The organism is Mesorhizobium sp. M1C.F.Ca.ET.210.01.1.1 (genome assembly GCF_004791585.1).
Taxonomy (GTDB): domain Bacteria; phylum Pseudomonadota; class Alphaproteobacteria; order Rhizobiales; family Rhizobiaceae; genus Mesorhizobium.
The window spans coordinates 57,034-112,535 of record NZ_SRUU01000004.1; the positions used below are offsets into that span (position 1 = coordinate 57,034).

Genomic DNA, 55,502 nt, shown 5'->3' on the forward strand with positions numbered 1-55,502 from the left:
CTGGGCGATGGTGCGCGCTTGTTCGAGCAGCCTATACTCGGCCTCGCTCTGGATATCGAACAGCGCCAGCGTCCGGTCTTCGTTGAGCTGGTTGCGATAGCCGGAGAAATCGAACCTGTTCATCAGGTTCTCGACGTTGAAGGTGGCAAGGCGCAGCGACATGGCGAGACCTTTGCCTGCAAGCTAAGGCGAAGACAAGAGCCAGGCGCATGCCCGTCATGGTTGACGGAACCTTTCCGTTCATCCTCCGTTCAGGTGAAAAGTCCCATTAATAGGCCCATTCCCGGGGGTTTTCTGGGCGTGGGGCCTTTGCTCCTTGGAGAGTGAAATGAAACCGCTCTTGTCTTCTCTCGGCTCCGGGCTGGTTGCCCTGAGCCTAATGGCGGGTCTGACGGCGACGTCGATCGCCGGCCCGATCCTGCAACCCGATCTGTCGACCGCGACCAATGCGACTGCGCCGCAAATCATCCCGGTCCGCGACGAATGGGCCGGCGGCAACAACTACTCGCCGCAGATGTATGACTGGCGCTGGCGGCGCGGTGGCGAGTGGCGCGGCCGCGACTACAGGTGGCGCGGCGACAACTTCCGCAGCCGTCATTTCTCCCGCAACTGGGATGGCGGCGATTGGAATGGCGACTGGCGCTGGCGGCATCATCGCCATCATCGGCATTTCAGTGATAGCGACGCGGCCATTCTGGGGCTCGGCCTCGGCCTAGGCCTGGGCAGCCTGGCCTACGGCAATTACTACGATCCCTATTATTATGATCCCTATCCGCGCTACTATCAGCCGCGGCGCCTCTATCGGACCGAGCGGCTGTCCAGGGCCCATGTCCAATGGTGCTATGACCGCTACCGCTCGTATCGGGCCTGGGACAACACGTTCCAGCCTAACTATGGCCCGCGCCGGCAGTGCATTTCGCCCTATATCTGAGCCCCGTCGGCTGGAGAAAAGAAACGGCGCCCTTAGCGGCGCCGTTTTCTTGTCGGCAAAAATCAATTGCCGCAGGCAATAACTCTAAATTCAGCAGGGGCGTCTATCGGTGATGCAGTGCCCCAAATCATGATCGCCATGTCGCGATTCGCCAGGACGTGCCCGCCATGCCTGAGAACGAACCGAGAGGCAAGCACCGGCAACGCGTGCTGAAAGGCGCTGCGATCCTGACCGGCATCAACAATTCCGAGGTCGCGTGCACGGTGCGCAACATGCATCCGGGCGGCGCCGAACTGAAGGTGCCGATCGAGGCGCGCGTGCCCGACGAATTCCTGCTTTACGTTGCGACCGACGGCATCGGCTACAAGGCGATCATCCGCTGGCGCCGCGAGGACCGTATCGGTGTCGAGTTCACCGGCACCGAGCCGAAACCACGCTGGCATTACGGTTGAGCGTGAAAAAGCCGGCGGACCGCTCCGCCGGCTTTGATGTCTCACGCAGGTAGTCTGATGACAATTCGCCCTGCCGAGTCAGTTGGTGCGGGTTTCGAGAACCGGAGCGGAGCGGACTTGAGGTCCGTGAGCACCGGAAGCGCAGAAACCTGCGGCAGAGGGTAGAATTGGCGCAGGCCTCCTAGTTCTTCGCCTTGTCGACCAGCTTGTTCTTGGCGATCCATGGCATCATCGCGCGGAGCTTCGCACCCACTTCCTCGATCTGGTGGCTGTCGTTCATGCGCCGGATGCCCTTGAAGCGCGACAGACCGGCACGGTATTCCTGCATCCATTCCGAGGTGAACTTGCCGGTCTGGATGTCCTTCAGCACGCGCTTCATCTCGGCCTTGGTGTCGGCGGTGATGATGCGCGGACCCGAGACATATTCGCCCCATTCGGCGGTGTTCGAGATCGAGTAGTTCATGTTGGCGATGCCGCCTTCATAGATCAGGTCGACGATCAGCTTCACCTCGTGCAGGCACTCGAAATAGGCCATCTCCGGCGCGTAGCCGGCCTCCACCAGCGTCTCGAAGCCGGCGCGGATCAGCTCGACCAGGCCGCCGCACAGCACAACCTGCTCGCCGAACAGGTCGGTCTCGCATTCCTCGCGGAAGTTGGTCTCGATGATGCCCGAGCGGCCGCCGCCGACGCCGCAGGCATAGGAGAGCGCGAGATCGAGCGCGTTGCCCGAGGCATCCTGGTTGACGGCGACCAGGCACGGCACGCCGCCGCCCTTCTGGTATTCGCCGCGCACCGTGTGGCCGGGGCCCTTCGGCGCGATCATGACGACGTCGACCGAAGCCTTCGGCTCGATCAGGCCGAAATGCACGTTGAGGCCGTGCGCAAACGCGATCGCCGCCCCGTCGCGGATGTTCGGCGCGATTTCCGATCTGTAGATGTCGGCCTGCAGCTCGTCGGGCGTCGCCATCATCATCAGGTCGGCCCATTTGGCGGCATCCGCCACGCTCATCACCTTGAGCCCGTCGGCCTCGACCTTCTTGGCGGTGGCGGAGCCGGCCTTCAGACCGATGGCGATCTCCTTGACACCCGAATCCTTGAGGTTGAGCGCATGCGCCCGGCCCTGGCTGCCATAACCGATGATGGCGACTTTCTTGCCCTTGATCAGATTGAGATCGGCGTCACGATCGTAATAGACACGCATTTTGGTCTTCCTTCCCGTTTTGAAGATCAGAGGCCTTGCGGCCGGTTGTTTGCTCCCTGGGTCGTTGACCCGTAAAGAGCGAGAAACTGCTGCGTCGCGCGGGCGGCGTCGCCGCCGATCGTCGCTTCGGTCAATTGCAGCCGGTCGCCGAGCAGGAGCCGGATCTGCACGTCGCGCCCGACCAATCCGAAAAAAGTCCGGAACGCCGTCTCGGGGTCGTCGAAGTCGAGCAGCCCGGCCTGCCGACCCGCCTCCAGCACCGGCTTCAGCCGCCTCGCCAGCGCGAAACGCCCGTTCTGCAGCACGATGGCGCCGAGATCGTCCTTGCCTGATCCCGCATGGCCGACTGCGACGCGGTTCAGCGCGACCGAGGTGTCGCTGGAGATCACCCTCAGCCAGTCGGACGCGAAGCGCTCGAGACTTGCCGTCAGCGAGGCGAGGTCAAGACCCTTGCGGTCGATGGGAGCCACGCGCACTTTCGAGGCCTGCCACTGCACCGTCGCCGTCAGCAGCCCGTCGCGGTCGCCGAACCATTTGTAGAGCGTTTCCTTGGAACAGCTTGCCCGCCGGGCCACCGCCGTCATGGTGAGGTTGTCGCCCTCCTCGACCAGCAGGCGAAGCGCGGCGTCCAGAACGGCCTGCTGCCGCTCGGTGAGCGCTTCGCTGTTGTCGATGTCGGCGCCTGCCTGCAGCACGTTCTTTCCCGTTCCTCGGCAATCCCAAAGGCGTACCGTACGTTACGGTTCGGCTTATTGCGCATTCCGGTCGCCGGCGCAAGGGGCTGCGGCGAAAAATGATCTGAGGGACGGGAAAAGGCCCGCTAATCGCTGGTCGGCGGATCACGCAGGCGTGCGAGCAGACCGGCCAATGTCTCCAGATCCTTGGCTGAGAGCCTGTCGCCCATCAGGTCGGCGATGGATGCGCCATAGATCGCCCAGATACGGCGGCGCATTTCTCTTCCGCTTGGCGTGATGCGCACTGTCTGGCCGCGGCCGTCGTCCGAGACTGGCAGCTTCTCGACAAGTCCATCCGCCTCGAGCCGGGCCAGCAGCCGCGAGACGTTGTACTGCGCCAGCAGCACGCGATCGATCAGCTCGAAAGGCCGCAATCCGCCCTCGCCCGCTTCGGCAAGCTCGTGCAGCACGTCATACCAGGCGAGCGGCGGCAGACCGGCCGCCTTCAAGCGATCCTCGGTCTTTTCGACCAGCTGGCGCGACACCCGCATCAGGCGGCCCCAGGCTTTGACGGTCTCGGGCGAAGGGGATTTTTTTGTCATCGCGGGGACTCTATTCGATAGATGCAATTGCATCAAGCTTGACGATCGATGCAGATGCATCCATATAGATGCAATTGCATCGATAGGGAGTTCTCCGATGAAGCATGAAATCTGCAAAGTGGCCGACATCCCTGAGACCGGCAGCCTGGTCGCGCCCTTCTTCGGCCGCGAGGTCCATGTCTGGCGCAGCGGCGAGCGCATCCGCGCGGCGGCCAACGCCTGCCTGCATTTCGGCGGGCCGCTCGACTGCAAGGACGGTGCCTTCGTCTGCCAGTGGCACGGCGCCCGCTTCGACATGGACAGCGGCGAGCGCCTCGAAGGCCCGGCGCCGAAGGGCTCGCGCCTGATGTTCCTGTCGACCCGCGTCGAGGACGGCGCGCTGAACTATGTCTGGGGAGAGTGAGATGAACGCCAGGCTCACCCTCGTCAGCCACCACCTGTGCCCTTATGTGCAGCGCGCGGCGATCGCGCTTGCCGAGAAGGGCGTGCCGTTCGAGCGGGTCAACGTCGACCTTGCCAACAAGCCTGATTGGTTCAGGGCTATCTCGCCGCTCGGCAAGGTGCCGTTGCTGCGCGTCCGGCAAGGCGGCCAGGAGGAAGTCATCTTCGAATCCGCCGTCATCCTCGAATTCCTCGAAGAGACCGAAGCCAATCCGTTGCATCCGGCCGACCCGCTCATGCGAGCCAGGCACCGCGCCTGGATCGAATTCGGCTCGGCCATCCTCAACGCCATCGGCCGTTTCTATTCGGCTGCCGATGAGGCTGCTTTCCTCAATGAAAGCAACGCTCTGCCGCAAATGTTTGCACGCGTGGAGACGGAGCTGTCGGCAAGGCAAGTCGGTCCGTGGTTCGCCGGCGATCGCTTCTCGCTTGTCGACGCCGTCTACGGGCCGGTCTTCCGCTACTTCGATACGTTCGACAGGATCGGCGAATTCGGCATTCTCGATGGCAAGCCTCTCATCCACGCCTGGCGCGAGGCCTTGAGCAAGCGGCAATCGGTCAAGGAAGCGGTGGGCGCCGACTATCCGCGGCGGCTGCACGCCTTCCTGCGGGCTAAGGGGTCTTATCTCTCCGAAATCATCCGGCTGCAGGCCATTGGAACCCCACAAGCCCGATCTGCCTGAACGGGCCGATCATCGTGCCAGTGACCATGGCGGCGAGGAATTGAGGTCCGGCGCAACCCTCGCCGCCATCACCACCAGCCGGCAGTGCCTCAGGCTCGGGAAGCGGCGTCGAACGCCCCGCGCGCCTCGCGCACGGCGTCGTGGTTGAGCTCGGCCCATTGGATCAGCATCTGGAGGGGCGCGAACATCGAGCGGCCGAGATCGGTGAGGCTGTATTCGACGCTCGGCGGCTTGGTCGGAAACACTTCGCGATGCACATAGCCGTCGCGCTGCAGATCATAGAGCGTCTGCGTGAGCATCCGCTGCGAGATGTCGGGAACCAGCCGTCGCAATTCACCGAACCGGTAGGGCTTGTCGGCCAGCGCCATGACCAGCAGCGAGCTCCATTTGCCGCTGATGCCCTGAATCACGTCGCGAACCGGGCAATCGGCGAAATTGCCGCCGCCGGTCATGGCCTTGTAGACTTCCAGCTTGGATTTCAGATTGAAGATCTTGCTGTCCATGGCGACGTCCGTTGATTGAAGCGGCGACCGGCCCGGTGGTTCCCTGACTGTGCCTACCTCCCGAAAAACTGCCTTCTTTACGGCCTCGGGTCAATTCCTATTTTAGCGCTGGTCTCTTTTTGAGACCATAAACAAACCCGCCCTCGGCGCAATTTCAGGAAACCTCCCATGACCGATACCCTCCTCGTCACCGGCGCTTCCGGCCACCTCGGCCGCGCCGTCGTCAATCACTTGCTCAATGCGCAGAAGGTCGCGCCGGGCAGCATCATCGCCGCCACGCGCAATCCCGAAAGTCTTGCCGATCTGGCGGCTTTGGGCGTCACCGTTCGTGCGGCCGATTTCGACGACCAGGCCTCGCTGGAAAAGGCCTTCAAGGGTGCCGACCGGGTGTTGATCATCTCGACCGGGGAACTCGACCTGAAAAGCGATCGGCGCCTGCGGCAGCATCAGGCGGCGGTGGCAGCGGCGAAGACGGCCGGCGTCTCGCATCTGCTCTACACCTCGATGCCGAACCCTGAGCCCGGCTCGCCGGTGCTGTTTGCCGGCGACCACTACGGTACCGAACAGGCGATCAAGGCGAGCGGCATTCCCCACACCATCTTCCGCAACGGCTGGTACCAGGAGAACCTGTTCATGGCGCTGCCGCACGCCATTTCGTCGGGCAAGTGGTACACGTCGTCCGCCGACGGGCGCGTCGCCCATGGCGCGCGCGACGACATGGCCGCAGCGATCGCTGCCGGCCTCGCTTCCGGCTCGACAGAGAGCCGCATCTACACGCTGACCGGTCCGCATGCCTACACGACGGGCGAGATCGCCGCCCTGGTGACCGAAGTCACCGGCAAGGCGCTGGAGGTCATCCAGGTGCCGGACGAGGCGCTGACGGAGGGCGTCAAGGCGGCGGGGCTTCCCGAGGACTTTGCCCGCATCGTCGTCTCCTTCGACGCCAACACGCGCTCCGGCCGCATCGCCATGGTGACCGATACGGTCGAGACGCTGTCGGGCCGCAAGCCGCGGACGCTCAAGCAGTTCCTCGAAGCGAATAAAGCCGCTTTGCTCGGCTGAGATCGGCGCGCCCGGCGGCCGTTCCACCGGGCGCGCTATTTCGCCTTTTTGAGCAATCCGAGCCGAACTAGGCTTTCGCCGGTCGCAGCAAGCGCTTCCTCCCGCGATCGCGGTGCCCAGCCGAGCATGCGCATGGCCTTGGCGCCCGTCGCGTTCCTGGCCTTGCCCAGTTCCGTCACGATCTGCGCCGCTTGCGCGTCGAACAAACCGACGATCCGCACCAGCCAGTCCGGCAAAACGCGCGTCGTGATGCGCGACGCCTTGTCGCCCAGCCGGGCTTTCAGCGCCTGCGCGATTCCCAGCATCGTCATGAAATCGCCGCTGACGGCCAGGAACCGCTCACCCTTGGCGGCCGGATTGGTCATGGCGCGCAGATGCAGGTCCGCCACGTCGCGCGCGTCAACCACGCCGAACACCATGCGCGGCAGACCCGGCATCTCGCCGTCCATCAGTCGCCTGATGAAGTCAGTCGAGGTCGAATGGTCCGGTCCCAGGACCGGCCCGAAGATCCCGACCGGATTGACCACCGCCAGCTCCAATGCTCCGCCTTCGCGTCCGACGAAGTCCCAGGCAGCCCGCTCCGCCAGCGTCTTCGACTTAACATAGGCGCTCACCTTGTCCGCCAGATTGCTCCAGTTGTCCTCGGTGAACGGATGGCCTGGAGTTGGCGTCTGACCATAGCCAATGGCGGCAAAGGATGAGGTCAGCACCACCCGTTCGACGCCCGCATCGCGCGCGGCCCGCAGCACGCGCAGCGCCCCTTCGCGCGCCGGAACGATCAGCTCGTCTTCGTGCTTGGGCACGCCGGGCGGGAACGGCGAAGCGACGTGAAGGACGTAGCGGCATCCCGCGACCGCTTGCGGCCAGCCGGCGTCGGCCATGAGATCGGCGTAAGCGAACGAGAGCGCATCGCCCGGCTCGGCGCCGCCGACCTTCAGCATGGCCAGGACATCGGCTTCGCGCCTGGCGGAGCGGACAGTGGTGCGGACCTGATAGCCTGCCTTCAGAAGCGCGAGGATGCAGTGAGCGCCAAGGAAGCCGGACCCGCCGGTGACGAGCACCAATTCGCCGCTCATGCCCGCCTCCCGGTTCCCTCTATATATTGCAGCCGGTCAGATGGCGACCTGCGTACCGATCTCGACGACGCGCCCCGTGGGGATCTGGAAATACTCTGTCGCATCCGCCGCCGTTTTCGCAAGCCCGATGAACAGCCTGTCCTGCCAGATTGGCATGCCCGAATTGGGCGAGGCCTTCAGCGACCGCCGCGACAGGAAGAAGGACGTCGTCATGATGTCGAACTTCCAGCCTTGCTTGCGGCAGATCGCCAGCGCACGCGGAATGTTCGGCTGCTCCATGTAGCCGAAGGTCAGCGTTACCCGCATGAACAGCTCGTTGACCGTCTCCATCTTGACCCGCTCGCTGTCCGGCACCACCGGCTGGGGTGCCGTCACCACGGAAAGGATGACGTTCTTCTCATGCAGCACTTTGTAGTGCTTCAGGCTGTGCATCAGCGCGGTCGGCGCGCTCAGCGGATCGCTGGTCAGGAACACCGCGGTGCCCGACACCAGCTGCGGCTTCTTCTTCAGGAGGTTCGCTGCCAGGAAGTCGAGCGGAATCTCGTTGCGGCGCGTCTTGTCGAAGAGATAACGGCTGCCGCGCACCCAGGTCCACATGCCGAGGATGATGGCAAAGGCGACCGCCAGCGACGCCCAGCCGCCCTCGAACACCTTGACGATGTTGGAGGCGAAGAAGCCGATATCGATTAGCGCGAACAATGCCGTCAGCGCGGCCGCCGGCCAGATGTTCCACTTCCAGATGCGCGTCATGACGACGAACAGCAGGGTCGTCGTCACCAGCATGTTGCCGGTAACCGAGATACCGTAGGCGGAGGCCAGCCTGCTGGATTCGCCGAAGCCGACGACCAGCAGCATCACCACCAGTGCCAGCAGCATGTTGACGCGCGGCATGTAGACCTGTCCGGACTGTTTTTCCGACGTGTGCAGGATTTCGAGGCGCGGCAGCATGTTGAGCTGCACCGCCTGCCGCGTCAGCGAATAAGCGCCGGAAATCACAGCCTGGCTGGCGATGACCGTCGCTGCCGTCGCCAATACCACCATGGGGATCAGCGCCCAGCCCTCGTTCATCTCGAAGAAAGGATGGCCGACCGTGCCACCCTTGGCGAGCACATAGGCGCCCTGCCCGGCATAGTTCAGAAGCAGGCATGGAAACACGATCGCCAGCCACGCCAGCACGATCGGCTTGCGACCGAAATGGCCGAGATCGGCATAAAGCGCCTCGGCGCCGGTGACGGCCAGGAACACCGCGCCGATGGTCACAAAGGAAACGTCCGGCGAGTTGATCAGGAAAGCGACGATATAATGCGGACTGATCGCCCACAGGATTTCGGGGTCGTCGATGATGTGCTTGAGCCCGGAGAGGCCAATGGCGAGGAACCATATGGCGGTCACCGGACCGAATACGAGGCCGACGCCGCCCGTGCCAAAGCGCTGCACGGCAAACACCAGCGCGAGAATGAGCAGCGTCAGCGGCACAACGTAGGGCTGGAAGGTGGGCGTCACCACATTCATGCCCTCGACCGCGGAAAGGACCGAGATGGCGGGCGTGATCACCGCATCGCCGAAGAACAGCGAGGCTCCGACGATGCCGATGCCAAGGATGATCGCCGAGCGCGTCGCGAAACTGCCGCGCGCCAGCGCCATCAGAGACAGCACGCCGCCTTCGCCGCGGTTGTCGGCGCGCAGCACGAACATGATGTATTTTATGGTGACCGTTATCGTGAGCGACCAGATGATCAGCGACAGGACGCCGAGAATATCGGCGCGGTTGGCGACGTCGCCGCCCGACGAGGCATGCAGGGCCTCGCGGAACGCGTAGATCGGGCTGGTCCCGATATCGCCATAGACCACGCCGAGCGCGCCCAGCATCAGCACCTTGGTGCTGTGCTGCTCTATTTCCGGAAGCCCCGTTTGGTCTACGGGTTCTGCCTCAGCACCGTTCGCAAGGGCCATGGACGACACTCCGATAAAATGCGCGGTGCTCTACGCTTGCTGCAGTGCAATATCAAGTGCCCTGGCGTTAGGGCTCCCATGCCGCCGGCGCAGAGCTCCCCTGCACCGATCCATTGAATCTATTGCGGAAGGCATCGCCTGGAAGGGTCAGATCGCGACCTGCGTGCCGATTTCGACCACGCGCCCGGTCGGGATCTGGAAGTACTCCGTCGCATCCGCCGCGGTGCGCGCGAGGCCGATGAACAGCCGGTCCTGCCAGACCGGCATGCCGGAATTGGGCGAGGCTTTCAGCGAACGCCGCGACAGGAAGAAGGATGTCGTCATGATGTCGAACTTCCAGCCTTGTTTGCGGCAGATGGCCAAGGCGCGAGGGATGTTCGGCTGTTCCATGTAGCCGAAGGTCAGCGATACCCGCATGAACAGCTCGTTGACCGTCTCCATCTTGACCCGCTCGCTGTCCGGCACCACCGGCTGCGGCGCCGTCACCACCGACAGGATGACGTTCTTCTCATGCAGAACCTTATAGTGCTTGAGACTGTGCATCAGCGCGGTCGGGGCGCTCAGCGGATCGCTGGTCAGGAACACTGCGGTGCCGGACACGAGCTGAGGTTTCTTTTTCAGCAAGTTGCCCGCCAGGAAGTCGAGCGGGATCTCGTTGCGGCGGGTCTTGTCGAACAGATAGCGGCTGCCACGGATCCAGGTCCACATGATGAGCCCCATGATCGAGGCCACCGTGATCGACACCCAGCCGCCTTCGACGATCTTGACCACATTGGCCGAGAAGAAGCCGAGGTCGATCACCCCGAAGAGCAGCGCCAGCGCCGCGGCAACCGCCAGCTGCCATTTCCAGAGCCAGCGCATCACCACGAACAAAAGGACCGTCGTCATCAACATCTCGCCGGTCACCGAGATGCCGTAGGCGGAGGCCAGCGCACTCGAGCTGCCGAAGCCGACGACCAGCAGCATCACGCCGAGCGCGACCAGCAGATTGACCCTGGGCATATAGATCTGGCCGCTTTGCATTTCGGAGGTGTGCTGCACCTCGATGCGGGGCAGAAGGTTGAGCTGCACCGCCTGCCTGGTCAGCGAGAAGGCGCCGGAAATGACCGCCTGGCTGGCGATGACGGTGGCCGCCGTCGCCAGGCCGACCATCGGCATCAGCGCCCATGCCGGCAACATCTGGAAGAACGGGTTCGTCGGCTTGCCGCCATGCGACAGTACAAAGGCGCCCTGCCCGAAATAATTGAGCAGAAGGCATGGGAAAACGATGGAAAACCAGGCCAGAACGATCGGTTTGCGGCCGAAATGGCCAAGATCGACATAGAGCGCCTCGGCACCGGTGACCGCCAAGAACACCGCGCCGACGGTGACGAAGGCGCCTGTCGGCGTGGTAGCCAGGTAATAGACGGCGTAATAGGGATTGATCGCCAGCAGGACGGACCAATCGTCCACGATGTGGTAGAGCCCGGCAGCGCCGATCGCCACGAACCATGTCGCCGTAATGGGTCCAAACACGGCCGCCACCTTCCCCGTACCGAAACGCTGCACGGCGAAAAGCACCGCCAGGATGACAAGCGTGATCGGAACGACATAGGCATCGAGCGCCGGCGTGACGACTTCCAGGCCTTCAACCGCCGAAAGCACCGAGATCGCTGGCGTGATGATCGAATCGCCGAAGAACAGGGCCGCGCCGCAAAGACCGATCACAAGGATGAGGCCGGAGCCCTGCGGATAGGCGCTGCGCGCCAGTGACATCAGCGACAGCGTGCCGCCCTCGCCCTTGTTGTCGGCCCTCAGCACGAAGGCGACATATTTGATCGTGACGATGATGGTGAGCGCCCAGACGATCAGCGACAGCACGCCAAGCACATCGTGGCGGGCAACCGAGCTTGACGAGGCGTGCAGCGCCTCGCGAAAGGCATAGATCGGACTTGTGCCGATATCGCCATAGACGACGCCGAGCGCGCCAAGCATGAGCACCTTGGTGCTGTGCTGCCGTTCGGCTTCGCCATGGCTCGAACGTTCGAGGGATTCTGATTCGCCGGCGTTGGCTAGCACCATGAACCCCACTTTGTTCGATTCGCGACGCCCGATCGCCGCCGCAACGCGAGGGAGCCGCGACAAGCGTTGGAACTACGCAAGGCTTCCTCGCCCTACCATCCACAGGCCTTCAAGAACCGTCCCACCGTGCCGGCCATGCCATACTCCAGCGCATCGGCTGTCAACCCATGTCCGATCGATACTTCGGCTAGTGCCGGGATACGCTTGGCGAGCGCCGGCAGGTTGTTCACGGTCAGATCGTGGCCGGCATTGACCTGAAGCCCGGCCGCGAATGCGGCATCTGCAGTTTTTCCCAGTCTTTCCAATTCCTTCGCCGCTTTGGCGGAATCGGAGTGGAAGCTGCCGTAGGGGCCGGTATAGAGCTCGATGCGATCGGCGCCGGTATCGCGCGCCGCATTCACGCCGGCCGGATCTGCATCGGAAAACAGCGACACGCGAAAGCCGCCCTTCTTCAGCCGTTTGACGATCGGTGTCAGGAACACGGCCTGGGCGGCGAAGTTCCAGCCATGGTCCGATGTTGCTTGCGCCGGGTCGTCGGGCACCAGCGTCACCTGTTCCGGCTGGGTTTTCTCGACAAGCGCCAGGAAATCCTCATTCGGGTAGCCTTCGATGTTGAATTCCGCCTCGGGGAACTCGTCGTCGATCAGCGCCCTGATCTCCGGCAGGTCGGAATGTCTCGTATGCCGCTCATCAGGGCGCGGATGGACCGTCAATCCATGCGCGCCGGCGGCAAGGGCGACGCGACCGAGCCCCGTGACGCTCGGCCATGGCAGGTCGCGGCGGTTGCGCAGCATGGCGATGGCGTTGAGGTTGACCGAAAGCTTTGCAGGCATGATCCAGCGTCCAGTTGAAGCAATCCCAGGAAAGCGCGCAGCGGTTTTCCGTCCGGAATTGCGTAAGAACAAATATCCAGAGCGGCTCGGCGGTTCCGTCAAACGCTGAACAACTCTGCCGTCGGCGGGCATCTATAGCGCCTTTGCAGGGAACAGACAGAGGGTTTCCGGTGTTCCAGAGGACCAAGTGACGGCCAACGCAAGGGTTTGCCAGTGAATTTCCTCGAAGCCGTGCCGGCGATACGCCGCATCGACACCAATCGCGACGCGCTTTTCGCCATTGACGTGGTTGGGGATGTTTCTCCAGCCGACGCCGAAAATCTGTTCGGCTTGCTCCAAGCAGCCTATGCCCTGCACCCGAGGATCGACGTGCTGGTGAGACTGACCGACGAGGAGAGCGTCGATTGGGCCAACATTTCGGAAAATACGATCCGGCAAGGCGTGGCCGGCGCGCTGGAGCATGTGGTCCGCTGCGCGGCTATCGGGGAACCGCGCTGGGCATCTCTTGTCGGGGGTTTCTTTCCGAAGGCTTTGCCGTTCGAATTCCTGCATTTCGGCAGTGGCGACGAAGCCGCAGCCTGGCAATGGCTCGGTGCGAGGCCGGCAAGCGAAACTAGCGCACGATCGTCAGCCGCTCGGCGGCGCGAGTGATGGCGGTATAGAGCCAGCGCTGCCTGGTCTCCTTGAACGCCCAGCTCTCGTCGAACAGTACGACATCGTTCCACTGCGAGCCCTGGGCCTTGTGCACGGTCAGCGCATAGCCATAGTCGAAATCGTCGAAGCGTTTCTTCTGCTGCCAGGGGATCTCGGCGTCAGGATCCTCGAAGGCCGCCTTCAAGAGCTTGATCTTGGCGACGCCGCGGTCGGGATCGTCCTCTTCCGGCGAGACCAGCAGGTTGATGCCGGGCTTCACCGTCTCGCGCGACGAGGTCATCACCTTCCACAGTGAGCCGTTGAGCAGCCCCTTGGCCGGATCGTTGCGCAGGCACACCAGCTTGTCGCCGGCCTGCGGATAGTCGGCATTGAAACCCTTCAGCTCGCGCAGCCGCTGGTTATAGCGGCGCCGCGTGCGGTTGGTGCCGACCAGCACCTGGTCCGCCTTCAGCACGAGCTCCTGGTTGACGCCTTCCCTGCCGATCACCTGCGCCATGCCGTAGTCGCCATGCATGAACTCACGGCCCTCGCGCACGTCGAGCGCCAGCCGGATGATCGGATTGTCGCGCGCCTGGCGATGGATTTCGGTGAGCAGCACGTCCGGCTCGTGCTCGGTGAAGAAGCCGCCGCCCGAGATCGGCGGCAGCTGCGCCGGATCGCCAAGCACCAGGATCGGCGTCCCAAAACTCATCAGGTCGCGGCCGAGCTGCTCGTCGACCATCGAGCATTCGTCGATGACGACCAGCTTGGCGCGCGCGATCGGGCTTTGCCGGTTGAGCGCAAAGGTCGGGGAGATCGAGGTCTTGCCGGTCACCTCGTCCTCGACCGATTCCTCGCCCCTCGGCCGGTAGATCAGCGAGTGGATGGTGCGGGCGTTGATCGCTCCCTTGGAGCGCAGCACCTGGGCCGCCTTGCCGGTGAAGGCGGCGAACTGCACCTGCCCGTCGACATGCTCGGCGAAATAGCGCGCCAGCGTCGTCTTGCCGGTGCCGGCATAGCCGAACAGGCGGAAGACCTGCGGCCGGCCATCCTTCAGCCAGCGGCCGACCGCCTTCAAGGCCTCGTCCTGTTGGGGAGAGAATTCCATCAGCGCGACAGACCGGATTCGCAAGCGAAATACAAGATTGGCCGTCCCATCACCGGCGTCGCCGGTGGCGATCTCAGTTGCTGCAGGCACCACAGGCTTGGCACGCTATCAGGCGTAAACAAGAACATAAAGGGAACAAATCTGTTTGAACCAGGCTATGTGCCAGGTCCTGGATCGTTCTCCAGCAGGATCGGCTTGCCGTGCGGCGTGGCGTGTGCAGCGCGCTCCCAGGCGGACGCGAGCGCGTCGACCTCGCCTTTGCCGGCAACACCCTTTGTCGACAGCAGCTTCTCCAGCGCCGCCAGCCAATGTTCGTAATAGTCATGCCCGTCGCTCGCGGCGCCGGACTGCTTCACCTCGGCGGACAAAGCCTCCGCCCACTCGCTCCACGAGAACAGGCCCTGGTCGTGCAGCGCAACGGTCATGGCGAAGGCTTCCGCCTGCCATGGTTCGGCGAAGACCGGGTCGTCCAAACTTGCCGGGAACTCGCTGTCAGGCCGGCTCAAGATAGCTCTCCCAGGCATCGATCGAGACGCTGAGCGTCGGATCGGCGCCCTCGCCCCAGATCTCCGCTCCGTCGAAAACCACGGTGTAGACCCATTGCGGGTTCTCGCCCTTGCCATGCGCATTGCTGTCGGGAAAGACGAAGCCCTCGCGCACAGCCTCGATCGTGCCGTTCCTGCCGCGCGCGTAGCGCGGCAGGCGTGTGTGGCCGGTGGGATTGAAGTTCTTCGTCCGCACGCGATCTCCCGCCTGGAAACGCGCCGGCGTGGCGACCGGCCGGTTGCACGGGCCGCCCTTGGCGAGCACCGCCGGCACATCCGCGGCCTTCAGCACGCGCTTGGGAGTCGCCGCGGGATCGATCGCCTTGCCGGCCGCGAGGTCGCTCCGCGTGATGAAGCCGTGGCGCTTGAGGAGCACTTCAAGCGCCTTGGTCCAGATTTGATAGTAGTTCGAGGCGTAATAGTCGGCTGGATGCAGCGATTCCCGCGCATGCCGGCTCTCATCGATGTTCCAGGAGCCCATCGCGCCGGCGGTAAGCGTCACGCCAAGCGCGCGCTTCTCCCATTCGGCATGGAAATACGGCTCGTCCTTCTCGGGCGCCACCGGCCCGAAACCCATCTGCCCGCCGAGATCCTGCGGCCCGTTCATCGAGGTTGCCCCTTTATTTCGGCTCTTTGGCCAGCGCGGTGCCGATCATCGCGTCGCGGCTGACCAGCCCGGCAAGCTGTTCTTCGCTCCAGCCTTCGGTGCCCTTCGGCCGCATCGGCACCACCAGATAGCGAAGCTCGGCGGTCGAATCCCACACCCGGATCTTCTTGTCCGAGGACAGTGTCAGCCCGAACTCCTCCAGCACGCCGCGCGGATCGATCACCGCGCGCGACCTGTAAGGCGGCGCCTTGTACCAGACCGGCGGCAGACCGAGCACCGACCACGGATAACAGGAGCAGAGCGTGCAGACGACGAGGTTGTGCGTCTCCTCGGTGTTGAAGACGGCCTGCATGTGCTCGCCCTGGCGACCGGTATAGCCCAGCGAGGCGATCGCCGCCGTCGCGTCGCGCCTCAGCCATTCGGCATAGGAGGAATCGCTCCAGGCCTTGGCCACCACGCTCGCGCCGTTGCGCGGGCCGATCTTCGTCTCGTAGGTATCGACGATGACGTCGATGGCCGCCGGATCGATCAAGCCTTTTTCGGTGAGGATCGTCTCCAGCGCGCGCACGCGGGCGGCGAACGGATCGAGCTCGTTGTCGTGGTCATGATCATGGGACATGGCGCCAGACTAGGATCGCCGGCACATCGCCGCAAGCACGACGCCTTGGGCCAGAAGTGGCGGCTTGGATTTTCGTTTCCGGTCCTCTCCGAAAAGCCTGCAACTTCTCGGGATCATGCCCTATTCCGCGGCCACCTTTTTCGGTTCGGCTTCTTCCTCGAACAGCGAAGGCTGCTCGCTGCTTTCGACCGCGTGCAACACCGGCCGGCTCTTCTTCGAGGAGAAGCTGAGCAGCCAGCCGGAGAAGTTCTCGAAGTAGACGTAGATCACAGGCGTGACGAACAGCGTCAGCGCCTGCGAGGCGAGCAGGCCGCCGACAACGGCGACGCCGAGCGGCTGGCGCAGTTCGGCGCTGGCGCCGGTGCCGAGCGCGATCGGGAACGTGCCCATCAAAGCGGCAAGCGTCGTCATCATGATCGGCCGGAAACGCATCAAGCAGGCCTTGTGGATGGACTCCTTGGCCGACATGCCCTGACGCCTGAGCTCCAGCGCGACATCGACCATCATGATGCCGTTCTTCTTGACGATGCCGATCAGCATCAGGATGCCGATCACCGCGATCACCGAAAGGTCCATGCCGGCGAGACTGAGCGCGACCACCGCCCCAAGCACCGCCGACGGCAGGCCGGTCAGGATGGTCAGCGGATGGATGAAGCTCTCATAGAGAATGCCGAGCACGATATAGATGGTGAGGATCGCGCCGCCGATCAGCAGGCCCTGGTTGGCGAGCGAATCCTGGAAGGTCTTGGCCGTGCCGGCAAAACTGGTCGAGATCGCCTTCGGCATCCCGATCTGCTCTTTCAGCTGGTCGATGCGGGTCACGGTGTCGCCGAGCGAGACGCCCTGCGGCAGGTTGTAGGAGATCGTCACCGCCGGCAGCTGGCCGAGCTGGTTGACGGTCAGCGCGCCGGCCGTGCGATCGACATGGGCGAAGGCGCCGAGCGGCACCAGGCTGCCGCTCGTTGTCCTGACCTGGATGGCCAGCATCCGCTCGGGCGACCACTCGATATTGGGATCAAGCTCGGTGATGACCTGGTAGCTGTCGGCCGAACCGAAGATGGTGGAGACCTGGTCGGTGCCGAACCCGCCATAGAGGGCGGAGCGGAGCGTGTCGGTGTCGATGCCGAGCTGGGCCGCCTTGTCGCGGTCCACCACCAGCGTCGCCTGCAGGGCATTGTTCTGCAGATCGCTGGTGACGTCGGTGAAGGTCGTTTGGTCCGCCGCCATCGCGTCATTCAGCTTCTGCGCCCAGATATCTGTCTGGCCGGTGTCGAGCCCCTGAACCACGAGCTGGTAGGCGCTGGCCGACGACCGCGAGCCGAGCCGCAGGTTCTGCACCGGCTGCATATAGGTCTCGATGCCCGCCACGCCGGACAGCTGCCGTCTTAGATCCGAAAGCACCTTCTCGATATTGGGGCGCTGATCCTTGCCCTTGAGCTGGACGAAGAGTTGCCCCTGGTTGAGGGCGTTGTTGCCGCTGCCCGCCGACCACGCGACATGGTCGACATAAGGCGAGTGCGAGAAGACGCTGGCCACCTGCCCCTGCAGCTTCGCCATGGCGTCGAACGAGATGTCCTGGCGCGCGATGGTGGTCACCGAGATCTGACCGATGTCCTCCTGCGGGAAGAAGCCCTTCGGCGAGGCCTGGATCAGCCACACGGACGCCACTGCCGTTCCAATGAAGACCAGGAACACCAGGAATGTGTGGCGCAGGCAGAAGCTCAGCAGCCAATCGTAGGCACGGGTGACAATGTCATGTCTGCGGCCATCGCCATGCGCCTCCCGGTCGGCCTTGGTTACCGACAGTAGCCGCGAGCACAACATCGGCGTCAGCGTCAGCGACACGAACATGGAGGCCAGGATGGCGACCGTCACCACGACGGCGAATTCGTTGAAGATGCGGCCGATCACGCCGCCCATCAAAAGCACAGGAATGAACACCGCCACCAGCGAGATCGAGATCGATATGATGGTGAAGCCGATCTCCCGCGCACCCCTCAGCGAGGCGTCGAATGCCGACAGCCCATCCTCTTCCATGTGGCGGAAGATGTTTTCCAGCATGACGATGGCGTCGTCGACGACAAGGCCGACCGCGAGCGTGAGGCCCATCAGCGAGATGTTGTCGATGGAGAAGCCGAACAGGAACATCGCGCCAAGGGTGGCGATCAGCGAGATCGGCACCGCCACCGCCGGGATGACCGTGGCCGTTATCCGGCGCAGGAACACGAAGATTACCATCACCACCAGGGCGACGGTCAGCAACAGCGTGAACTGCACGTCGTCGACAGCCTGGCGGATCGAGGTCGAGCGGTCGTTGAGCAGCTTGATGCTGGCCGCCGCCGGCATCTGGTTCTGGAAGGACGGCAGCATCGCCTTGACCTTGTCGACGACGTCGACGGTGTTGGCGTCGGGCTGGCGCTGCACGGCCATGATGATCGCGCGGGTACCATCGTACCAACTTGCGGTCGTCGTGGTCTGCACCGAATCGACCACGCGGGTCACCTCGCCGAGCCGCACCGGGTGGCCGTTCTTGGTGGCGATGATCAGGTTGGAGAACCCGGCCGCGTTGTCGAGTTGGGTGTTGGCGGTGATGGTGAGCTGCTGCTTGTCGTTCTGCAGGACACCGAGCGGCGTGTTGCTGTTGGCCGACGCGATAGCCGCCTGCAACTGGTCGATCGAGATGCCGCGCGCGGCAAGCGCTGTCGGATCGATCTGGATGCGCACCGCATATTTCTGCTGGCCGAAGATCGAGACCTGCGCCACGCCGTCGATGGTCGACAGCGACGGCGAAATGACATTCTCGGCGAAGGCGTCGAGATCGGTGAGCGGAACCGTGTCGCTGACCAGCGACATCAAAAGGATCGGCGCATCGGCGGGATTGACCTTCCGATAGCTCGGCGACGAGGTCATCTCCGACGGCAATTGCCGCTGCGTGCGCGCTATCGCCGCCTGGACGTCGGCGGCCGCGGCGTCGATATCCCGGTCGAGCGCGAACTGGATGGCGATCGAGGTCTGGCCGAGCGAATTGGTGGTCGAGATCGAATCGATGCCGGCGATGGTGGCGAACTGCTTGATAAGCGGCGTCGCCACTGACGTCGCCATCGTTTCCGGGGAAGCGCCGGGCAGGCTGGCAGAGACGTTGACCACCGGAAATTCGGCGCTCGGCAGCGCCGCCACCGGCAGGAACTTGTAGGCAAAGACTCCGCCCAGCACGAGGGCGAACGACATCAGCAATGTGGCGACGGGTCTGCGTATGCAGAATTCGGAGATCATGGGCGCGCCTCGCCCGCCTTGTCGGCACCACTTGGCTTGTCGGCTTCAGCGACCTTGGGGGCGGCCCGATCGGCTCCGTTGGTGGCGGCCTTGCCTTCGTGCACGGCAGCGCCATTCTTCAGCCTGGTCTGGCCTTCGACGACGACCTTTTCACCGCTCTTCAGTCCCTGGCTGACGGCGCTATTTTCGCCTTCCGTCAGCGCCACCTGCACCGGCCGCATCTCCACGGTGTTGTCCGGCTTGACGACATAGACGATCGGACCCTTCTGGCTGGGCTGCACGGCGACCGTCGGAACCGAGGTCATTTGCGGCATCGTGCCGGCGTCGAGCACGACGTTCACATATTGGCCGGGCCACAGCGAAAGATCGGAGTTCGGTATGCTCGCCCGTGTGGCGATGGTGCCGGAGGCGGTGTCGACGCTGGAATCGACAAAGTCGAGCGTGCCCTTGCCGATGGGCGTCGGATCGCCGTCCTTGGTCAGCGTCACGTTGCCTTGCTGTGGGTTCGCCAATGCCTTGTGCAACAAGGCAAGGTTGCTCTCCGGCAGAGTGAAATTCACCTGCAGCGGGTCCATCTGCGTGATGGTGACAAGCGGCGTCGTGCTGCTCGAGTTGCCGTTGCTGGTGGTGACGAGATCACCAACGGAGACGTTGATCGCTCCCAGCCTTCCCGAAATGGGCGCGGTGATGGTCGCGTAGCTCAACTGGACCGTATCGGCGTCGATCGTCGCCTTGTCGGCATCGATGGTGGCGGCCGCGGCCTTTTGCGCCGCCAGCGCTTGATCGAAGGTCTGCTGCGTGCCTGCCTGCTTGGCGACAAGGTCCTTGGCACGCTGCAGATCGGCCTGGGCGCTCACCAGCAGCGCCTGGTCCTTCACGAGCATCGCCTGGTCCTTGGCAAGCTGCGCCTTCAGCGCGCGGTCGTCGAGCGAGATGAGAAGATCGCCGGCTTTGACCATTTGCCCGTCCTTGACCGCAATCGACATGATCTGGCTGGAGACACGGGCATTTATGTTCACCACCGCTGGCGACGATACGAAGCCGATGGCGTAGCGGCGGATCGGAAAATCGGCGATCGTCGCAGTTGCCGAAACGATGGAGGCCGAACGCGCGCCGCCACCTCCGCCTTTCGGATTGTCCGATGCCTTGGCACTCTTGTTTGTGCCGACCGCCGCCTGCTGGCCCGAGATCAGCTGCTGAACCTTGCCCAGCGTCGCAGGCGAGAAGTAGAGGCCGGCGCCTGCGAGGCAGGCCAGCGCAACGACTGCAAGAGCGATTTTTCCGCGCATCGACACCATGCCTCTATCAGACACGCCGAACCCGGTGGTCTCATTCTAGCTCGATTCACGGCGCCTTGCCGCGATTTTCGCCGAATAGATAGGACAAGGCTTTGGCGGAAAAGGGCCAAACCGCGGCATTACGAAGATTTAATGTGCACTGCACAATCGCTGTGCAGCCGGCCATCGTGCCGTGGCGGACCCTTCACCGGCCCGAGAATGTGATCAGCGCAACATCGGCCAGAGCGTGGCCGCCAGCAGGCGCACAAATGCCACCGGCGGGCGTCGGCCGTGCCAGAGACAGGATTGGGCAGTGGCGGTTGCCGCGCTCACATGCCCTGGGGGCCGCGGTTCATCGCTGCCACGCCGGTGCGGCAAATCTCGACCAGGCCGAGCGGCTTCATGATGGCGATGAACTGGTCGAGCTTGGAGCCCTTGCCGGTGATCTCGAAGATGAAATGCTCGGTGTTGGCGTCGATGACCGAGGCGCGGAAGGCGTCTGCCAGCCTGAGCGCTTCGACCCGGCTGTCGCCGGTGCCGGCGACCTTGACCAGCGCCAGCTCGCGCTCCAGCGGCCGCTCCTGGCCAAGCTCGTGCGAGCGCACGGTGAGGTCGACCACGCGGTGCACCGGCACGATGCGCTCGAGCTGGTGCTTGATCTGCTCCAGCACATGCGGGGTGCCGCGCGTCACGATGGTGATGCGCGACAGATGCTTCTCGTGCTCGGTCTCGGAAACGGTCAGGCTTTCGATGTTGTAGCCGCGCCCCGAGAACAGGCCGATGACGCGGGCAAGCACGCCCGGCTCGTTGTCGACCAGCACTGAGAGCGTGTGGTTCTCGGGCTTTTCCGTTTCCTTGGCGATGAAATAGGCGGAGCCGGTCGGCTGGAGCTGTGCGTTCATGACGTGAATCTCGACTTCAAACTCTTGGATCTAATTCTCTGTTTCCACACGGCTTCTTCCGAGAGCCCGCGCTGGCCTGCTACTACACCAGTTCCCTGCCCTTGGCGTCGATGGCGTTGGCCACCACCTCGTCGGTCGCCTCGTCGGGCAGCAGCATCTCGTTATGCGCCTTGCCGGAGGGGATCATCGGGAAGCAGTTGGCTAAAGTCGCCACGCGGCAGTCGAACAGCACCGGCTTCTTCACCGAGATCATCTCCCGGATCGCGTCGTCCAGTTCGTCCGGCTTGTCGCAGCGGATGCCGTGGCCGCCATAGGCTTCCGCCAGCTTGACGAAATCCGGCATCGCCTCGGTGTAGGAATGCGACAGCCGGTTGCCGTGCAGCAGCTGCTGCCATTGGCGCACCATGCCCATATACTGGTTGTTGAGAATGAAGATCTTGATCGGCGCCTCATACTGCACCGCTGAGCTCATCTCCTGCATCGTCATCTGCACCGAAGCGTCGCCGGCGATGTCGATGACCAGCGCGTTGGGGTGCGCGATCTGCACGCCGAGCGCCGCCGGCAGGCCGTAGCCCATAGTGCCCAGCCCGCCGGAGGTCATCCAACGGTTCGGCTTGTCGAAGTGGTAGTGCTGCGCCGCCCACATCTGGTGCTGGCCGACCTCGGTGGTGATGTAGGTGTCCATATCCTTGGTCAGCGCATAGAGCCGCTGGATCGCATATTGCGGCATGATCACGTCGTTGTTCATCTTGTAGGCGAGCGAGTCGCGCGCGCGCCATTTCGCGATCTGCTCCCACCACGGATAGAGCGCCTTCTTGTCGGCCTTGGCGGTCGCCCGCCACAGCCGCACAAGGTCCTCTAGCACCCGGCCGACATCGCCCAGGATCGGCACGTCCGCAGGGACGTTCTTGTTGATCGACGACGGATCGATGTCGATGTGGATCTTCTTCGAGTTCGGCGAAAAGGCGTTCAGCCTGCCGGTGATGCGGTCGTCGAAGCGCGCGCCGATGCAGAGCATCACATCGCAGTCATGCATGGCCATGTTGGCTTCGTAGGTGCCGTGCATGCCGAGCATGCCGATCCAGTTCTTGCCCGAAGCCGGATAGGCGCCGAGCCCCATCAGCGTCGAGGTGATCGGGAAGCCGGTGAGGTCGACCAGCTCGCGCAGCAGATGGCTGGCCTCCGCGCCGGAATTGATCACGCCGCCGCCGCTGTAGATGATCGGCTTCTTTGCGCCGGCCATCAGCTCGACCGCGGCCTTGACCTTCTCCAGATCGCCCTGGACCTTCGGCTGGTAGCTGGTGCGCGGCGCCGTCTGCGGCGGCACGTAGATGCCCTTGGCGAACTGCACGTCCTTCGGAATGTCGACCACGACAGGGCCTGGCCGTCCGGTGGTTGCGACGTGGAAGGCTTCATGAATTGTGGCGGCGAGATCGTTGACGTCCTTCACCAGCCAGTTGTGCTTGGTGCAGGGGCGCGTGATGCCGACCGTGTCGCATTCCTGGAAGGCGTCGGAGCCGATCAGCGAAGTCGGCACCTGACCAGTGAGACAGACCAGCGGGATGGAATCCATCAGCGCGTCCTGCAGCGGCGTCACCGCATTGGTGGCGCCGGGGCCGGAGGTCACCAGGAGCACGCCGGCCTTGCCGGTCGAGCGCGCATAGCCTTCCGCTGCGTGCCCGGCGCCCTGCTCGTGCCTGACCAGGATGTGCTCGACCTCGTCCTGCTGGAAAATCTCGTCATAGATCGGAAGGACCGCGCCGCCCGGATAGCCGAAGACATGCTTGACGCCGTTGTCCTTCAGCGCCTGCACCACCATTTCGGCGCCCGTCATTTCGCGCCGCTCGTTCCGTTCGTTGCTCATCGGTCTGGTCCCGTACTGTTCGCCGTTTGGCGATTGCTGGTCGTTTAGTTGGATTTTGGGCAATAAAAAAGGCCCCCGAGGGAGCCTGTGTGATGCGCATGGGAGGTTTTCGCCCGGCGGTTACACCGCCTTGCCCACGCGCCAGCCTACGAGAATGAGTGCCGTTTTCATGGCCGCGGACAATAAGGGCCAAAGCGCGGGCTCGTCAATGGGGGTAGCGCGCGAATTCGCAGCCAGGGGGATCGGCGCCGCGGCGCGCTACCATAGTACAGTTGAGCGCGTGCCGACTAGGCACCACTATGCGATCGCAAAGGACGTTGCCTGCGAGGAGGACGCATGGCCGGCGAACGAGAGCACATCCGCGAGATCGAGCAGGTTCTGTCAGGCGCGCGCTCGGCCCGCGACGATATCGTGGTGCAGTCCTGGCTGCGCTGCATCGACACGCATCGGCTCGATCCTGCCCGGCCGACCGAGGCCTATATCGTCCCCGACACCCAGTTGCGCGCGCACCGCGAGCAGTCCGAGCGGCTGATTGCGATTGCCCGCAGCGGCCTGGAGACATTGTTCAAGCAGGTGGCCGGGCAGAACTACGTCCTGCTGCTGGCCGATGCCAAGGGCGTCACCGTCGATTTCCTGGGCGATCCGCTGTTCATGGACCAGTTGCGCAAGGCCGGCCTCTATCTCGGCTCCGAATGGTCGGAGAGCCGCACCGGAACCTGCGGCGTCGGTTCCTGCATCGTCACCGGCGAGGCGATGACCATCCATCAGACCGACCATTTCGATACCACTCACACGCCGCTTTCCTGCACCGCCGCGCCGATCTTCGACACCAAGGGCGAACTGACAGCCGTGCTCGACATTTCGCTGCTGCGTTCGCCGCAGCCGAAGGTCAGCCAGAACCTCGCGCTGCACCTTGTAACTGCCTCCGCGCGGCGCATCGAGCTCGCCAATTTGATGGCGCAGATGCACTCGGAATGGGTGCTGCGCTTTTCCCGATCGCCGGAATTCCTCGACGTCGATCCGGAGGCCGCAATTGCGCTCGACGCCTCGGGCCGCATCCTCGGCACGACGCGCGGCGCGGCACTGCTTTTGGCGCAGGCCGGCGGCGTCGACTGGAGGCAATCTCCTTCTCCCATCGGCCAGCCGATCTCGCGCTATCTCGATATGGATATCGACGACCTGCCGAACCTGACGCGCGGGCGACCGACGGAAGAGCGTCTGGTGTTCGGCCGCAACGGCAGCGCCCTTTTCGCGCATGCCATCGAGCCGCAGCCGGCGGGTGGGCGCCGCGCCCCCGTCGAGGCGCTTCCCAAGCCGATCGCCGAGCTTTCGGGCAGCGATCCTGCGATGGCGGCAATGCAGTTGCGCGCCGCCAAGCTGGCGCGCACAACAATTCCGATTCTGATCCATGGCGAGACCGGCTCGGGCAAGGAACATCTCGCCCGCGCCATGCATGATAGCTCCGGGCGCGCCGGTCCGTTCGTGGCCATCAACTGCGCAACCATCCCGGAGCATCTGATCGAGAGTGAGCTTTTCGGACACAAGGCGGGCGCCTTCACCGGGGCCGCCGCCAAGGGGCGCAAGGGACTGATCGAGAGCGCCGATAGCGGCACGCTGTTCCTCGACGAGATCGGCGACATGCCCTATGCGCTGCAATCGCGGCTCTTAAGGGTGATCGCCGAACGCGAATTGGTCCCTGTCGGCGGCACTGAACCTCGATCCGTGGATATCAAGATCATTTCCGCCTCGCACCACGACCTGCGCAAGCTGGTCGCAGAGGGCCGTTTCCGCGAGGACTTGTTCTACCGGTTGAACGCGGCCTCGCTCGCCTTGCCGGCGTTGCGCGAGCGCACCGATTTCGAATGGCTGTTGGACCGGCTGGTGGATGAGCGCGCGCGCCTTGCCGGCCGGCCGGCAAGGCTGTCGCCGGCGGCACGGCTGGCATTGATCCGCCACGACTGGCCCGGCAACATCCGCGAGCTCGTCAACGCCATCGATCTGGCGGTAGCGCTTTGCGACGACGGCACGATCCAGCCCGCCGATCTGCCCGACTTCGCGATACCGGCGCCATCGGCCGCGCCCGCCAGCATCGTTGCGCTGCGGCCCCCCTCGCCTGAGGAAGAGCGGGCAGCGCTGCTCAACGCGCTGGTGGAGGCGGGCTGGAACATTTCCGAAGCCGCGCGCCGGCTCGGCATCGATCGCACCACCGTGCATCGCCGGATGAAGCGCCTGCGACTCGATGCGCCCAACTAGTGTTGCGCCGGCCGTGGCGTGCCTGTGGCGGCGCGCCACACCGCCGCAACAGACGAGACCCCAAGAGATCCCCGTAACGTATTGACAATAATGCAATTTCTCGTTTGGCGCAGAGGTTGGCACGGCGCTTGCCGTTCGTTCCTGGACTCTAGCAATCGGAGGAGAAAATGCTCGAGAGGACACCCACCACCAAGGCGCAGGCGCTGCTCGACAAGTTCGGCAAGGCGCTGGAAGCCGGCGACATCGACGCCGCCGTCAACTGCTTCCAGGCCGACTGCTACTGGCGCGACCTCGTCACCTTCACCTGGAACCTGAAAACGATGGAGGGCCGCGACCAGATCCGTGACATGCTGCAGGCGACGCTGGCCAATACCAAACCGACCGGCTGGACGGTGGCCAAAGGCGAGGAGGCGACAGAGGACGGCGGCATCACCACGGCCTGGATCACGTTCGAGACCGGCGTGGCGCGCGGTTTTGGCCTCGTGCGTTTCAAGGGCGACCTGATCTGGACGCTGCTGACCACCATCGCCGAGTTGAAAGGCCACGAGGAGAAGGCCGGCTTCACCCGCCCGCTCGGCGCCAAGCATGGCCACGGCAAGGGCCGCAAGACATGGCGCGAGGAGCGCGACGACGAGATCGCCGAGCTCGGCCACAGCAAGCAGCCCTATGTCGTCATCATCGGCGGCGGCCAGGGCGGAATTGCCCTTGGCGCAAGGCTGAAGCAGCTCGGCGTGCCGACCATCATCGTCGAGAAGAACGCCCGTCCGGGCGATTCCTGGCGCAAGCGCTACAAGTCGCTCTGCCTGCATGATCCGGTCTGGTACGATCACCTGCCCTATATCGATTTTCCAAAAAACTGGCCGGTCTTCGCGCCGAAGGACAAGATCGGCGACTGGCTGGAAATGTACACCAAAGTGATGGAGCTGAATTACTGGAGTTCCACCACCGCGAAATCCGCCACATACGACGAGAATGCCAAGGAATGGACCGTCGTCGTGGAGCGCGACGGCAAGGAAATCGTGCTGAAGCCGAAGCAGCTTGTGCTGGCGACCGGCATGTCCGGCAAGGCGAACTGGCCGAAATACAAGGGCCAGGACGTCTTCAAGGGCGAGCAGCAGCATTCCTCGACCCATCCCGGCCCGGACAAATACCGCGGCAAGAAGGTTGTCGTCATCGGCTCCAACAACTCGGCCCACGATATCTGCGCAGCATTGTGGGAAGCAGGCGCCGACGTGACCATGGTGCAGCGCTCGTCGACGCATATCGTCAAGTCCGACACGCTGATGGATATCGGCCTCGGCGCCCTCTATTCGGAGCAGGCGGTCGAGAACGGCATGACAACGCGCAAGGCGGACATGATCTTCGCTTCGCTCCCCTACCGCATCCTGCACGAATTCCAGATTCCGCTTTACCAGCAGATGAAGGAGCGCGACGCGAAATTCTACGAGGACCTGGAAAAAGCCGGCTTCATGCTCGACTGGGGCGATGACGGATCTGGTCTGTTCATGAAGTACCTGCGCCGCGGCTCCGGCTATTATATCGATGTCGGCGCCTGCGACCTCGTCATAGACGGCTCGATCAAGCTCAAGAGCGGCCCTGGCGCCGCGGTGCAGGAACTCACCGAAACCGGCGTGAAATTCGTCGACGGCACCGAACTGCCGGCCGACCTGGTGATCTATGCCACCGGCTACGGCTCGATGAACGGATGGGCCGCGGACCTGATCTCGCAGGAGGTGGCGGACAAGGTCGGCAAGGTCTGGGGCCTCGGCTCCAACACGACCAAGGATCCCGGCCCGTGGGAAGGCGAGCAGCGCAACATGTGGAAGCCGACCCATCAGGAAGCGCTGTGGTTCCACGGCGGTAACCTGCACCAGTCGCGCCACTATTCGCAGTATCTGTCGCTGCAGCTGAAGGCCAGGCAGGTCGGCTTGCCGACGCCTGTCTATGGGGTGCAGGAGGTCTACCACAAGGCTTGAGGCCGGACGCTAATCCACAGGATGGAAGCTTGGCCGCGGGCTTCCATCCTCCTTGAGCCTCGAGCAGACCCTTCATGGGCTATCGGTCTTCCCCTATCCGTTTCCAGTAGATGAGCGTGCCGGTCAGCCCACCATGCGGCTTGAGTGCGTAGTCGGGAATCTCGCCGGTCAGCGTGAAGCCGAGTTTCTCGTAGAGGCCGGCCGCGCCCTCTTCGCTTGCGGTGTCCAGAACCAGCAGGGTGCGCCCCTTCTCGACCGCCAGATCCTCGGCGTCTCGCATCAGCCGCGTCGCGATGCCTTTGCCGCGATGGTCGAGGCGGGTCATCAGCTTGGCGATCTCGGCACGGTGCGGCTGGTTGGGCGGGCAATCGAGAAGCAGCGTGACGGTGCCGACAAGCGTCTCGCCATCCCATGCGCCAAGCACCGCCCTTTCGCCGCGCGCGGCGGCGGCCAGCGATTTGCGCCAGAACTCATGGGCCGCATCGGCCGACAGCGGATGCATGAAGCTCACCGATCCGCCGGCGGCGACCGTCTCGATTAGCAGGTCGGTCAGCATCCCGCTGGTTTTCGCGTCATAGTGCAACGTCCTGATTTCAAGGCAGTTCATGTCGGTGCTCCAGGAAACGAGGTGTCGCGGTCATTTGAAATGACGGCTCCGCCTTCGGCGGCGCGCCCGGCGGATTTCCGCGATGCGCTCGGCGTCGTCCTCGCTGAGGTGGCGCCCGCGCTCCAGGATCTCGAGCGTGTACTCCTCATAGGTGAGGCCGAGCCGCTTGGCCCTTTCCAGCCGCATCAGCATGACGCCGTGGCTCGGCGCCTTCCAGGCTTTGTCGTGGGCTTCGCGCCAGGCGAGGAAGATATAGGCGTCGCCCTTGCCCCAGGGCGGCCCTTCGTAGTCATCGAGAGGCGGCCCGCCATTGTGCGAGCGTCTCAGTCGGCGCGCCATGCGATCAGCCCCGGACCAGCGCCACCAGATAGTCGGCGGCTTCCGGTCCCGGGGCGTGGAACGTGCAGTCCGACGGTGCGCCGAGCGCCAGGCAGTCGCCGGGCTCCAGCCTGTGCACGACATCGCCTTCGGTGAAGTCGAGGCGGCCGTCGATAAGCCAGATCTGCTGCTTGATGAAAGCGTAGGACGCTGCCGGAAAGCTCACCTTGGCGCCTGCCGGCAAACTGACCCGGATCAGCTCGAGCGGCATCTGCGAAGCCGGCGACAGGTGCCGTCTGACATAGCCGGTGGCGGGATCCCGCCAGACCGGCTGCTCGTCCTTGCGGGAGACGCCGCCGCCCTGCATTTCGGCGCGGGCAATCAGCGTCGAGAGCGTCATGCCGAAAGCGGACGCAACGCGCACCAGGAGCGCCGCGGTCGGGCTTGTCATGCCGCGCTCCATGGCGCTCAGCATCGCCTTGGACACATCCGACCGCTCGGCCAGCTCGGCTAGCGACCATCCTCGCAAATCCCGCTCGGAGCGTATCCGTCTGCCGATTGTGGATGTGATGTCATTCGATATATCGTCCATTCGTCCAATATATCGAAATTCCAAGGGAACGGAAGAGGCTATTCGATCGAATTTTCGCGACTGCCTTAACAGGCCCTACACCATCAGGCCTCACGCGACCTTAACCCCGATTGGATAGGTTTGACCTCGAGGGGAATGGGACAGGTCACCGATGTTTGTTGAACGCGAAGCCTCCGTTGGGGAACCCACCTCGCAGGAGCGCCGCAACGCCCAACAGAGCGACAAGCGCATTCTGGGCAACGTCGTGCAGTGCGACGGTGCGCGTGCCACAATCAGCGCCTATGCCGAGGACACCGAAGGCACGGTCACCGGTCTGTGGACCGTCGGCAAGATGATTTCCATCAACCTTGGCGCAACGCGCACCGTCGGCCTTGTCTATGCGATCGGCAAGTCTGACCGCGTCTGGAGCAATGAGGGCCAGAACGCAATCGAGGTCAGCATCGAACTGATCGGCGAGGTTCGCGACGGCGCCGAACCCGGCGCCAAGCCGGTCTTCGACCGCGGCATCACCACCTATCCGCATATCGGCGCCATTGCCCACCGCATCCGCAGCCGTGACCTGCAGGCCGTCTACGACCTGGCCGGCCGGCATGCGATCACCATCGGTACGCTGTCCCAGGACGAGGCAATCGATGCCAACATCGCCATAGACGACACGCTGGCGCGCCATTTTGCCATTGTCGGCACGACCGGCGTCGGCAAGTCCACGGCTGTGTCGCTGCTTTTGCGCAAGTCGATCGAGGCGCGACCGGATCTGCGCGTGCTGATCCTCGACCCGCACAACGAGTTTGCCGCCTCACTTCCGGAATATTGCGTGAAGGTCGATTCCAAGACGCTCGACCTGCCGTTCTGGATGTTCAGGCTGGAGGAATTCGCCGAGGTCCTGTTTCGCGGACGCGAGACCGTGCCGGAGGAGGTCGACGTCCTGCGCGACCTCATCCCGGCCGCCAAGAACCTCTACCGCAACCCCAGTTCCGGCAGCTACATCAGGCGCGGCAGCGATGCGCTGACGGCGGACACGCCGGTGCCTTACCGCATCGCCGATCTCCTCAAGCAGATCGACGAGCGGATGGGCCTCCTGGAAAGCAAGAACGACCGGCCGACGCTCAAGTCGCTGAGGACGCGTATCGAGTCGGCCGCGGCCGACCCGCGCTACCGCTTCATGTTCAATTCGCGGCTGATCGAGGACACCATCCACGAGACGATCGGCAACATCTTCCGCGTGCCGAACCACGGGCGTCCGGTGACCTGTTTCGAGATGGCGGGCATGCCCTCCGAGGTGGTCAATTCGGTCTGCTCGGTGCTGGCGCGTCTCGCCTTCGACCTTGCGCTTTGGAGCGAGGGCCGGCTGCGGTTGCTCTTGTTGTGCGAGGAAGCCCACCGCTACATGCCGGCCGATCCGCGCCTCGGCTTCGCGCCGACCAGGCACGCCCTGTCGCGCATTGCCAAGGAAGGCCGCAAATATGGCTGCTACCTCGGCGTCATCACCCAGCGTCCGGGCGAGCTCGATCCGACCATCCTGTCGCAATGCTCGACCTTCTTCGCCATGCGGCTCGCCAACGAGCAGGACCAGGCAATCATCCGCTCAGCGATCGCCGATTCCTCGGCCTCGACGCTGGCTTTCCTGTCCTCAATGGGCCAGCGCGAAGCAATCGCCTTCGGCGAAGGCGTGGCGACGACCATGCGGCTCAAATTCGAGAAACTGTCCCGCGAACTCATCCCTGGAACGGCCAAGCGCGAGCAGACCTTGCCCGCGGAAGCCGGCGATGATGTCGACCTCGCGGGAATTGTCGAACGGCTGCGCAATGTGCCGAAGCCGCAGCAGGCGATGGCCTTTGCCGAGGTGGTGGATTCCGCCCGTCAGGCCGGCGATCCGGACTATCGCAAGCCGCCCGCGCCGCGCGCACAGCCGGACGATGATTTCGACCTGCGCTACGGCCTGAAGCCCTCGACCTTCGGCATGCGCCAGCAGAACGATTGATCGGTCGACGGCGAAGGCACTGGCAAATTCCGAAAGGGACTTCATCAGGCCGGATTGAATGGCGTGGCTTTCGAGAACCGGAGCGGAGCGGACATTCAGTCCGCGAGCACCGGAAGCGCAGAAAGAGGCTTCAGGCGGCCAGCATCACGAATTTGATGACGGAATTTTAGGCGCAGACCCGGTTGCGGCCCTGCTTCTTCGCCTCGTAGAGCTGCCGATCCGCACGGCGGTAGAAGTCCTCCGCGCTCTCCTTGCGGTCCCAGACGGCAAGGCCGACGCTGGTGGTGACCTTCAGCCGCACATTGCCCGAGAGGATGGACAAGTTGGCGATCGCCTTGCGGATGCGCTCAGCGAACCGGGCGAGCAGTTCTGCATCCATGTTGGGCGTGACCACGGCAAATTCCTCGCCGCCGAGCCGCGCTACCACGTCGTGATAGCGCGTCATGCCCCGCACGCATTGCGCGACGGCGCGCAGGACTTCATCGCCGACGTCGTGACCATGCGTGTCGTTGACCTGCTTGAAATGATCGAGGTCGAGGATCATCAGCCCCACCGGCTTGTCGATGCGGCCGAACTCTTCGAGATACTCCCGCAGCGCGTCGTCGAAATAGCGGCGGTTCTGCATGCCGGTCAGGCCATCGGTGAGCGCCGCTTGCTCGAGCGTTTGTGAGCGGGCGCTCAGCGAAACCGTCATGGCGCGCAGCTTGCCCTCTTCCCTCACCTGTCCGCGGATCAGCGGGTAGATGAAGAAGGTCCCGAAGAACAAGGCGGCGGCCAGCAGCGCGCCGGTCACGAACAGCAATTTGTTGAGATAGACGATTCTTTCGAGACGCGACGCGGTGTCGACATCGGTCGCAATGTCCTGCAACTGGCCATAGGCGTGGAAGGTCACCAGGCCGGCGGCCAGGATCACGAAGATGAAGACAAAGAATGCGGATTCCGCCTTGTGAAAACGCATAACTCCCCGCGGGATTGCGACCCATCATCGTTATGGCATGCGCGGCCTTACGGACCGTTAACCCGAGCAACCGTGACGAGAAGCCGCGTTCGCTTCTTTAAGCCGCTGATTGAATTAGCAATCCGTCAATCCAAGAATGGCAGGCCATCGCCTGGGCGGAGCCTTTTCCACTCCGGTCCCAGTTGGTGCCTGAACCAGGTCGCTTGCCGCTTGGCATATTGGCGCGTGGCGATCTTGGCGCGCTCGATCGCTTCGGGGAAGCTGATTTGCCCGGCCAAGGCAGCCTGCAGCTCGCGCACGCCGATCGCTTTCATCGCCGGAAGGTCCGGAGCGAGGCCGAGCGCCATCAACTGTTTGACCTCGTCGAGCGCACCTTTGTCGAGCATCTGGTCGAACCGCGCCTCGATGCGCGCGACGAGCTCGCCGCGATCCGGCTCGATCACCAGGAAGCGTGCGCTGTCGCGGTCGATCAGCGGCTGGCCGCGCGCCGACTGCCAATCGAGGATCGACCGTCCCGACGCGTCGAGCACCTCGAGCGCCCGAACGATGCGCTGGCCGTCGGTTGGCCTGAGCTGCATGGCGACGGCCGAGTCCTCACGCATCAGGATCCGATGCAGCCGTTCCGCGCCTTGTTCCTTGAGCTCGTAACGCCAGCGCTCGCGCACCGATGGCGCGATGTCGGGCATGTCCGAGATGCCTTCGGCCAGGGCGCGGAAATAGAGCCCGGTGCCGCCGACGAAGACGGCCGGCCGCCCCGATAAAACGCCTTCCTCGATCAGCCGGGTGACGTCGCGCAACCAGGCGCCAGTGGAGTAGGCCGTCGAAGGATGCACATGGCCGTAGAGGAAATGCGGCACGCGCGCCATTTCGTCAGCGCTTGGGCGCGCCGTCAGCACGTCGAGCATCGAATAGCCTTGCATGGAATCGGTGTTGACGATGACGCCGCCCAGGCGTTCCGCAAGATCGAGCGCCAGCGCCGACTTGCCGCTGGCGGTCGGCCCGGCTATCAGGATCGCGTTCTTCACGCGGCCCTCGCCCGCCTGTCTGCCGGAATTTTCGATGCCGCTGATCGCCACGCTTGTTTCCCGTCCTGAAGACCGCGCCGTGTCGGCCTCGCTTGCGAATATGGCTTCGCGGGCGGCCGGCGCAAGCGCCCTTCACTGGCTGGCCGAAGATGTCGCCTGCGATCTGGTTTTGCCGGAGACACCCGACGTCGGCGAATTGACCGCCAATCTGCGCGCGGCATTGGCCTCCGAACCGGTCGACATCATCGTCCAGCCGGCCGAAGGCAGGAAGAAGAAGATCCTGCTTGCCGATATGGATTCGACCATGATCGACCAGGAATGCATCGACGAGCTCGCAGACGAAATCGGCGTCAAGGCGCATGTCGCGGCGATCACGGCGCGATCGATGAATGGCGAGATCGCCTTTGAGCCCGCCCTGCGCGAGCGCGTTGCCTTGCTGAAGGGCCTCGACACGGCAGTGGTCGACCGCATCATTGCCAATCGCCTGACGCTGGCCGCCGGCGGCCGCGCGCTGGTGCGGACGATGCGCGCCAATGGCGCCTGGACGGCGCTCGTCTCCGGCGGCTTCGATGTCTTCACCAGCCGCATCGCCGCATTGCTCGGCTTCCAGGAGAACCGCGCCAACCGGCTGATCGAGCAAGGCGGCAGGTTCACCGGCACGGTGGCCGAACCGATTCTCGGCCGTGCCGCCAAGGCCGAGGCGCTGCTCGACATCGCGGCAAGATTTGGCCTGGCGACGGCCGACGCGATTGCCGTCGGCGACGGCGCCAACGACCTCGACATGATCCGCCTGGCCGGCACCGGCGTCGCCCTGCATGCCAAGCCCTCGGTGGCGGCGGAGGCCAAGGTCCGCATCGACCATGGCGATCTGACGGCGCTGCTCTATCTCCAGGGCTATCGCCAGGAGGAGTTTGCCGGATGAAACCGATGCGCACCGAGCGCCTAATCCTGCGCAACTGGGAAGATCGTGATCGCGAGCTCTTCCATCGCATCAATTCTGACGAGCAGGTGATGGAATTCTTTCCGTTCCGCCGCGACCGCGCCGAGACGGATGCCAAAATGGATGAATTTCGCGGCTGGATCGCCGAGGATGGCTTTGGCTTTGCCGCCGCCGAGATCGCCGCGACGGGCGAATGCATCGGCTTTGTCGGCCTCTTGGAGACCGATCACGTGCCGTCCATGCCTTCCGACACGATCGAGATCGGCTGGCGGCTGGCGCCCGAATTCTGGGGCAAGGGCTATGTCACCGAGGCGGCCGATGCCTGGCTCGCCTATGGCTTCGAGACGCTCGACCGCGACGAGATCGTCTCCTTCGCCGTGGCCGACAACCACCGCTCGACCGCCGTCATGAAGCGCCTCGGCATGAGCCCCGACCCTGCGCGCGATTTCGATCATCCCGACATCCCGGACAGTCATCCGGCGCTCAAGCGGCATGTCTTCTACAGGCTGGCGCGCGAGGACTGGCAGGCACGAAAAAGGGCGGCTCGTTAGCCGCCCTTTTTCATTGCAACCCGGTTGCTTGCAAGGGTTCTTAGACTCAGTCCATCCGGATCGTCACGAAGCGAAGCTCGCCGGTCTTCGATGCCAGCATCAGCAGCGCGTTCTTGCGGCCCTGCTCCTTCAGTGCGCCGATCCGGTCCATAACGTCCTTCGGCGTTCCAACCGATTCCTGCGCGATCTCGGTGATCACCTCGCCCGGCTGTATGCCGCGCTCGGCGGCCGCCGAATCCTTGGCGACGTCGGTGATGACCACGCCCGACACATCGGCCGCGATGCCGAACTTCTGCCGGGTCTGGTCGTTGAGCTCGCCGACGGTCATGCCGAGCACGGAGGCCGTGGACACCGGAGCCGCCTTGTCGCCCTTGTCCTGATCGGTATTGCCGTTCTCGCCGCTGGCCAGCTTCTCGCCGTCCTCGAGCCGGCCGAGCGTCACCTTTATGGTCTGCTCGACGCCCTTGCGCACGATGACGACGTCGACCGCCTTGCCGACCGGGCTTTCGGCCACAACGCGCGGCAGGTCGCGCATCTCGTGGATGTCCTTGCCGTCGAACTTGATGATGACATCGCCGGCCTGGACCGAGCCGTTGTCGACCGGTCCGCCCTTGATGACGCCGGCCACTAGGGCACCCTTGGCGGTCGCCATGCCGAGGCTCTCGGCGATGTCGTCGGTCACCGGCTGGATGCGAACGCCAAGCCAGCCGCGCCGCGTCTCGCCATATTGACGGAGTTGGTCGACCACGCCCGCCGCGAGTTGCGAGGGGATGGAGAAGCCGATGCCGATCGAGCCGCCGGACGGCGAGATGATCGCCGTGTTGATGCCGATGACCTCGCCCTCGGCATTGAACAGCGGGCCGCCGGAATTGCCGCGGTTGATGGCGGCGTCCGTCTGGATGAAGTCGTCATAAGGGCCGGAATTGATGTCGCGGTTGCGCGCCGAGACGATGCCGACCGTGACCGTGCCGCCGAGGCCGAACGGGTTGCCGATCGCCATCACCCAGTCGCCGACGCGCATCTTGGTCGAATCGCCGAACTTCACCGCCGTCAGCTTGTGGCCCTTCGGGTCGACCTTCAGCACCGCGACGTCGGTCTTGGTGTCGGTGCCCACAAGCGTCGCCTTCAGCGTCACGCCGTCGGAGAAATTGACCTCGATATCGTCGGCGTCGGCAATCACGTGGTTGTTGGTCACCACGATGCCCTGCTCGGCATCGATGACGAAGCCGGAGCCCAGCGACTGCACCTTCTGCCCGGCGCCCTTGTCGCCGCCGCGGTTCTTGAAGAAGTCGTCGAAGAAGTCCTGGAACGGCGAGCCTTCGGGAAGTTGCGGCATCGGCACCGCGCCCGGCCCTTCCGTGCCTTTCACCGTTTGCGAGGTCGAGATGTTGACCACCGCGCCGAGCAGGCGCTCCGCGAGATCGGCGACGGAAGGCGGCCCGTCGGAGGCGATCGTGGGCGTGACGAAAGATGGGACGGCAATAATGCCGACGACGAATGCGGTGGCGCCGGCGAAAAGCGTACGCCGCGCCGCGCGCAACAGGGTGTCGGATATCATCGTGGCCTCCCGGTGGTTCGGAAAAGGAAAAGCGCATCCGCAAAGGCGCCTGCCCTGTTCATGTTGGCAAGAAATAAGGCACGTTTGCGGCTATAGCTACCGGCTGAAGATAAATCGTCAGTCGCCGCGGTACCAAGGAATTTCATTAGCCGCGGACCAGCCAGACGATGCCAACGCCGATGGCGATTGCAACCAGTCCGCCGATCCGTAGCACATTTTCCGGCATCGACAGCACTTCCGCGGCGAGTTTCCGAGCCAACGCTGGAAACCCGCCATAGACCAGCCCCTCGATGACGAGGACCAGGCCGATTGCCGCCAGGAAATCCTGCACCGCCCGCTACTGGGCGGTGCTGGGTTTTGCCGCAGGCGCGGCAGGTGCCGTCGCAGGCGCCGGTCCGGGGGCGGGCTTGCTGCCCGGATCGCGGAAGTAACGGAAGAACTCCGACTCGGGCGACAGCACCATGGTGGTTCCGGTGTTGTCCAGCGCGGTGCCATAGGCATTCATCGAGCGATAGAAATCGAAGAAGGCCGGGTCCCGCTTGTAGGCGTCGGCGAAGGTGGCGCTGCGCTGCGCCTCGCCCTCGCCGCGCAGGATTTCCGATTCCTTCTGCGCCTCGGCGACGATCTCGACGACCTCGCGGTCGGCCCTGGCTCTGATGCGTTGCGCCGCCTCGTTGCCGCGCGCTCTCAGCCGCTCGGCTTCCGCCAGGCGTTCGGCCTTCATGCGATCGTAGGTCTGCTGCGATACTTCCGCGGTCAGATCCGTCCGGCGGATGCGCACATCCTCGATGTCGAGGCCGAGCGACGTCGCATCCGGACGGAGTTGATCGCGCACCTCGCGCATCATGACGCCACGCTCCTCGGAAAGCGCCGCCTCGAAGTCGCGCAGACCATAGACGCGGCGCAGCGCCGCATCGAGACGCGTCTTCAGCCGGGCTTCGGCGAGTTCCACCTGCCCGGACACGGCCGCACGGAAGGTGCGCGGATCGGAGATGCGGTAGGCGATGAATGCGTCGACCTCGTAGAACTTGCCGCCGGAGACCTGGACGCGGATGTTGTCGAGGTCGAAGCGCATCACTTTCTTCTCGACCGTCTGAACACTGTCTGCATCGAAGAAGGCGAATGGCGCCTTGAAGTAGATGCCCGGCTCGGTCTTGACGTCGATGATCTCGCCGAACCTCAGCACGATCGCCTGCTCGCCCGCCTTGACGACGAACACCGACGAATAGAGCAGGAACAGAAGGACGGCCGCGATGACAGCGATGATGGGAAGACGGTTGGCCATCACTGGTTACCTCCCAGCGCCGGCGCCGGCGGCGCCTTCGGCTGCAGTGCAGGCAACGGCAGGTAGGGAAGCACGCCCTGCCCGTTGCCCTGCTCGACGACGACCTTGCTCGAGTCCTTCAGGATCCTCTCCATCGTTTCCAGATAAAGGCGCTTGCGCGTCACGTCGGGCGCCTTGGCGTATTCGTTGTAGACGGAGATGAAGCGCTGCGCCTCACCTTCGGCTTCCTGCACGACGCGGTTCTTGTAGGCGGCGGCATCCTCGCGGATCTGGGCCGCCTGGCCGCGCGCTTGGCCGAGCTTCTGGTTGGAATACTGGTTGGCCTGCTCGACGAACTTGTCCTCGTCCTGCTCAGCGCGCTGCACCTCGTCGAAGGCGTCGGCAACTTCCCGCGGCGGCGCCGCGTCCTCGATCGAGATCGCATTGACCTGCAAACCGGTCTTGTAGCCGTCGAGGGTGTTCTGGACGATCTCACGCACCGAAGTGGCGATACCCTGGCGATCGTCGCGGAAAATGTCCTGCGCCGGGCGCCGTCCGACGACCTCGCGCATGGCGCTTTCGGCCACTTGCGTCAGCATGCCGTCGGGATCGGACACGTCGAACAGATAGGCCTTAGGGTCGGAGACCTGATAGGCGACCGAGAACTGCACGTTGACGATGTTCTGGTCGCCGGAAAGCATGAGGCCCGAGCTTGTGCCCGATCCGCCGCCGATGCTGACGAGCTGCTCGGATATCTTGGCCGTCTCGACCGTTTCGATCGGCCACCAGTGGAAATGCAGGCCGGGCTGAGAAAGCTCCTCTTTCGGCTTGCCGAAGCGCAGTTCGACAGCCACTTCGTCAGGCTGCACGGTGTAGATCGCCTTGAAGGCCCAAAGCACGACGAGCGCGAGCGCAATCAGCCCGAGGACCGCCGGACTGGCGCCGCCGCCGCCCGGAAGAGCGCGCCGCAACCGGTCCTGGCCGCGGCGAATGATGTCCTCGAGGTCGGGAGGCGAACCCTGTGGGCCACTCGGGCCCCGCGGTCCCTGCCCCCAGGGTCCCTGATTGCCGCCGCCGCCCCATGGGCCGCCGCCGCCGCTCTTGTCGTTCCAGGGCATGAATGTCCTTTCGCTTCGGTTCCCTCAGGCCTTGCGGCGCGATCCTAGCGCATGCCCCCGAAAACCGGTACCGGTTTTCGGAAAGGAATCATGCGCCAAATCAAAGTTTTACAGCGGCCTTTTGCGCATCCGGTTGGACACGCGGCGCTGTACTGTCGTTCTTCTATAGGGACGCCGTGACGTGCTTTCAACGCGGCCAGCCACCTGTGCCGTCCGATTTAGGCGGCCAGCGACCCTTTGTCGTCGTCACTGACCGTCGCGTCGCCGCTCGTAGACCGTGTAGCGCGTCGCGTGGCTGTCCTTTTCGCCCACCGGGAAATCTTCGGATCGGACGATCCGCCAGATCGCCGGATCGATCGGCGGGAAATGGGCATCGCCATCGACCGCCGCCAGCACATGCGTCACATGGAGACGATCGGCGAGCGGCAACGCCTGGGCGTAGATCTCGCCGCCGCCGACCACGCAGATCTCCTCGGCACCCGCCATGCAGCGCCCGCGCACCCTGGCAAGCGCGATCGCTTCGTCGAGCGAATGGGCGACTTCGATGCCGTCGGTCCGCCACCCCTTGTCTCGCGTCACCACGATGTTCAGCCTGCCGGGCAGCGGCCGGCCGATGCCTTCAAAGGTCTTGCGGCCCATGATAATCGGCTTGCCCATCGTGTCGGCCTTGAAGCGCTTCAGATCGCTGGAAAGCCGCCACGGCAGCCCGCCTTCGCGTCCGATCACGCCGTTTTCGGCAATGGCGACGTAGATCGCGATGTCCATCAGCCGCCGTTCCCGCCATTGTCCGACGGCTCGAGCAGCAGGATGTCGATGTCGTGCTCGGGATAAAAATCCTTGGCCGTCATCTCGAACGTCGTCGGGCCGACCTTGCGGACGTTGTCGCCGCAGAAGGAAACCAGATTTTTGGCACTGCCCTTGTCGGTGGTTAGCTTGAAATTGCCGATACTGCCGGACGCCCAGTTGCCGCCCGTGGTCAGGATGTAGGCGATGCGGCTTTCGAAATATTTCGGATAGCCGTCGGGATTTTCCTTCGCTGCCTTGCGCACCGCGTTCTCGAACGTCTTGTCCATGCAATAGCGGGCCTTGTAAGTGTCGTATTGCCCTTGGAACTTGTCCTCGTAATAGAAGCTGACCGAGGACGTGCCGCCGACGCTCGGCTTGTAGCGGTGCGAAACATGGACTTGCTTGTTGGCCGGGAAGGTCGAGCGCCACCAATAGGTCGAGCGCAGCTGCCAGAACGGCGCGTAGGCGGTTTGCATGCCCGAACCGTCATCGGCGGTGTCCTCGATGATGATGCCGCGGTCTTCCCAGTCCGCGGCGACGGCCTTCGGTAGCTTCGCCAGCGCCGCCTTGGCGCCGTCGCCGAATGGATAGAGCGGCACGTTCTGCGCCTTGAGGTCGGCGGTGATGTCGATGCCCAGCGCAAACGCCTTCTGTTCGAGCTGCGGCTTGGCGTCGACGCCGTCGATCGTCACCTCGAAGCCGAGGAAATTGTCGCTCTGCGCTTCCGGGATCGCCGGCATCTCGTTCGGATCGCCCTCGATGTCGGGCATCGGGAACGCAACGATGGCGCTGACATCCTTGTCGGTGTTGTTGCGAAAGACATAGTCGACCGTCACCTTCTCCGGCGAGATGAAAAGGTCCTCGCTTTCCATGGCGACGGCGTCGCTGCGCGACAGGATCAGCCCGCCGGTTCCCAGTTCCGCGACGGAATCGTTGGCGAAGGCAGGTGCTGCCAGGAGTGCCAGCGCTGCAGTCAGGACAGTGCGGAACATGGATCCCCTCTCGACGGCAATACCGGGATCATCCGGATGCGCCTTCCATCTAGAGCAATTCCTGGAGAAGTAGCTAGAGCAGTTCAGCGTTTCTGCCAAAACGACGGACTGCGGCAACCCGGTTCATAGCCTTGCGTTCGCGCATCGCTGCCCGCGCCTGTCTGGACACCGGCCGCCCGATCGGGCAGGAGAACGCTTTATGCGCAAACTTCTCGTCATCGGCATCGGCGCCGGCAATCCCGAACACATGACGGTCCAGGCCATCAATGGCCTGAACCGGGCAGACGTGCTGTTCATTCCCGACAAGGGCGCCGACAAGAGCGACCTCGCCGAGCTTCGCCGGCAGATCTGCGACCGCTTCGTCACCAACCCGAATTCGCGCCGCGTCGAGTTCGACGTGCCGGTTCGCGCCGAGCCGACTTCGTCCTATCGCGTGACGGTCGACGACTGGCATGAAGCGATCGCCGAGATCTATGAGGGGCTGATCCGGGACGAGTTGGACGAAAACGGCTGCGGCGCCTTCCTGATCTGGGGCGACCCTTCGCTCTATGACAGCGCGCTGCGCATCCTGGAGCGCGTGCGCCGCAGAGGCAATATCGGTTTCGAGCTCGAGGTCATTCCGGGTATCACCGCCATCCAGGCGCTTGCCGCGAGCCACGCGACCGCGCTCAACCGCATCGGCGATTCGATTTTGATCACCACCGGTCGGCGGCTGACTGAGGAAGGGCTGCCGGCGAACGCCGGGAGCGCGGTGGTCATGCTCGACGGCAAGTGCGCCTTCAGCACGCTGGCCGACCCGGACGTCTTAATCCAGTGGGGCGCCTATCTAGGCACGCCGAACGAGATCGTCATTTCCGGACGCTTAGGCGATGTCGGCCCTGAGATCGAAAGGGTCCGCGAGGAAGCCCGGCGGAAAAAGGGCTGGATCATGGATACCTATCTGCTGCGCAAGCCCGGCGAACCGGAAGAATAGGCGCCCCAAAAGGCCACGATCAGCCGGCATCGATCTCCGCTTGCAAAGCCTGCATATGCGCGGCGGCTGCCGAGGCGGCTGCGCGCTCTATCGCCCTGAAGCGGCTGACGACGGCGAGGCCGACCGCGGTCAATTGCGCGCCGCCGCCTTTCCGACCGCCGGTCTGCGCTGCTACCAGCGGCTTGCCGAACACCCTGTTCATGTCCTCGACCAGATCCCAGGCATGCTTGTAGGACATCTCCATGCCGCGCGCCGCGGCCGAGATCGAGCCGAATGCGGCGATCTGCTCCAGCAACTCGATCTTGCCGGGCCCAATACGGCCGTCGGGGTCGAGGTTTATCCGCAAGCTCAGAGATGGCATCTCTTGTCCTCCGCGATCATGCCGAGCTTACCCCCTCCGCCGTCATCTCGCTATTCCAAAGCAACATAGCGATTTTGCTCTTTCGTCAACCATCGGCCTCGCCCGGCAGCCCTGCCCCGGTCGTCGCGCTGTCGAAGCTCACCGTCTTGATCACCGCGAAGACCTGGCGGCCGAGCGCAAGGCGCAAGGTATGCTTCGACTGTTCGGTGATGCGCGCTAGAACGATGGCGCCATTGCAATCGATGGCGATTTCCACCGTGGGCCCGATGCCTGGCCTGACGGCGGCGATCGTGCCCGCCAGAATATTGAGCGCGCTGAGGCCCGCCGGCCGCTCGGTCGCGATCATCACATCGCGGGCCCGGATGCGGAGCCGCACGGGCGTTCCCGTCGGGCGTGCAAGGCGCTGTACACGGATCTCGCCGGCCGGCGAGCCAAGCACCGTCATGCCGAAAGCCTCGTCATGGCGCAGCACCCTGGCGTCGAGCACCGCGCCGCCCTCGCCGCGTTCCTCCGCCGGCAAAAGGTCCAGCCGCTGCATGATCGCCTCGGTCGGCCCGCAAGCCGAGACCTTGCCTTGCGAGAGGACCACCACCTCGCTCGCCAGTCGCGCCACCTCGGCGACGGAGTGGCTGACATAGGCGATCGGGATCTTCGTCTCGTCGCGCAGCCGCTCGATATAGGGCAGGATCTCGGCCTTGCGCGCCTCGTCGAGCGAGGCAAGAGGCTCGTCCATCAAAAGCAGCCTGGGACTGGCAAGCAGAGCACGGCCGATCGCCACGCGCTGCTTTTCGCCCCCCGACAGTTTCGCCGGACGCCGGTCGAGCAAATGGCCGATCCCGAGAAGGTCAACCACCGCTTCCATATTGGCGTAGCGCTCGGCAGACGGCGTGAACCAGCGGCCATAGCGCAGGTTGCCGGCGACGCTCATATGCGGGAAGAGACGCGCGTCCTGGAAAACCATGCCGATCCGCCGCCTGTGCATCGGCACGAAGATGCCCGCGGCGGTGTCGACCAGCACGCGGCCGTCGACCGCGATCCGCCCCTTCTGCGGCCGGATCAGCCCGGCAATCAGGTTGATCAGCGTCGACTTACCGGAGCCCGACGGCCCGAACAGCGCCGTCAGCCGGCCGGCGCTTTCGAAATTCGCTTCGACGGCGAAATCGCCGAGGCGATGCATGATGTCGACCGAGAGCGTCATTCGATGTCCATCCGCCGGCCGACCCGCCGCGCAAGGATCTCCGAGGCGACCAGCGCCACCATTGAGATGACGATCGAGATCAGCGTCAGCCTCAGCGCCCCGGCATCGCCGCCCGGCACCTGCGTGAAGGTGTAGATAGCCGAGGGCAGCGTCTGCGTTTCGTTGGGGATGTTGGAGACAAAGGTGATGGTGGCGCCGAACTCGCCCATCGCCTTGGCGAAGGAGAGGATCGCCCCCGCAATCAGCCCCGGCAGGGCCAGCGGCAGCGTGATGGTGGCAAAGACCCAGAGCGGATTGGCGCCGAGGGTGCCGGCGGCCGCCTCCATCTTGCGGTCGACCGCCTCGATCGACAGCCGGATCGCCCGCACCATCAGCGGAAAACCCATGACGCTGCAGGCGAGCGCCGCGCCCGTCCAGCGAAACGAGAAGACGATGCCGAAATGCTCTGCCAGGAAGGCGCCGGCCGGCCCGCGCCGGCCGAAGGTGAGCAGCAGCAGATAGCCGGTCACTACCGGCGGCAGGATCAGCGGCAGATGCACCAGCCCGTTGAGCAGGGTCTTGCCCCAGAAGCGCCCCCGCGCCAGCAAAAGCGCGATCAGTATGCCGGGCGGCAGGCTGGCGAGCATCGCCACGGTGGCCACCTTGATGGACAGCCGGACCGCATTCCATTCGTCGGGAGTGAGGTCCAGCAGCCAGTTCATATGCGGTATGAGGTCTTTCTCAGTTGCTCGGCGCGAGCACCGTAAAACCCTGTTCCTTGAAGAGCGCGGCGGCCTTGGCCGACTCGACGCATTTCAGGAAGGCAGCCGTATCCTTGTCCTTCGAATCCGCGGTCTGGGCAATCGGGTAGATGATCGGCGGGTGTGAATCCTCGGGGAAGGTCCCGACAACCTTCACGCCCTTTTCGGCATGCGCGTCGGTGGCGTAGACGATGCCGAGCGCCGCCTCACCCGTCGACACCAATTTCAGCGCCGCGCGCACGTTCTCGGCCTGCGCGACCTTGCCTTCGACCGATGACCAGACACCGAGCGATTCGAGCGCCGCCTTGCCGTATTTGCCGGCCGGAACGGCCTTGAAATCGCCCATGGCGAGCCTGCTGTCGCCGACAAGCTTGGCGAGGTCGAAGCCCTTTTCCACCTTGGTTTCGACCTCGGATTCCTTCGGCGCGACAAGCACGATCTGGTTGCCGAGCAGCTTCACTTCGGTGTCCGGCTTGGTCAGCTTCTTGTCGGAAAGGTACTTCATCCAGTCGAGGTCGGCCGAGACGAAGATATCGGCCGGCGCGCCGCCTTCGATCTGCTTGGCCAGCGCCGAGCTTGCCGCGTAGGAAATGATCGCCGCTTCGCCGACCTCGGGCTCGCAGGCCTTGTTGACCGCATCGAGGGCGTCCTTGAGGCTCGCCGCAGCGAACACGATCACCTTGTCGTCGGCATGCGCCGCCGTCACTGCCGCCATCAACAGCGCCGCCAGACCGCCGACGGCGATCGCCTTCAAACCAAATCCCGCGCCCGTCATGAACCTCTCCCTGTCTTCACAATCCGTTCGGCCCAATGCCTTTGATCGATATATCCAGATGAACATAACAAGGGAAGGCTTTTTACCCTGCGCACCGTTGTGTGGCCGGGTCTTCCCGGCCTACGATGAAGCTCATTCGATACAGCGAAGGCCAGGGAGCGGCAAATGCAGATCAGCGCCCGCAACATCCTCAAGGGCAAGATCAGCGAAATCGTGAAGGGAGCGACCACCTCGCATGTCACGATCGACATCGGCAGCGGCTTCATCGTCACCGCTTCGATCACCAACGAAGCGGTTGCCGATCTGCAGCTCGAGAAAGGGCAAGCAGGCCTATGCCGCTATCAAGGCTTCCGACGTCATGGTTGGCATCGATTGACGGTACTAGAGCGCCCTGAAGGCGGCCAGATCCGGCCTTATACCGCGATCGGCCCCTTGATGGTTGCGTCGGCGAAATAGTTCTCGAGACGGAAATCCTCGAAGCGGAAGGCAAAGAGATCCTTCACGTCCGGGTTGATCCACATCGTCGGCAGCGGCTTCGGCGTGCGCCGTATCTGCTCGCGCGCCTGCTCGAAATGGTTCGAATAAAGATGCGCGTCGCCGAGCGTGTGGACGAAGTCGCCGGGCTTGAGCCCGGTTACCTGCGCCACCATCATCGTCAGCAGCGCATAAGAAGCAATATTGAACGGCACGCCGAGGAAGATGTCGGCCGAGCGCTGGTAGAGCTGGCAGGACAGCCTCCCCTCCGAGACATAGAACTGGAACAAGCAATGACAGGGGGGCAGCGCCATCGCCTCCACTTCGGCCGGATTCCAGGCCGAAACGATCAACCGGCGCGAGTTGGGATTCTTGCGTATCTCTTTGAGAAGGCCCGCGATCTGGTCGATCTCGCCGCCATGCCCGTCCGGCCATGAACGCCACTGCTTGCCATAGACGGGGCCGAGATCGCCGTTCTCGTCGGCCCATTCGTCCCAGATGGTGACGCCGTTGTCATTGAGATATTTGATGTTGGTATCGCCGGCCAGGAACCACAGAAGCTCGTGGATGATCGACTTCAGATGCAGCTTCTTCGTGGTGGTGACGGGAAAACCGCGCGAAAGGTCGAAGCGCATCTGGTAGCCGAACACCGAGCGCGTGCCGGTGCCGGTGCGGTCGCCGCGGTCGGCGCCGTTCTCCAGAACATGCTTCAACAGGTCGAGATATTGACGCATCGGCTTCGCCTCGATTCGGATGGCATGCAATCATAGCGGACTGGCCATCGGTCGAACACCGCAAACCCGTCACAAAAGTGGATCGTGCGCCAGAAAGGCCACGGGGCCGGCACGATGTTGTGCCGGCTGCCGACGGCCATGCCTTAGAGAGAACCCAGTTTGCCCAGATCCTTGGCGACCAAGTAATAGAAGGTCACGCGGCTCTTGGAGTTGTCGGCGGCCATCGCCTTGCAGACCTTCTCGATCGAGGCGTCGGCCTTCTTGGCGTCGGCGACGCCGAGCTTCTTGCTCGCCCAGTTTTCCCGGACGCGCTCGAGCTCTTTCGGGTCCGTGCAGGACACCAGCGAGGAATCGCGGTTCCTGAGCGCGATGCCAAGATGCTTGACGATCTTCTCGACCGCGTCGGCGCTGGCGCCGGCATCGTATTTCTTCACATCCGCAAGATAGTCGGCCATCAGACTTCCCCTCGTCGGCGCCACGGATCCTGTCGACGAGGCTTGTGGCGCGCCGCGCAACCTGTGCGCTAGGTCAGAGATTCCTCATCGCCGGCGGAGCTTCGATTGAGCAGGCGCGCAAGTCAACCCTCGGCTGTCGAGTTTGGCACCGGGGACAAGTGCCGGCTTGGCCTTTCATTTTCCATGATCGGTCCCTATATTCGCTTCGTCGGCTTGACCGACTATGGCGATAAATAGGCGATGAAATAAGCCGTTCGGACCCGGGGGCGGTACCCGGCGCCTCCACCAAAAACCGCTCTGGATGACGGAGCGGCTTTTGCTGGGGGCGAAATAGGATCGACGAAGGTGTAAAGATCGTACTTTTGCCCGGCATTGTACCACCGTCATCGGGCTAAACTTATAGTTGCCAACGACAACTATGCGGAAGCTCGTCTCGCTGCTTAATGCAGTGCGAACGCTTCAAATCAAGCCCTAGAGGTTCGCACTTCTAGGCGGGGTTCGGAGGTACCTGGCAACAGAAACCTCCACCTTCCCCCCTCTTTGCTTTCATCCGAACTCGACCGAACGGCCAAGGCTCGTCCGGCGCGCATGCGCCATCCTGCCCTCGACGCGGCCGGATTGTCACCGACGTGAAAAAGGCCGGGCAAGCCCGGCCTTTTCCGATCTTTTGTGGGTTCTCTTACTCCGCAGGCGCTTCGACCGCTTCCCGCGCGCGGCCGAGTGTCACCTTGGCCAGCGTGAACGAAATCACCGCGCAAAGCGTGATGCCGGCCACCATCGGCAGCGGCGTGCCGTCGAAGAAGAGACCCGCGACACCCATCGCCAGGGCGCCGATGGCGAAGTGCAGCGTGCCCATCAGCGCCGAGGCCGTGCCGGCGATCTCGCCATGCTCCTCCATCGCCAGCACCGAAGTCGTCGGGATGACGAGGCCGAGGAAGCCGTAGCCGACGAAGAGCAGCGCCGCCATCACGTCGAGGCGGTCGACGCCGGACGCCATGATCGCGAACAGCGCCACCATCACCGTGGCGTAGCCGGTCACCGCCACCCAGACCACACGCTTCAAACCAAAGCGATCCGCCAGCATCCCGGTCAGCTGCGACATGCCGATGAAGGCGACCGCATTGATCGAGAAGAAAACGCTGTAGACCGACGGCGACAGGCCGTAGTGGTCGATCAGGATGAAGGACGAGCTCGACAGATAGACGAAGAAGCTCGCAATGCCGAAGCCGGCAATCGCCACCAGTCCGAGGAAGTTGCGGTCGCCCATCAGATAGCGATAGCCAGCCAATGCCGTGCCGAAAGACGATCCGGCGCGCTCCTCGACCGACCGCGTCTCTTTCAGCGAGGTGGCGAGCAGGATGGTGGCCAAAGCCGCGGCGCCCGTGACTGTCCAGAACACGGCGCGCCAGCCGAAGCTCTCGATGATCTGGCTGCCGGTCAGCGGCGCCAGGATCGGCGAGACCGAGAACACCAGCATCAACAGCGACATCAGCTTGGCAGCCTCGTTGCCGGTATGCAGGTCACGCACGATGGCACGCGGAATGGCCATGCCGGCACTGGCGCCGAGCCCTTGCAGGAAGCGGAAGGCGATCAGCCATTCGATATTGGGCGCCATCGCCGAGCCGACGCCGCCGACCATGAACAGTGCAAGGCCGGCATAAAGCGGCAGCTTGCGCCCGACCATGTCCGAGATCGGCCCGACGACGATCTGGCCGAAACCCATCGACAGGAAGAAGATCAGAAGGCTCATCTGCACAGCGGCAGTCCCGGCCTTCAAATCCTCGCCGATCGAGGGCAGCGCGGGGAGATACATATCGATGGCGAAAGGGCCGATTGCGGACAACAAGCCGAGCACGACCGCGATGCGGAGGAATTTGGGACTCATGATAGGGCTTCTTTCGGATCTGGTTGCCGCCGTCGTCCGGCGTCTACCCAAGGACGTTCCATCCCGTGGAAATCCGACATCTGAGAGCGAACTCATCGTCTTTTCAGAGCGAACTTGTTCGTCTCGCTGGACCGGATTTGCCTTTATTGTGTCCACAAATTTAGACAGACTTGTCCAATTCGTCAATCACCGCTATATAGTTTTTAATGAAGCCCGGCGTCTCTCCTGACACGTTCCCGCCACGCAGCCATGAGGCCAAGCGCATATCGGTGGTTGAGGCCGCCGCTTCCGTGTTCTGCAGGGAAGGCTATGCCGGCGCCAATATCGACCTGATCGCGGCCGAGGCCGGCGTTTCACGCCAGACCGTCTACAATCATCATGGCGACAAGGAAAAGCTCTTCGTGGCGGTCGTGCGCGACCTGACGGAGCGGTGCAACGCCGGCATCTTCGCCACCATAGCCACCTTCCCCGACCAGCCCGCCGGCCTTGAGGCCGATCTTGTCGCCTTTGCGGTGCGCATGAACCGCAACTGTACCTGCAACCGCGACGGCCGCTTCCTGCGCAAGCTGATCCAGGCCGAAGGGGAGCGCTATCCGGAGCTTTTTGCCGAGTGGCGCGAACAAGGGCCGGGCCGCACCTGGTCGGCGCTTGCCGCCCGCTTCGCACGGCTTGCCTATGCCGGGCACCTCTCGATCGACGACCCGGATGTGGCGGCGCGCCAGTTCTTCGCTCTCGTCAATGCCGAACTGCAGATAACCTTCATGCTCGGCGGCATGCCGACCGAAGAAGAGGTGCTGCGATCCGCCACCAACGGTGTGAGGACTTTCCTGGCCGCCTTCGGCCGGCGGAAAGCGGCATCCGTCAGGCAGGCCGGCCTCGCCCACGCCTGAGCGATCAAATCACCGCCATCCCTCTTGGCCTCAGCGTTAGGCGCCTATATGCGGTTTACGCCGCGCTCAAGCTTGATTACAGCTATGCGGACGATTCAACGGAACCCGACCGTCACATGGCCGACGACCACATCCGCTACGACATTCTGGCCCAGGAGGCATTGCGCGGCGTCATGCGCAAGGTCCTGGCCGAAGTCGCGCGCACCGGCCTTCCGGGCAACCATCATTTCTTCATCACCTTCCTGACCGGCGCGCCTGGCGTGCGTATTTCCTCGCGGCTGCGCGAGCGTTATCCGGAGCAGATGACCATTGTCATCCAGTTCCAGTATTGGGACCTAAAGGTGACGGATGCAGGTTTCGAGGTAGGCCTTTCCTTCTCCGACGTGCCTGAAAAGCTCGAGATCCCCTTCTCCGCCGTGCGCGGTTTCTATGATCCTTCGGTGAATTTCGAACTCGAATTCGACGTCAAGGCGGAAGGCGCGGGCGACGACGACACCGCGCCGGAGCCTGAACCGATCGCGGTCGTGGCGGAAAAGAAACCGGAATCGAAGAAGAAGGCCGCCGACGCCGACAAGAAGCCGGCTGCCGCCGACACCGGCGGCAAGAGTGCCGACGTGGTTTCGCTCGACGCCTTCCGCAAGAAGTGAACCGGCGAAATGGGCGAGGTCGTCAATCTCCGCCAGGCCCGCAAGCAGAAAGCGCGCATCGAGAAGGAGCGCTTGGCCGGTGAGAACCGGGCATTGCACGGCCGCTCCAAGGCCGAGCGGGAGCGTGACCGGCTAAATTCCGACAGGACCGAGAAATTCATGGACGGCCATCGCCGCGAAAAGCCCGGCGATCCGGACCGGCACTGAGCGTCTCCGATGGCGGCCGTCGAAAAGCGCTCGGTCACGATCCGCGGCCACCGCACCAGTTTCTCCCTGGAGCAACCCTTCTACGATGATTTGCTGGCGATCGCGACGCAGCGCTCGCTGTCGCTCGCGGCCCTCGTCGCCGAGATCGATGAGACAAGGACCCGCGACGCCAACCTCTCCTCGGCGCTGAGACTTTACGTGCTCGCCTGGGCAAAGCGCGGCGGCAAGGCGTCGTGAGCGGCATCAGACGGAGTCGCCGATGCTTTGCTGTGCCCTGCTTTTCGTGCCGAAGCTGAGCAGGGCCGAGCGATCGCGTTCCTCCGCCTGCTTTTTCGACCGCACCCGCATCAGGTCCTTCCAGCCGATGTAGCCGACCAGCCGAGCGTCCTCGCGCGAGACCACCGGCAGATGCGAGACGTTGGCGAGCAGCAGCTTGTCGGACAGCCCTTCCAGATACTCGTCGGGATAGGCGAGCGTGACCTTGCTGCCGGTCAAAAGCTCGCCGAGCGTCGTCTTGCGGTGCTTGCCGGCGCGACGCCAGCGCAGAATCGCCGGCGGATCGATGAGGCCGAGCACATGACCTTGCCCGTCGACCACCGGAAAGCTTGGATGTCGGGTGTCGGGCGCAGTGAGGAATGCCGCCGCGCCATGCAGCGTCATCGCCGCCGGCACGCTCTCGACCTTGGTAGTCATCACCTCGCGCACCCTGGTCAAAGCGAAGGGATCGACGCGGTATTCGCGCACGAGGTGATGTCCGCGCCGCGCCACCTTCTCAGTCAGGATCGAGCGCTTCATCAGCAGCACCGTGACCGCGTGGGCGGTGGCGCAGGCCGCGATCAGCGGCACCAGCATATGGGTGTTGCCGGTGAGTTCGACCGCGAAGAAGGTTGCGGTTAGCGGCGCGCGCATAGTACCGCCCATGGTCGCAGCCATCGCCAGCAGCGGCCAGAAGCCTGGCGTCGCCTCGGGCAGGATGCCGGCCAGTACCGCGCCCATGGCACCCCCCATGATCAAAAGCGGCGCCAGCACGCCACCCGAGGTTCCCGAACCCAGCGCCACAGACCAGATGATGGCCTTCACCACCAGCAGCATCAGCGCGGCGGCAGCGAGCATCCGGCCATCAAGCATGTCGGCGATGTTGTCGTAACCCACGCCGAGCGCCTGCGGCTCGACCAGTCCGCCAAAGCCGACCACAAGGCCACCGATCATCGGCCACCACATCCAGTGTATCGGCAATTTCTGGAAGGCGTCCTCGCAGGCATAGACCAATTGCGTCAGCAGGCCCGAAAGCAGGCCGGCTGCAATGCCGACCAGCACCCAGCCGCCCAATCCCGCGACCGACGCCTCCATGCTGCCTGAAAACGGGAAGATTGGACCCGGCAGGTGCAGCAAGGTCCGTTCGACCTCAGCAACGATGGCCGCGACGGTGACCGGAATGAAGCTGCGCGGCGTCCATTCGAAAAGCAGCAATTCGACGGAAAGCATGATGGCGGCGATCGGCGTGCCGAACACGGTCGTCATACCGGCCGCAGCGCCCGCCACCAGCAATGTCTTGCGCTCATTGTCGCTGACCGGCAGCATCTGCGCGATCAGCGAGCCGATGGCGCCGCCGGTCATGATGATCGGGCCCTCGGCGCCGAACGGTCCGCCCGAGCCGATCGAGATCGCCGACGACAGCGGCTTCAGCACCGCGACCTTGGCGTCGAGCCGCGAGCGTCCAAGCAGGATTGCCTCGATCGCTTCAGGAATGCCGTGGCCGCGGATCTTCTCGCTGCCGAAGCGCGCCATCAAGCCGATGATCAGCGCGCCGAGCACGGGGACAATCACCGCGGCAAGCCCGAGCGGCGTGCCCTCCAGTCTAAGTTCCGCCAGCGTGAACTGGCCGAAATAGGCAATGTTGGTGGCAAGCCGGATGAGCTTCAACAGCGCGATGCCGGCAAACAGCCCAGCGGTCGCGACCACGACCGCAATTGCCGCGATGAGCAGCACCCGCGGATCGGTGGTGAAGTCGCGCAGGTGGCTGTTTCCGGTATGGGCAGATTTCATTGGGGAGCCTGAGCTTTCTGGCGGCGTAATGCTGTCCGTTTGTTGGGCGGCTACATATCGTAACACGATATAATTCTTCAAGGCCGTCTTCGATCGCTGTTCCGCGTCATTTTGGTTGCGGCTGCGCAAGGCCCTCTGTGTGCTTTGAGGAGTTGAGCTTTGGAAGGAAACGGCCATAAGTCGGAAAATGACGCATCCGAAGAAAACATCTCCCGCCATCAGCCAGGCCGACTATCAGCGGCTGTCGGAGTTCCGCTACCTGATCCGCCGCTTCCTCGAATTCAGCCAGTTGCAGGCGAATGAAGCGGGCTTGACCCCGCGCCAGCACCAGGCGCTGCTGGCGATCAAGGGTTACCCAGGTGGCGGGCCGGTGGCGATCGGCGATCTGGCCGAGCGGTTGCGCATCCGCCACCACAGCGCCGTCGAACTGGTGAATCGGCTGAGCGAGGCCGGATTGGTCGCACGGGATCAGGACAAGGCCGACAACCGCCGCGTCCTGCTGCAGTTGACGCCCCTTGCGGACGACCGCCTCGCCGAATTGTCGGCCGCCCATCTCGACGAGCTTTCGCGCATCGAGCCGATGCTGCGCCGCCTGCTTTCGCGACAGGAGCCGGTTTGAGCGCGGACATATAGCGCCGAATTTGAGTCTCAGCCGCCGTCCAGCGATTTCAAGAGATTGTCGATCGTGAATGGATTGGCCTTCGGCTTAGGCGGCTCCGGAGCGGAATTGTCGTTGACGCCGGGAAGCGAGCGGTCGACGTTTGGCGTCTGCTGCGCCTTGCGTTCGGCTTCCAGCTTCACCTGCTCGGCCTTCCTGCGTTGCGCCTCAGCCTGAGCTTTGGCCGCCTTGTCAGCAGCCCGTTGTTCTGCCTCTGCTTTGGCGTCCGCATCTGCCTGGGCCTTCGCTTCCGCCTCCGCTTTGGCGCGTGCATCCGCCTCGGCCTGAGCCTTGGCATCGGCCTCCGCCTTGGCTTTCGCCTCTTCTTCCGCCTTTGCCTGCGCCTCCGCTTCTGCCTTTGCCTGCGCCTCAGCCTCTGCCTTGGCCCTCGCCTCCTCTTCCGCTTTGGCTTCCGCTTCCGCCTTTGCCTGCGCCTCCGCCTCGGCTTTCGCCTGGGCCTCGGCTTCGGCCTTTTGCCGCGCCTCTTCCTCTTGCCGGCGCAATTCCTCGGCCGCCCGGTCGCGCTCGGTTTGCAGCGCCGCGTAGTAGCGCACCTCGCGCCGCAGCCTCTGCTTCTCGAGCAACGCCGCCTGCATCGCCTCGACTCGCTGCTGCTCTTTCTCCAGCGCGCGCTGGGTCAGGAACTGCGCCAGCGGCGCGCTGTCGAACTCGAGCGCCGTCGCTCCGAGCGGACCGGCGAGGCTGAAATTCACGGTCGGTTCGGAACCGACCAGCGCCTCGTCGCCGGGGCGATAGGTGATCGCTCCCTTGGCGGTCAGGGTGCTCGCGTCGAGGTCGGCGGCAACGTCCGCCGACAGTGTCGCCGCCGGACTGTCGAGGCTGATCGGCGGCGCTCGCAGCGTGCCGTTGGCAACGGTGAAGGCGATGTCGGCGTCGCCGGCCGAAAAACTGCCCTCGCCTGCGATCTCAGGCGCGAAGCCGGCGGTCCTGGCGGCATCGATGTCGCGCCCGATCGCGTCTGCCTTGGCGATGATCGCGGCAAAGGCATCGGGATTGATGCCGGCGATGGTCAATCCCTTCAGCGCTGCCGTGCCGGAACCCGACAACGCGGCAATCATCGCATCGACCGACTTGCCGCTAGTCGACAGCGCCGCCGAAATATCGCCGCTGCCGCTGACGCCGGAACCAGGCAGCACCGCGGAAAGATCAGTCCCGGCCAGTTTCAGCTGACCCGAAAACAGGCCGGTGCCTTCCGTATTCTTGAGCTCGAACAGGCCGGTGAGCGCGCCGCCATAGAGCTTGGCCTTGAGGCCCGAGACGTGGATGCCTTCCCGGTCGAGCTTCAGCGACAGCGTTGCATCATGCGCGGTGGCGAACGGTCCAGCGGCGAGCGCCGCCGCGTCGAGATCGATATCGGCGCTGAACGGCAGGGTCGACTTCTGGCTGAACGGCTCCGTCGGCCAGCCGCCCCCTTTCGCGGCAAGGAAGGACTGGTCGCCGAACAGCGACACCGCCAGCGGATCGAGATCGAGCTCGTCGAGCGCCAGCGCGCCGGCAAGATGCGGCAGCCCATCCTTGCTATCGACATTGACGTCGCCCGACACTGCCGCCTTGTCGATGGCGCCGCTGAGCCCGCTCAGCACCAGGAGTCCGTTGCCGAAATCGGCATCGGCGGCCAGCGATGTCGACGTGCCGGTGCCCATGCCCGGCAGCCCAACTCCGGTCGTCATCAGCCAAGGCTCGATATCGGCAGCGTCGAGGTTGACCTTGCCTTTGGCGATGGCGCCTTGCTGGGTCTCGGCGACGGTCCCGAGAAAGCTCGCCCTGAAATCGTCGGCCGTAAGATTGAAGCTTGTCGCCAGGCCGCCGCCGAGCGAGCCTTTCGCCGAAACATCCGTGCTCGCCTGTCCGAGCATGCCGAGGGGCAGCGCCGGCAGGCCGTAGAGCGCAAGCAGCGTGGCGGCGTTCTGGTTCCTGGCGTTGAAGGTGAGCGACACCGGCGCATCGAGGAGCCGGTCCGCGGCGCCCTTGCCCGAGAGCGAGGCCGAAAAGGCGGAGCCGCCGGCCTTGCCTTGCGCTGAGAGGGCGAGCCCCGTGGTGCCGTCGCCATTGTCGGCCGCACTTGTCACCAGATCGATGCGGGCGTCCTGGAACAGTTCCGGATAAGCGGCCGCACGGGTGGCCAGGCCCTTCAGAACCGGATTGTCCGGGTAATGTTGCGCCGCGACGTCGATGAGCGGCTTGAGATCCACGGCCACGACCGATGCGTCGAGCTTGCCGGTCGGACTTTCCGGAAAGTCCTTGATGCGCCCTGTGGCGCTGATCGATGCGCCGGCAAGCCCGCCGACCGAGAGCCGGTCGATTTCGAGCAGGCCCTCACGCAGTCTCAACGCCGTATCCACCGTGTCGGCGGTCAGCCCGCCGGCGCTGACCGGACCCGCCTTGATCTGGAAATCGAGGTCGCGGTCGGAGAAGCGGTTGGCGCCCTTGTCGCTGACGAAGATCGAGGCGAAGGCCGTCAGGCCGTCGACGTCGAGCTCGCCGCCTTCGAGCCGCATCAGCACCGAGGGCCTGGCGCCGTCGGGCTGGCTGGAATCGATGCTGCCGGAAAACTTCGCCTTGCCGAGGATGAGCTCGAGATCGCTGAAGGACTGGCGATCCTCGCTGAGATCGACCTTGGCTTTGAAACCCGCCGCCGGCAGTCGGCGGATCGCGTCGTCGACATCCTTCGACAGCCAGGCGGCGAAACCGGAAGGCTGTCCGACGGCAAGCAGCAGGGAGCCGGTAAAGCCGAAATGGTCCTCGACGCTCAGCATGCCGTCGGCTTCGAGTGTTGCGCGGCCCGGCAGCGTCGCGGCGAGCGACTTCACCGACCAGCCGCCCTCGACCGGCTCCGCCGAGAGCCGCACGTCGCGCACCGTCGTGTCGCCCGCCACTACTGCCGGCAGCCTGACCTCGACCGTGCCCGGTATCGTCGGCTTCGGCATGTGCAGCAGCGTCTGCTCGAACGCCGCGATACGCTGATCGAGCGTCAGCCCGGCGCCCGCGGATGCACCCACCGCTTCGTCGAACTGCACCTGCGCCCCGTTCGCCTCTATCGAGAAGTGCGGCTTGAGGCCGAGATCGACCGCGGCCTTGCCGTCGGCGGTATAGGGATTGTCGAGCGGCCCGGTCTCGAAACGGAATTCGTCGACGCCGAGCTTCTGGTGGTCGAGCGCGAATTTGCCGTTGAGCCGGAAGCCGGGATCGGGCTTGCCGGTACTGACCTTCACAGGCTCG

General features: G+C 64.0%; 54 protein-coding genes, 1 other RNA gene and 1 pseudogene (2 of these 56 only partly in view). 19 read left to right on the plus strand and 37 right to left on the minus strand.

Annotation, left to right across the window (positions count from 1 at the left end; all coding sequences use genetic code 11):
• A protein-coding gene (locus EN853_RS06085; RefSeq protein ID WP_127858796.1) for an endonuclease/exonuclease/phosphatase family protein crosses the window boundary here: on the minus strand, positions 1–162 show its start. It extends 951 nt beyond the left edge of the window; 162 of the gene's 1,113 nt are visible here — the first part of the coding sequence; it begins with the start codon at positions 160–162; the stop codon falls past the left edge of the window.
• 166 nt (positions 163–328) lie between these two features.
• Here EN853_RS06085 and EN853_RS06090 point away from each other — a divergent pair, with 166 nt between their 5' ends.
• Together EN853_RS06090 and EN853_RS06095 are read left to right on the plus strand one after the other, a co-directional pair.
• Positions 329–931: a BA14K family protein gene (locus EN853_RS06090; protein ID WP_127858795.1), complete on the plus strand. Its 603-nt coding sequence runs from the start codon at positions 329–331 to the stop codon at positions 929–931.
• A gap of 167 nt (positions 932–1,098) precedes the next feature.
• A complete protein-coding gene (locus EN853_RS06095; protein ID WP_127858794.1) occupies positions 1,099–1,383 on the plus strand; it encodes a PilZ domain-containing protein in 285 nt (94 codons plus the stop codon).
• 181 nt (positions 1,384–1,564) lie between these two features.
• Here the strand turns inward: EN853_RS06095 and ilvC are convergent, their stop codons facing one another.
• The 3 genes from ilvC to EN853_RS06110 form a co-directional block, all read right to left on the minus strand.
• Entirely contained in the window at positions 1,565–2,584 is a 1,020-nt protein-coding gene (gene ilvC, locus EN853_RS06100; RefSeq protein ID WP_127858793.1) for a ketol-acid reductoisomerase, read from the minus strand.
• A gap of 26 nt (positions 2,585–2,610) precedes the next feature.
• Complete coding sequence (locus EN853_RS06105) at positions 2,611–3,279, minus strand: TetR/AcrR family transcriptional regulator (RefSeq protein ID WP_127858792.1); 669 nt, start codon at positions 3,277–3,279, stop codon at positions 2,611–2,613.
• A gap of 125 nt (positions 3,280–3,404) precedes the next feature.
• Positions 3,405–3,860 (minus strand): MarR family winged helix-turn-helix transcriptional regulator, encoded by a 456-nt coding sequence (locus EN853_RS06110; protein ID WP_127858791.1) that lies wholly within the window; start codon positions 3,858–3,860, stop codon positions 3,405–3,407.
• 97 nt (positions 3,861–3,957) lie between these two features.
• Here EN853_RS06110 and EN853_RS06115 point away from each other — a divergent pair, with 97 nt between their 5' ends.
• Positions 3,958–4,263 carry a Rieske (2Fe-2S) protein gene (locus EN853_RS06115; protein ID WP_127858790.1) on the plus strand — a complete coding sequence of 102 codons (306 nt, stop codon included), beginning with the start codon at positions 3,958–3,960 and terminating at the stop codon, positions 4,261–4,263.
• A gap of 1 nt (position 4,264) precedes the next feature.
• Complete coding sequence (locus EN853_RS06120) at positions 4,265–4,984, plus strand: glutathione S-transferase family protein (protein ID WP_167524389.1); 720 nt, start codon at positions 4,265–4,267, stop codon at positions 4,982–4,984.
• An 89-nt stretch (positions 4,985–5,073) separates the two neighbouring features.
• Here EN853_RS06120 and EN853_RS06125 read toward each other — a convergent pair whose 3' ends face one another.
• Positions 5,074–5,487, minus strand: coding sequence for a helix-turn-helix domain-containing protein (locus tag EN853_RS06125; RefSeq protein WP_127858788.1), 414 nt, complete (start codon positions 5,485–5,487; stop codon positions 5,074–5,076).
• A 168-nt stretch (positions 5,488–5,655) separates the two neighbouring features.
• Here EN853_RS06125 and EN853_RS06130 point away from each other — a divergent pair, with 168 nt between their 5' ends.
• Positions 5,656–6,549 carry an SDR family oxidoreductase gene (locus EN853_RS06130; protein ID WP_127858787.1) on the plus strand — a complete coding sequence of 298 codons (894 nt, stop codon included), beginning with the start codon at positions 5,656–5,658 and terminating at the stop codon, positions 6,547–6,549.
• A 35-nt stretch (positions 6,550–6,584) separates the two neighbouring features.
• Here the strand turns inward: EN853_RS06130 and EN853_RS06135 are convergent, their stop codons facing one another.
• The 4 genes from EN853_RS06135 to EN853_RS06150 form a co-directional block, all read right to left on the minus strand.
• A complete protein-coding gene (locus tag EN853_RS06135) occupies positions 6,585–7,625 on the minus strand; it encodes an aldehyde reductase (protein ID WP_127858786.1) in 1,041 nt (346 codons plus the stop codon).
• 36 nt (positions 7,626–7,661) lie between these two features.
• Entirely contained in the window at positions 7,662–9,578 is a 1,917-nt protein-coding gene (locus EN853_RS06140) for a potassium transporter Kup (RefSeq protein ID WP_127858785.1), read from the minus strand.
• 147 nt (positions 9,579–9,725) lie between these two features.
• On the minus strand, positions 9,726–11,639 hold the full coding sequence (locus tag EN853_RS06145; RefSeq protein ID WP_127858784.1) for a potassium transporter Kup: 1,914 nt from the start codon (positions 11,637–11,639) through the stop codon (positions 9,726–9,728).
• A gap of 92 nt (positions 11,640–11,731) precedes the next feature.
• Complete coding sequence (locus tag EN853_RS06150) at positions 11,732–12,472, minus strand: pyridoxine 5'-phosphate synthase (RefSeq protein WP_127858783.1); 741 nt, start codon at positions 12,470–12,472, stop codon at positions 11,732–11,734.
• Positions 12,473–12,685: 213 nt separating this feature from the next.
• Between EN853_RS06150 and EN853_RS06155 the strand changes: the two genes are divergently transcribed.
• Entirely contained in the window at positions 12,686–13,123 is a 438-nt protein-coding gene (locus tag EN853_RS06155) for an STAS/SEC14 domain-containing protein (RefSeq protein ID WP_127858782.1), read from the plus strand.
• Here the strand turns inward: EN853_RS06155 and EN853_RS06160 are convergent.
• The 8 genes from EN853_RS06160 to EN853_RS06195 form a co-directional block, all read right to left on the minus strand.
• On the minus strand, positions 13,086–14,213 hold the full coding sequence (locus EN853_RS06160) for an ATP-dependent RecD-like DNA helicase (protein ID WP_127858849.1): 1,128 nt from the start codon (positions 14,211–14,213) through the stop codon (positions 13,086–13,088). The two genes, EN853_RS06155 and EN853_RS06160, sit on opposite strands and share 38 nt — an antisense overlap.
• Before the next feature lie 155 nt (positions 14,214–14,368).
• Positions 14,369–14,719, minus strand: coding sequence for a nitrile hydratase accessory protein (locus EN853_RS06165; protein WP_127858781.1), 351 nt, complete (start codon positions 14,717–14,719; stop codon positions 14,369–14,371).
• Positions 14,706–15,365, minus strand: coding sequence for a nitrile hydratase subunit beta (gene nthB, locus EN853_RS06170; protein WP_127858780.1), 660 nt, complete (start codon positions 15,363–15,365; stop codon positions 14,706–14,708). Before nthB ends, EN853_RS06165 begins: the two co-directional genes overlap by 14 nt.
• 13 nt (positions 15,366–15,378) lie before the next feature.
• Positions 15,379–15,984 carry a nitrile hydratase subunit alpha gene (gene nthA, locus EN853_RS06175; RefSeq protein WP_127858779.1) on the minus strand — a complete coding sequence of 202 codons (606 nt, stop codon included), beginning with the start codon at positions 15,982–15,984 and terminating at the stop codon, positions 15,379–15,381.
• A gap of 120 nt (positions 15,985–16,104) precedes the next feature.
• On the minus strand, positions 16,105–19,257 hold the full coding sequence (locus EN853_RS06180; RefSeq protein ID WP_127858778.1) for an efflux RND transporter permease subunit: 3,153 nt from the start codon (positions 19,255–19,257) through the stop codon (positions 16,105–16,107).
• Entirely contained in the window at positions 19,254–20,546 is a 1,293-nt protein-coding gene (locus EN853_RS06185) for an efflux RND transporter periplasmic adaptor subunit (RefSeq protein WP_127858777.1), read from the minus strand. Before EN853_RS06185 ends, EN853_RS06180 begins: the two co-directional genes overlap by 4 nt.
• Positions 20,547–20,863: 317 nt before the next feature.
• The gene (gene ilvN / locus EN853_RS06190; RefSeq protein ID WP_006204962.1) at positions 20,864–21,436 is read right to left on the minus strand and encodes an acetolactate synthase small subunit; all 573 of its coding nucleotides are present in this window, start codon (positions 21,434–21,436) and stop codon (positions 20,864–20,866) included.
• A gap of 82 nt (positions 21,437–21,518) precedes the next feature.
• Positions 21,519–23,300 (minus strand): acetolactate synthase 3 large subunit, encoded by a 1,782-nt coding sequence (locus tag EN853_RS06195; protein WP_127858776.1) that lies wholly within the window; start codon positions 23,298–23,300, stop codon positions 21,519–21,521.
• A gap of 336 nt (positions 23,301–23,636) precedes the next feature.
• On the opposite strand from EN853_RS06195, the gene EN853_RS06200 reads away from it, so the two are divergent.
• Positions 23,637–25,553, plus strand: coding sequence for a sigma-54-dependent Fis family transcriptional regulator (locus tag EN853_RS06200; RefSeq protein WP_127858775.1), 1,917 nt, complete (start codon positions 23,637–23,639; stop codon positions 25,551–25,553).
• A gap of 167 nt (positions 25,554–25,720) precedes the next feature.
• Entirely contained in the window at positions 25,721–27,529 is a 1,809-nt protein-coding gene (locus EN853_RS06205) for an NAD(P)/FAD-dependent oxidoreductase (RefSeq protein WP_127858774.1), read from the plus strand.
• Between the two features lie 79 nt (positions 27,530–27,608).
• Here the strand turns inward: EN853_RS06205 and EN853_RS06210 are convergent, their stop codons facing one another.
• Genes EN853_RS06210 through EN853_RS06220 form a run of 3 tightly spaced genes read right to left on the minus strand, consistent with a single transcriptional unit; the run spans position 27,609 to position 29,046 of the window.
• Positions 27,609–28,136: a GNAT family N-acetyltransferase gene (locus tag EN853_RS06210; protein ID WP_127858773.1), complete on the minus strand. Its 528-nt coding sequence runs from the start codon at positions 28,134–28,136 to the stop codon at positions 27,609–27,611.
• Between the two features lie 30 nt (positions 28,137–28,166).
• Positions 28,167–28,475, minus strand: a complete 309-nt coding sequence (locus tag EN853_RS06215) for a hypothetical protein (RefSeq protein ID WP_127858772.1) — start codon at positions 28,473–28,475, stop codon at positions 28,167–28,169.
• A 4-nt stretch (positions 28,476–28,479) separates the two neighbouring features.
• Positions 28,480–29,046: an XRE family transcriptional regulator gene (locus EN853_RS06220; protein WP_127858771.1), complete on the minus strand. Its 567-nt coding sequence runs from the start codon at positions 29,044–29,046 to the stop codon at positions 28,480–28,482.
• Between the two features lie 151 nt (positions 29,047–29,197).
• Between EN853_RS06220 and EN853_RS06225 the strand changes: the two genes are divergently transcribed.
• Positions 29,198–31,027, plus strand: coding sequence for an ATP-binding protein (locus EN853_RS06225; protein ID WP_127858770.1), 1,830 nt, complete (start codon positions 29,198–29,200; stop codon positions 31,025–31,027).
• Between the two features lie 166 nt (positions 31,028–31,193).
• On the opposite strand, the gene EN853_RS06230 is transcribed toward EN853_RS06225, so the two are convergent.
• Both EN853_RS06230 and miaA read right to left on the minus strand, forming a co-directional pair.
• Positions 31,194–31,985: a GGDEF domain-containing protein gene (locus EN853_RS06230; protein WP_127858769.1), complete on the minus strand. Its 792-nt coding sequence runs from the start codon at positions 31,983–31,985 to the stop codon at positions 31,194–31,196.
• A gap of 125 nt (positions 31,986–32,110) precedes the next feature.
• Complete coding sequence (gene miaA / locus EN853_RS06235; protein WP_127858848.1) at positions 32,111–33,055, minus strand: tRNA (adenosine(37)-N6)-dimethylallyltransferase MiaA; 945 nt, start codon at positions 33,053–33,055, stop codon at positions 32,111–32,113.
• Between miaA and serB the strand changes: the two genes are divergently transcribed.
• A complete protein-coding gene (serB, locus tag EN853_RS06240) occupies positions 33,045–33,932 on the plus strand; it encodes a phosphoserine phosphatase SerB (protein WP_127858768.1) in 888 nt (295 codons plus the stop codon). The two genes, miaA and serB, sit on opposite strands and share 11 nt — an antisense overlap.
• A complete protein-coding gene (locus EN853_RS06245; RefSeq protein ID WP_127858767.1) occupies positions 33,929–34,501 on the plus strand; it encodes a GNAT family N-acetyltransferase in 573 nt (190 codons plus the stop codon). The genes serB and EN853_RS06245 overlap by 4 nt, the downstream gene beginning before the upstream one ends.
• A gap of 46 nt (positions 34,502–34,547) precedes the next feature.
• Here EN853_RS06245 and EN853_RS06250 read toward each other — a convergent pair whose 3' ends face one another.
• The 6 genes from EN853_RS06250 to EN853_RS06275 all read right to left on the minus strand — a co-directional run bounded on the left by EN853_RS06250 (position 34,548) and on the right by EN853_RS06275 (position 40,219).
• A complete protein-coding gene (locus tag EN853_RS06250; protein ID WP_127858766.1) occupies positions 34,548–36,059 on the minus strand; it encodes a DegQ family serine endoprotease in 1,512 nt (503 codons plus the stop codon).
• Positions 36,060–36,204: 145 nt separating this feature from the next.
• Complete coding sequence (locus EN853_RS06255) at positions 36,205–36,390, minus strand: DUF2065 domain-containing protein (protein WP_127858765.1); 186 nt, start codon at positions 36,388–36,390, stop codon at positions 36,205–36,207.
• 6 nt (positions 36,391–36,396) lie between these two features.
• Positions 36,397–37,344 carry a protease modulator HflC gene (locus EN853_RS06260; protein WP_127858764.1) on the minus strand — a complete coding sequence of 316 codons (948 nt, stop codon included), beginning with the start codon at positions 37,342–37,344 and terminating at the stop codon, positions 36,397–36,399.
• A complete protein-coding gene (hflK, locus tag EN853_RS06265) occupies positions 37,344–38,441 on the minus strand; it encodes an FtsH protease activity modulator HflK (protein ID WP_127858763.1) in 1,098 nt (365 codons plus the stop codon). Before hflK ends, EN853_RS06260 begins: the two co-directional genes overlap by 1 nt.
• A gap of 246 nt (positions 38,442–38,687) precedes the next feature.
• A complete protein-coding gene (locus tag EN853_RS06270) occupies positions 38,688–39,206 on the minus strand; it encodes a dihydrofolate reductase (protein ID WP_127858762.1) in 519 nt (172 codons plus the stop codon).
• Positions 39,206–40,219, minus strand: coding sequence for a DUF4424 domain-containing protein (locus EN853_RS06275; protein WP_127858761.1), 1,014 nt, complete (start codon positions 40,217–40,219; stop codon positions 39,206–39,208). The genes EN853_RS06270 and EN853_RS06275 overlap by 1 nt, the downstream gene beginning before the upstream one ends.
• 199 nt (positions 40,220–40,418) lie before the next feature.
• Here EN853_RS06275 and cobF point away from each other — a divergent pair, with 199 nt between their 5' ends.
• Complete coding sequence (gene cobF, locus EN853_RS06280; RefSeq protein ID WP_127858760.1) at positions 40,419–41,192, plus strand: precorrin-6A synthase (deacetylating); 774 nt, start codon at positions 40,419–40,421, stop codon at positions 41,190–41,192.
• A gap of 19 nt (positions 41,193–41,211) precedes the next feature.
• On the opposite strand, the gene EN853_RS06285 is transcribed toward cobF, so the two are convergent.
• The 4 genes from EN853_RS06285 to modA all read right to left on the minus strand — a co-directional run bounded on the left by EN853_RS06285 (position 41,212) and on the right by modA (position 44,266).
• On the minus strand, positions 41,212–41,553 hold the full coding sequence (locus EN853_RS06285) for a winged helix-turn-helix domain-containing protein (protein ID WP_127858759.1): 342 nt from the start codon (positions 41,551–41,553) through the stop codon (positions 41,212–41,214).
• A gap of 85 nt (positions 41,554–41,638) precedes the next feature.
• Entirely contained in the window at positions 41,639–42,751 is a 1,113-nt protein-coding gene (gene modC, locus EN853_RS06290) for a molybdenum ABC transporter ATP-binding protein (protein ID WP_127858758.1), read from the minus strand.
• Positions 42,748–43,452 (minus strand): molybdate ABC transporter permease subunit, encoded by a 705-nt coding sequence (gene modB / locus EN853_RS06295; protein WP_127858757.1) that lies wholly within the window; start codon positions 43,450–43,452, stop codon positions 42,748–42,750. The genes modC and modB overlap by 4 nt, the downstream gene beginning before the upstream one ends.
• A 19-nt stretch (positions 43,453–43,471) precedes the next feature.
• Complete coding sequence (gene modA / locus EN853_RS06300) at positions 43,472–44,266, minus strand: molybdate ABC transporter substrate-binding protein (protein WP_127858756.1); 795 nt, start codon at positions 44,264–44,266, stop codon at positions 43,472–43,474.
• A gap of 165 nt (positions 44,267–44,431) precedes the next feature.
• On the opposite strand from modA, the pseudogene EN853_RS06305 reads away from it, so the two are divergent.
• A pseudogene (locus EN853_RS06305) lies at positions 44,432–44,642 on the plus strand (molybdopterin-binding protein).
• Between the two features lie 37 nt (positions 44,643–44,679).
• On the opposite strand, the gene EN853_RS06310 reads toward EN853_RS06305, so the two are convergent.
• Both EN853_RS06310 and EN853_RS06315 read right to left on the minus strand, forming a co-directional pair.
• Positions 44,680–45,474, minus strand: a complete 795-nt coding sequence (locus EN853_RS06310; protein WP_127858755.1) for a thymidylate synthase — start codon at positions 45,472–45,474, stop codon at positions 44,680–44,682.
• 143 nt (positions 45,475–45,617) lie between these two features.
• The gene (locus EN853_RS06315) at positions 45,618–45,929 is read right to left on the minus strand and encodes a DUF2853 family protein (protein ID WP_127858754.1); all 312 of its coding nucleotides are present in this window, start codon (positions 45,927–45,929) and stop codon (positions 45,618–45,620) included.
• Between the two features lie 168 nt (positions 45,930–46,097).
• Between EN853_RS06315 and ssrA the strand changes: the two genes are divergently transcribed.
• Positions 46,098–46,458, plus strand: a transfer-messenger RNA (tmRNA) gene (gene ssrA, locus EN853_RS06320).
• 150 nt (positions 46,459–46,608) lie between these two features.
• Here ssrA and EN853_RS06325 read toward each other — a convergent pair.
• Positions 46,609–47,814 carry a multidrug effflux MFS transporter gene (locus EN853_RS06325; RefSeq protein ID WP_127858753.1) on the minus strand — a complete coding sequence of 402 codons (1,206 nt, stop codon included), beginning with the start codon at positions 47,812–47,814 and terminating at the stop codon, positions 46,609–46,611.
• 206 nt (positions 47,815–48,020) lie between these two features.
• On the opposite strand from EN853_RS06325, the gene EN853_RS06330 reads away from it, so the two are divergent.
• The 4 genes from EN853_RS06330 (at position 48,021) to EN853_RS06345 (ending at position 49,795) form a co-directional block, all read left to right on the plus strand.
• The gene (locus EN853_RS06330) at positions 48,021–48,704 is read left to right on the plus strand and encodes a TetR/AcrR family transcriptional regulator (protein WP_127858752.1); all 684 of its coding nucleotides are present in this window, start codon (positions 48,021–48,023) and stop codon (positions 48,702–48,704) included.
• A 116-nt stretch (positions 48,705–48,820) separates the two neighbouring features.
• Positions 48,821–49,351: an SspB family protein gene (locus tag EN853_RS06335; RefSeq protein WP_127858751.1), complete on the plus strand. Its 531-nt coding sequence runs from the start codon at positions 48,821–48,823 to the stop codon at positions 49,349–49,351.
• Positions 49,352–49,360: 9 nt separating this feature from the next.
• Complete coding sequence (locus EN853_RS06340; protein ID WP_127858750.1) at positions 49,361–49,558, plus strand: DUF4169 family protein; 198 nt, start codon at positions 49,361–49,363, stop codon at positions 49,556–49,558.
• Positions 49,559–49,567: 9 nt separating this feature from the next.
• Positions 49,568–49,795 (plus strand): ribbon-helix-helix domain-containing protein, encoded by a 228-nt coding sequence (locus EN853_RS06345; RefSeq protein ID WP_127858749.1) that lies wholly within the window; start codon positions 49,568–49,570, stop codon positions 49,793–49,795.
• 6 nt (positions 49,796–49,801) lie between these two features.
• On the opposite strand, the gene EN853_RS06350 is transcribed toward EN853_RS06345, so the two are convergent.
• Positions 49,802–51,604 carry a chloride channel protein gene (locus EN853_RS06350; RefSeq protein WP_127858748.1) on the minus strand — a complete coding sequence of 601 codons (1,803 nt, stop codon included), beginning with the start codon at positions 51,602–51,604 and terminating at the stop codon, positions 49,802–49,804.
• A gap of 187 nt (positions 51,605–51,791) precedes the next feature.
• Between EN853_RS06350 and EN853_RS06355 the strand changes: the two genes are divergently transcribed.
• A complete protein-coding gene (locus EN853_RS06355) occupies positions 51,792–52,223 on the plus strand; it encodes a helix-turn-helix domain-containing protein (RefSeq protein ID WP_127858747.1) in 432 nt (143 codons plus the stop codon).
• A gap of 29 nt (positions 52,224–52,252) precedes the next feature.
• Here EN853_RS06355 and EN853_RS06360 read toward each other — a convergent pair whose 3' ends face one another.
• Positions 52,253–55,502 carry the 3' portion of an AsmA family protein gene (locus EN853_RS06360; RefSeq protein WP_127858746.1) on the minus strand. It continues 770 nt past the right edge of the window, so 3,250 of the gene's 4,020 nt are visible here — the last part of the coding sequence; its start codon lies beyond the right edge, outside the window; its stop codon occupies positions 52,253–52,255.

Bases quoted from the DNA above. Each gene is read 5' to 3' on its own strand.
- EN853_RS06090 (WP_127858795.1), top strand. From the start codon at position 329: ATGAAACCGCTCTTGTCTTCTCTCGGCTCCGGGCTGGTTGCCCTGAGC.
- EN853_RS06095 (WP_127858794.1), top strand. From the start codon at position 1,099: ATGCCTGAGAACGAACCGAGAGGCAAGCACCGGCAACGCGTGCTGAAA.
- ilvC (WP_127858793.1), bottom strand. From the start codon at position 2,584: ATGCGTGTCTATTACGATCGTGACGCCGATCTCAATCTGATCAAGGGC.
- EN853_RS06110 (WP_127858791.1), bottom strand. From the start codon at position 3,860: ATGACAAAAAAATCCCCTTCGCCCGAGACCGTCAAAGCCTGGGGCCGC.
- EN853_RS06115 (WP_127858790.1), top strand. From the start codon at position 3,958: ATGAAGCATGAAATCTGCAAAGTGGCCGACATCCCTGAGACCGGCAGC.
- EN853_RS06120 (WP_167524389.1), top strand. From the start codon at position 4,265: ATGAACGCCAGGCTCACCCTCGTCAGCCACCACCTGTGCCCTTATGTG.
- EN853_RS06125 (WP_127858788.1), bottom strand. From the start codon at position 5,487: ATGGACAGCAAGATCTTCAATCTGAAATCCAAGCTGGAAGTCTACAAG.
- EN853_RS06130 (WP_127858787.1), top strand. From the start codon at position 5,656: ATGACCGATACCCTCCTCGTCACCGGCGCTTCCGGCCACCTCGGCCGC.
- EN853_RS06135 (WP_127858786.1), bottom strand. From the start codon at position 7,625: ATGAGCGGCGAATTGGTGCTCGTCACCGGCGGGTCCGGCTTCCTTGGC.
- EN853_RS06140 (WP_127858785.1), bottom strand. From the start codon at position 9,578: ATGGCCCTTGCGAACGGTGCTGAGGCAGAACCCGTAGACCAAACGGGG.
- EN853_RS06145 (WP_127858784.1), bottom strand. From the start codon at position 11,639: ATGGTGCTAGCCAACGCCGGCGAATCAGAATCCCTCGAACGTTCGAGC.
- EN853_RS06150 (WP_127858783.1), bottom strand. From the start codon at position 12,472: ATGCCTGCAAAGCTTTCGGTCAACCTCAACGCCATCGCCATGCTGCGC.
- EN853_RS06160 (WP_127858849.1), bottom strand. From the start codon at position 14,213: ATGGAATTCTCTCCCCAACAGGACGAGGCCTTGAAGGCGGTCGGCCGC.
- nthB (WP_127858780.1), bottom strand. From the start codon at position 15,365: ATGAACGGGCCGCAGGATCTCGGCGGGCAGATGGGTTTCGGGCCGGTG.
- nthA (WP_127858779.1), bottom strand. From the start codon at position 15,984: ATGTCCCATGATCATGACCACGACAACGAGCTCGATCCGTTCGCCGCC.
- EN853_RS06180 (WP_127858778.1), bottom strand. From the start codon at position 19,257: ATGATCTCCGAATTCTGCATACGCAGACCCGTCGCCACATTGCTGATG.
- EN853_RS06185 (WP_127858777.1), bottom strand. From the start codon at position 20,546: ATGCGCGGAAAAATCGCTCTTGCAGTCGTTGCGCTGGCCTGCCTCGCA.
- ilvN (WP_006204962.1), bottom strand. From the start codon at position 21,436: ATGAACGCACAGCTCCAGCCGACCGGCTCCGCCTATTTCATCGCCAAG.
- EN853_RS06195 (WP_127858776.1), bottom strand. From the start codon at position 23,300: ATGAGCAACGAACGGAACGAGCGGCGCGAAATGACGGGCGCCGAAATG.
- EN853_RS06200 (WP_127858775.1), top strand. From the start codon at position 23,637: ATGGCCGGCGAACGAGAGCACATCCGCGAGATCGAGCAGGTTCTGTCA.
- EN853_RS06205 (WP_127858774.1), top strand. From the start codon at position 25,721: ATGCTCGAGAGGACACCCACCACCAAGGCGCAGGCGCTGCTCGACAAG.
- EN853_RS06210 (WP_127858773.1), bottom strand. From the start codon at position 28,136: ATGAACTGCCTTGAAATCAGGACGTTGCACTATGACGCGAAAACCAGC.
- EN853_RS06215 (WP_127858772.1), bottom strand. From the start codon at position 28,475: ATGGCGCGCCGACTGAGACGCTCGCACAATGGCGGGCCGCCTCTCGAT.
- EN853_RS06220 (WP_127858771.1), bottom strand. From the start codon at position 29,046: ATGGACGATATATCGAATGACATCACATCCACAATCGGCAGACGGATA.
- EN853_RS06225 (WP_127858770.1), top strand. From the start codon at position 29,198: ATGTTTGTTGAACGCGAAGCCTCCGTTGGGGAACCCACCTCGCAGGAG.
- EN853_RS06230 (WP_127858769.1), bottom strand. From the start codon at position 31,985: ATGCGTTTTCACAAGGCGGAATCCGCATTCTTTGTCTTCATCTTCGTG.
- serB (WP_127858768.1), top strand. From the start codon at position 33,045: ATGCCGCTGATCGCCACGCTTGTTTCCCGTCCTGAAGACCGCGCCGTG.
- EN853_RS06245 (WP_127858767.1), top strand. From the start codon at position 33,929: ATGAAACCGATGCGCACCGAGCGCCTAATCCTGCGCAACTGGGAAGAT.
- EN853_RS06250 (WP_127858766.1), bottom strand. From the start codon at position 36,059: ATGATATCCGACACCCTGTTGCGCGCGGCGCGGCGTACGCTTTTCGCC.
- EN853_RS06260 (WP_127858764.1), bottom strand. From the start codon at position 37,344: ATGGCCAACCGTCTTCCCATCATCGCTGTCATCGCGGCCGTCCTTCTG.
- hflK (WP_127858763.1), bottom strand. From the start codon at position 38,441: ATGCCCTGGAACGACAAGAGCGGCGGCGGCGGCCCATGGGGCGGCGGC.
- EN853_RS06270 (WP_127858762.1), bottom strand. From the start codon at position 39,206: ATGGACATCGCGATCTACGTCGCCATTGCCGAAAACGGCGTGATCGGA.
- EN853_RS06275 (WP_127858761.1), bottom strand. From the start codon at position 40,219: ATGTTCCGCACTGTCCTGACTGCAGCGCTGGCACTCCTGGCAGCACCT.
- cobF (WP_127858760.1), top strand. From the start codon at position 40,419: ATGCGCAAACTTCTCGTCATCGGCATCGGCGCCGGCAATCCCGAACAC.
- EN853_RS06285 (WP_127858759.1), bottom strand. From the start codon at position 41,553: ATGCCATCTCTGAGCTTGCGGATAAACCTCGACCCCGACGGCCGTATT.
- modC (WP_127858758.1), bottom strand. From the start codon at position 42,751: ATGACGCTCTCGGTCGACATCATGCATCGCCTCGGCGATTTCGCCGTC.
- modB (WP_127858757.1), bottom strand. From the start codon at position 43,452: ATGAACTGGCTGCTGGACCTCACTCCCGACGAATGGAATGCGGTCCGG.
- modA (WP_127858756.1), bottom strand. From the start codon at position 44,266: ATGACGGGCGCGGGATTTGGTTTGAAGGCGATCGCCGTCGGCGGTCTG.
- EN853_RS06310 (WP_127858755.1), bottom strand. From the start codon at position 45,474: ATGCGTCAATATCTCGACCTGTTGAAGCATGTTCTGGAGAACGGCGCC.
- EN853_RS06315 (WP_127858754.1), bottom strand. From the start codon at position 45,929: ATGGCCGACTATCTTGCGGATGTGAAGAAATACGATGCCGGCGCCAGC.
- EN853_RS06325 (WP_127858753.1), bottom strand. From the start codon at position 47,814: ATGAGTCCCAAATTCCTCCGCATCGCGGTCGTGCTCGGCTTGTTGTCC.
- EN853_RS06330 (WP_127858752.1), top strand. From the start codon at position 48,021: ATGAAGCCCGGCGTCTCTCCTGACACGTTCCCGCCACGCAGCCATGAG.
- EN853_RS06335 (WP_127858751.1), top strand. From the start codon at position 48,821: ATGGCCGACGACCACATCCGCTACGACATTCTGGCCCAGGAGGCATTG.
- EN853_RS06340 (WP_127858750.1), top strand. From the start codon at position 49,361: ATGGGCGAGGTCGTCAATCTCCGCCAGGCCCGCAAGCAGAAAGCGCGC.
- EN853_RS06345 (WP_127858749.1), top strand. From the start codon at position 49,568: ATGGCGGCCGTCGAAAAGCGCTCGGTCACGATCCGCGGCCACCGCACC.
- EN853_RS06350 (WP_127858748.1), bottom strand. From the start codon at position 51,604: ATGAAATCTGCCCATACCGGAAACAGCCACCTGCGCGACTTCACCACC.
- EN853_RS06355 (WP_127858747.1), top strand. From the start codon at position 51,792: ATGACGCATCCGAAGAAAACATCTCCCGCCATCAGCCAGGCCGACTAT.